This is a genomic window from Streptomyces sp. NPDC093261, assembly GCF_044753645.1.
In the GTDB taxonomy this organism is placed as follows: domain Bacteria; phylum Actinomycetota; class Actinomycetes; order Streptomycetales; family Streptomycetaceae; genus Streptomyces.
The window spans coordinates 57,672-114,204 of record NZ_JBIVNO010000010.1; the positions used below are offsets into that span (position 1 = coordinate 57,672).

The 56,533-nt window shown below is 72.2% G+C and carries 49 protein-coding genes and 1 pseudogene (2 of these 50 only partly in view); 18 read left to right on the plus strand and 32 right to left on the minus strand.

Going from position 1 to position 56,533, the window contains the following annotated elements; genetic code table 11:
* On the plus strand, window positions 1–299 hold the 3' portion of the coding sequence (locus tag ACIP94_RS21470; RefSeq protein WP_402427727.1) for a GntR family transcriptional regulator. The gene continues 70 nt to the left of window position 1, outside the view; 299 of the gene's 369 nt are visible here — the last part of the coding sequence; its start codon lies beyond the left edge, outside the window; the stop codon is at window positions 297–299.
* A gap of 76 nt (window positions 300–375) precedes the next feature.
* Here ACIP94_RS21470 and ACIP94_RS21475 read toward each other — a convergent pair whose 3' ends face one another.
* Window positions 376–1,167, minus strand: a complete 792-nt coding sequence (locus tag ACIP94_RS21475; protein WP_402427730.1) for a DUF72 domain-containing protein — start codon at window positions 1,165–1,167, stop codon at window positions 376–378.
* 45 nt (window positions 1,168–1,212) lie between these two features.
* On the minus strand, window positions 1,213–2,307 hold the full coding sequence (locus ACIP94_RS21480; RefSeq protein ID WP_402427732.1) for a DUF5925 domain-containing protein: 1,095 nt from the start codon (window positions 2,305–2,307) through the stop codon (window positions 1,213–1,215).
* Between the two features lie 165 nt (window positions 2,308–2,472).
* Here ACIP94_RS21480 and ACIP94_RS21485 point away from each other — a divergent pair, with 165 nt between their 5' ends.
* Complete coding sequence (locus tag ACIP94_RS21485) at window positions 2,473–3,894, plus strand: xylan 1,4-beta-xylosidase (RefSeq protein ID WP_402428462.1); 1,422 nt, start codon at window positions 2,473–2,475, stop codon at window positions 3,892–3,894.
* Between the two features lie 29 nt (window positions 3,895–3,923).
* Here the strand turns inward: ACIP94_RS21485 and ACIP94_RS21490 are convergent, their stop codons facing one another.
* From ACIP94_RS21490 to ACIP94_RS21515, 6 genes are all read right to left on the minus strand, one after another.
* Window positions 3,924–7,790: a lipopolysaccharide biosynthesis protein gene (locus ACIP94_RS21490; RefSeq protein ID WP_402427735.1), complete on the minus strand. Its 3,867-nt coding sequence runs from the start codon at window positions 7,788–7,790 to the stop codon at window positions 3,924–3,926.
* Window positions 7,783–8,583, minus strand: a complete 801-nt coding sequence (locus tag ACIP94_RS21495; RefSeq protein ID WP_402427738.1) for a polysaccharide deacetylase family protein — start codon at window positions 8,581–8,583, stop codon at window positions 7,783–7,785. Before ACIP94_RS21495 ends, ACIP94_RS21490 begins: the two co-directional genes overlap by 8 nt.
* Window positions 8,580–9,575, minus strand: a complete 996-nt coding sequence (locus ACIP94_RS21500; protein WP_402427741.1) for a glycosyltransferase — start codon at window positions 9,573–9,575, stop codon at window positions 8,580–8,582. Before ACIP94_RS21500 ends, ACIP94_RS21495 begins: the two co-directional genes overlap by 4 nt.
* Window positions 9,572–10,390, minus strand: a complete 819-nt coding sequence (locus ACIP94_RS21505) for a glycosyltransferase family 2 protein (RefSeq protein ID WP_402427744.1) — start codon at window positions 10,388–10,390, stop codon at window positions 9,572–9,574. The genes ACIP94_RS21500 and ACIP94_RS21505 overlap by 4 nt, the downstream gene beginning before the upstream one ends.
* A 367-nt stretch (window positions 10,391–10,757) precedes the next feature.
* A complete protein-coding gene (locus ACIP94_RS21510) occupies window positions 10,758–11,852 on the minus strand; it encodes a GNAT family N-acetyltransferase (RefSeq protein WP_402427747.1) in 1,095 nt (364 codons plus the stop codon).
* Window positions 11,853–11,856: 4 nt separating this feature from the next.
* The gene (locus ACIP94_RS21515) at window positions 11,857–12,279 is read right to left on the minus strand and encodes a hypothetical protein (protein ID WP_402427750.1); all 423 of its coding nucleotides are present in this window, start codon (window positions 12,277–12,279) and stop codon (window positions 11,857–11,859) included.
* Between the two features lie 341 nt (window positions 12,280–12,620).
* Here ACIP94_RS21515 and ACIP94_RS21520 point away from each other — a divergent pair, with 341 nt between their 5' ends.
* The gene (locus ACIP94_RS21520; protein WP_402427753.1) at window positions 12,621–13,427 is read left to right on the plus strand and encodes an SGNH/GDSL hydrolase family protein; all 807 of its coding nucleotides are present in this window, start codon (window positions 12,621–12,623) and stop codon (window positions 13,425–13,427) included.
* A gap of 3 nt (window positions 13,428–13,430) precedes the next feature.
* Here the strand turns inward: ACIP94_RS21520 and ACIP94_RS21525 are convergent, their stop codons facing one another.
* The 4 genes from ACIP94_RS21525 to ACIP94_RS21540 all read right to left on the minus strand — a co-directional run bounded on the left by ACIP94_RS21525 (window position 13,431) and on the right by ACIP94_RS21540 (window position 20,263).
* On the minus strand, window positions 13,431–15,035 hold the full coding sequence (locus tag ACIP94_RS21525; protein WP_402427755.1) for a serine/threonine-protein kinase: 1,605 nt from the start codon (window positions 15,033–15,035) through the stop codon (window positions 13,431–13,433).
* A gap of 63 nt (window positions 15,036–15,098) precedes the next feature.
* Window positions 15,099–16,847, minus strand: coding sequence for a sulfite exporter TauE/SafE family protein (locus ACIP94_RS21530; RefSeq protein WP_402427758.1), 1,749 nt, complete (start codon window positions 16,845–16,847; stop codon window positions 15,099–15,101).
* Entirely contained in the window at window positions 16,844–18,604 is a 1,761-nt protein-coding gene (locus ACIP94_RS21535) for a tetratricopeptide repeat protein (RefSeq protein ID WP_402427761.1), read from the minus strand. The genes ACIP94_RS21530 and ACIP94_RS21535 overlap by 4 nt, the downstream gene beginning before the upstream one ends.
* Window positions 18,605–18,739: 135 nt before the next feature.
* Complete coding sequence (locus ACIP94_RS21540) at window positions 18,740–20,263, minus strand: DUF4331 domain-containing protein (protein ID WP_402427764.1); 1,524 nt, start codon at window positions 20,261–20,263, stop codon at window positions 18,740–18,742.
* A gap of 172 nt (window positions 20,264–20,435) precedes the next feature.
* Here ACIP94_RS21540 and ACIP94_RS21545 point away from each other — a divergent pair, with 172 nt between their 5' ends.
* The 3 genes from ACIP94_RS21545 to ACIP94_RS21555 all read left to right on the plus strand — a co-directional run bounded on the left by ACIP94_RS21545 (window position 20,436) and on the right by ACIP94_RS21555 (window position 22,217).
* Complete coding sequence (locus ACIP94_RS21545) at window positions 20,436–21,011, plus strand: sigma-70 family RNA polymerase sigma factor (protein ID WP_402427767.1); 576 nt, start codon at window positions 20,436–20,438, stop codon at window positions 21,009–21,011.
* Window positions 21,008–21,832, plus strand: a complete 825-nt coding sequence (locus ACIP94_RS21550; protein ID WP_402427770.1) for an anti-sigma factor domain-containing protein — start codon at window positions 21,008–21,010, stop codon at window positions 21,830–21,832. Before ACIP94_RS21545 ends, ACIP94_RS21550 begins: the two co-directional genes overlap by 4 nt.
* 115 nt (window positions 21,833–21,947) lie before the next feature.
* Window positions 21,948–22,217, plus strand: a complete 270-nt coding sequence (locus tag ACIP94_RS21555) for a hypothetical protein (protein ID WP_402427773.1) — start codon at window positions 21,948–21,950, stop codon at window positions 22,215–22,217.
* A 55-nt stretch (window positions 22,218–22,272) separates the two neighbouring features.
* Here ACIP94_RS21555 and ACIP94_RS21560 read toward each other — a convergent pair whose 3' ends face one another.
* The 5 genes from ACIP94_RS21560 to ACIP94_RS21580 all read right to left on the minus strand — a co-directional run bounded on the left by ACIP94_RS21560 (window position 22,273) and on the right by ACIP94_RS21580 (window position 27,527).
* Window positions 22,273–23,469, minus strand: a complete 1,197-nt coding sequence (locus ACIP94_RS21560) for a CaiB/BaiF CoA transferase family protein (protein WP_402427776.1) — start codon at window positions 23,467–23,469, stop codon at window positions 22,273–22,275.
* 130 nt (window positions 23,470–23,599) lie between these two features.
* On the minus strand, window positions 23,600–24,769 hold the full coding sequence (locus tag ACIP94_RS21565) for a type ISP restriction/modification enzyme (RefSeq protein ID WP_402427778.1): 1,170 nt from the start codon (window positions 24,767–24,769) through the stop codon (window positions 23,600–23,602).
* 12 nt (window positions 24,770–24,781) lie between these two features.
* On the minus strand, window positions 24,782–25,531 hold the full coding sequence (locus ACIP94_RS21570) for a GntR family transcriptional regulator (RefSeq protein WP_402427781.1): 750 nt from the start codon (window positions 25,529–25,531) through the stop codon (window positions 24,782–24,784).
* Window positions 25,532–25,557: 26 nt separating this feature from the next.
* On the minus strand, window positions 25,558–26,898 hold the full coding sequence (gene hmgA, locus ACIP94_RS21575; RefSeq protein WP_402427784.1) for a homogentisate 1,2-dioxygenase: 1,341 nt from the start codon (window positions 26,896–26,898) through the stop codon (window positions 25,558–25,560).
* 197 nt (window positions 26,899–27,095) lie between these two features.
* Window positions 27,096–27,527 (minus strand): nuclear transport factor 2 family protein, encoded by a 432-nt coding sequence (locus ACIP94_RS21580; RefSeq protein WP_402427787.1) that lies wholly within the window; start codon window positions 27,525–27,527, stop codon window positions 27,096–27,098.
* 97 nt (window positions 27,528–27,624) lie between these two features.
* On the opposite strand from ACIP94_RS21580, the gene ACIP94_RS21585 reads away from it, so the two are divergent.
* The 5 genes from ACIP94_RS21585 (at window position 27,625) to ACIP94_RS21605 (ending at window position 33,912) form a co-directional block, all read left to right on the plus strand.
* Window positions 27,625–28,203: a PadR family transcriptional regulator gene (locus ACIP94_RS21585; RefSeq protein ID WP_402427789.1), complete on the plus strand. Its 579-nt coding sequence runs from the start codon at window positions 27,625–27,627 to the stop codon at window positions 28,201–28,203.
* A gap of 84 nt (window positions 28,204–28,287) precedes the next feature.
* On the plus strand, window positions 28,288–28,908 hold the full coding sequence (locus tag ACIP94_RS21590) for a TetR family transcriptional regulator (protein WP_402427792.1): 621 nt from the start codon (window positions 28,288–28,290) through the stop codon (window positions 28,906–28,908).
* A gap of 152 nt (window positions 28,909–29,060) precedes the next feature.
* Complete coding sequence (locus ACIP94_RS21595; protein WP_402427794.1) at window positions 29,061–31,379, plus strand: molybdopterin oxidoreductase family protein; 2,319 nt, start codon at window positions 29,061–29,063, stop codon at window positions 31,377–31,379.
* A gap of 47 nt (window positions 31,380–31,426) precedes the next feature.
* Window positions 31,427–32,824: an aldehyde dehydrogenase family protein gene (locus tag ACIP94_RS21600; protein WP_402427797.1), complete on the plus strand. Its 1,398-nt coding sequence runs from the start codon at window positions 31,427–31,429 to the stop codon at window positions 32,822–32,824.
* A gap of 5 nt (window positions 32,825–32,829) precedes the next feature.
* Window positions 32,830–33,912 carry a Zn-dependent alcohol dehydrogenase gene (locus ACIP94_RS21605; RefSeq protein WP_402427799.1) on the plus strand — a complete coding sequence of 361 codons (1,083 nt, stop codon included), beginning with the start codon at window positions 32,830–32,832 and terminating at the stop codon, window positions 33,910–33,912.
* A gap of 15 nt (window positions 33,913–33,927) precedes the next feature.
* On the opposite strand, the gene ACIP94_RS21610 is transcribed toward ACIP94_RS21605, so the two are convergent.
* Window positions 33,928–34,881: a DMT family transporter gene (locus ACIP94_RS21610; RefSeq protein WP_402428465.1), complete on the minus strand. Its 954-nt coding sequence runs from the start codon at window positions 34,879–34,881 to the stop codon at window positions 33,928–33,930.
* A gap of 277 nt (window positions 34,882–35,158) precedes the next feature.
* Window positions 35,159–35,800 (minus strand): TetR/AcrR family transcriptional regulator, encoded by a 642-nt coding sequence (locus ACIP94_RS21615; RefSeq protein WP_402427802.1) that lies wholly within the window; start codon window positions 35,798–35,800, stop codon window positions 35,159–35,161.
* Window positions 35,801–35,916: 116 nt separating this feature from the next.
* On the opposite strand from ACIP94_RS21615, the gene ACIP94_RS21620 reads away from it, so the two are divergent.
* Window positions 35,917–37,068, plus strand: a complete 1,152-nt coding sequence (locus ACIP94_RS21620; RefSeq protein ID WP_402427805.1) for an acyl-CoA dehydrogenase family protein — start codon at window positions 35,917–35,919, stop codon at window positions 37,066–37,068.
* Between the two features lie 116 nt (window positions 37,069–37,184).
* Window positions 37,185–37,811: a TetR/AcrR family transcriptional regulator gene (locus tag ACIP94_RS21625; protein ID WP_402427808.1), complete on the plus strand. Its 627-nt coding sequence runs from the start codon at window positions 37,185–37,187 to the stop codon at window positions 37,809–37,811.
* A 13-nt stretch (window positions 37,812–37,824) separates the two neighbouring features.
* Here the strand turns inward: ACIP94_RS21625 and ACIP94_RS21630 are convergent, their stop codons facing one another.
* The 3 genes and pseudogenes from ACIP94_RS21630 to ACIP94_RS21640 form a co-directional block, all read right to left on the minus strand.
* Window positions 37,825–38,286 (minus strand): MaoC family dehydratase, encoded by a 462-nt coding sequence (locus ACIP94_RS21630; protein WP_402427811.1) that lies wholly within the window; start codon window positions 38,284–38,286, stop codon window positions 37,825–37,827.
* A gap of 147 nt (window positions 38,287–38,433) precedes the next feature.
* A pseudogene (locus ACIP94_RS21635) lies at window positions 38,434–38,751 on the minus strand (RNA ligase family protein); the annotation flags it as partial.
* A 255-nt stretch (window positions 38,752–39,006) separates the two neighbouring features.
* On the minus strand, window positions 39,007–39,609 hold the full coding sequence (locus ACIP94_RS21640) for a hypothetical protein (protein ID WP_402427814.1): 603 nt from the start codon (window positions 39,607–39,609) through the stop codon (window positions 39,007–39,009).
* Between the two features lie 264 nt (window positions 39,610–39,873).
* Here ACIP94_RS21640 and ACIP94_RS21645 point away from each other — a divergent pair, with 264 nt between their 5' ends.
* The gene (locus tag ACIP94_RS21645) at window positions 39,874–42,672 is read left to right on the plus strand and encodes a penicillin acylase family protein (RefSeq protein ID WP_402427817.1); all 2,799 of its coding nucleotides are present in this window, start codon (window positions 39,874–39,876) and stop codon (window positions 42,670–42,672) included.
* Window positions 42,673–42,691: 19 nt separating this feature from the next.
* On the opposite strand, the gene ACIP94_RS21650 is transcribed toward ACIP94_RS21645, so the two are convergent.
* Window positions 42,692–44,035: a serine-threonine protein kinase gene (locus tag ACIP94_RS21650; protein WP_402427819.1), complete on the minus strand. Its 1,344-nt coding sequence runs from the start codon at window positions 44,033–44,035 to the stop codon at window positions 42,692–42,694.
* 81 nt (window positions 44,036–44,116) lie between these two features.
* Entirely contained in the window at window positions 44,117–45,382 is a 1,266-nt protein-coding gene (locus ACIP94_RS21655; protein ID WP_402427822.1) for an exo-beta-N-acetylmuramidase NamZ domain-containing protein, read from the minus strand.
* 146 nt (window positions 45,383–45,528) lie between these two features.
* Between ACIP94_RS21655 and ACIP94_RS21660 the strand changes: the two genes are divergently transcribed.
* From ACIP94_RS21660 to ACIP94_RS21670, 3 genes are read left to right on the plus strand one after another with little or no spacing between them, the layout of a single operon-like run.
* Window positions 45,529–46,293 carry an SDR family oxidoreductase gene (locus ACIP94_RS21660; protein WP_402427825.1) on the plus strand — a complete coding sequence of 255 codons (765 nt, stop codon included), beginning with the start codon at window positions 45,529–45,531 and terminating at the stop codon, window positions 46,291–46,293.
* The gene (locus ACIP94_RS21665) at window positions 46,290–47,948 is read left to right on the plus strand and encodes a class I adenylate-forming enzyme family protein (RefSeq protein ID WP_402427828.1); all 1,659 of its coding nucleotides are present in this window, start codon (window positions 46,290–46,292) and stop codon (window positions 47,946–47,948) included. Before ACIP94_RS21660 ends, ACIP94_RS21665 begins: the two co-directional genes overlap by 4 nt.
* Window positions 47,949–47,985: 37 nt before the next feature.
* Window positions 47,986–48,579, plus strand: a complete 594-nt coding sequence (locus ACIP94_RS21670) for a TetR/AcrR family transcriptional regulator (protein WP_402427831.1) — start codon at window positions 47,986–47,988, stop codon at window positions 48,577–48,579.
* Window positions 48,580–48,644: 65 nt separating this feature from the next.
* Here ACIP94_RS21670 and ACIP94_RS21675 read toward each other — a convergent pair whose 3' ends face one another.
* From ACIP94_RS21675 to ACIP94_RS21710, 8 genes are all read right to left on the minus strand, one after another.
* On the minus strand, window positions 48,645–49,883 hold the full coding sequence (locus tag ACIP94_RS21675; protein ID WP_402427834.1) for an acyl-CoA dehydrogenase family protein: 1,239 nt from the start codon (window positions 49,881–49,883) through the stop codon (window positions 48,645–48,647).
* A 6-nt stretch (window positions 49,884–49,889) separates the two neighbouring features.
* A complete protein-coding gene (locus tag ACIP94_RS21680) occupies window positions 49,890–50,912 on the minus strand; it encodes a phosphotransferase family protein (RefSeq protein ID WP_402427837.1) in 1,023 nt (340 codons plus the stop codon).
* 152 nt (window positions 50,913–51,064) lie between these two features.
* Window positions 51,065–51,976 (minus strand): MBL fold metallo-hydrolase, encoded by a 912-nt coding sequence (locus ACIP94_RS21685; RefSeq protein ID WP_402427841.1) that lies wholly within the window; start codon window positions 51,974–51,976, stop codon window positions 51,065–51,067.
* Between the two features lie 95 nt (window positions 51,977–52,071).
* Window positions 52,072–52,368, minus strand: a complete 297-nt coding sequence (locus tag ACIP94_RS21690; protein ID WP_402427843.1) for a hypothetical protein — start codon at window positions 52,366–52,368, stop codon at window positions 52,072–52,074.
* Between the two features lie 124 nt (window positions 52,369–52,492).
* The gene (locus tag ACIP94_RS21695) at window positions 52,493–52,816 is read right to left on the minus strand and encodes a DUF202 domain-containing protein (RefSeq protein ID WP_402427846.1); all 324 of its coding nucleotides are present in this window, start codon (window positions 52,814–52,816) and stop codon (window positions 52,493–52,495) included.
* Window positions 52,813–53,205 (minus strand): YidH family protein, encoded by a 393-nt coding sequence (locus ACIP94_RS21700; protein ID WP_402427849.1) that lies wholly within the window; start codon window positions 53,203–53,205, stop codon window positions 52,813–52,815. Before ACIP94_RS21700 ends, ACIP94_RS21695 begins: the two co-directional genes overlap by 4 nt.
* A 97-nt stretch (window positions 53,206–53,302) precedes the next feature.
* Complete coding sequence (locus ACIP94_RS21705) at window positions 53,303–53,821, minus strand: NUDIX hydrolase (RefSeq protein ID WP_402427852.1); 519 nt, start codon at window positions 53,819–53,821, stop codon at window positions 53,303–53,305.
* A gap of 464 nt (window positions 53,822–54,285) precedes the next feature.
* On the minus strand, window positions 54,286–55,179 hold the full coding sequence (locus ACIP94_RS21710) for a DMT family transporter (RefSeq protein ID WP_402427855.1): 894 nt from the start codon (window positions 55,177–55,179) through the stop codon (window positions 54,286–54,288).
* Window positions 55,180–55,427: 248 nt separating this feature from the next.
* On the opposite strand from ACIP94_RS21710, the gene ACIP94_RS21715 reads away from it, so the two are divergent.
* Window positions 55,428–56,533, plus strand: partial view of an FAD-binding dehydrogenase gene (locus ACIP94_RS21715; protein WP_402427858.1) — the 5' portion only. It continues 550 nt past the right edge of the window; 1,106 of the gene's 1,656 nt are visible here — the first part of the coding sequence; the start codon lies at window positions 55,428–55,430; the stop codon falls past the right edge of the window.

A 56,533-nucleotide genomic window follows, 5' to 3' on the forward strand; every position in this document is an offset into this window, starting at 1 on the left:
AGGCCCGGTCGGGGGTGCTGCCGGTGGGCTACCGGCTGCCGACCGTACGGGGGCTCGCCGAGTCGCTCGGTCTCGCGGCGAACACGGTCGCCAAGGCGTACCGGGCGCTGGAGGCCGACGGGGTGATCGAGACGCGGGGGCGCAACGGAACATTCGTGGCCGCCGCGGGCTCGGCCGCGGAGCGGGAGGCGGCGTCCGCCGCGTCCGCCTACGCCGAGCGGGTGCGACGGCTGGGGCTGGGCGAGGAGGAGGCGCTGGCCGCGGTGCGGGACGCGCTGCGGGCGGCCTATGAGGGCTGAACCGTCACCGCCCGGACAGCGGCCCGGGGGCGGGCCCGGGACCAACGGGCGCTCGTCGTCGCCGGTCCCGCGGAGGCTACCGGGCCGCCGCCGGTGCCGGCAGGCTTCGCGGGGTTCGGCTCACCCGCAGTCCCGCCGCCGTCGCCACACGGGCGAAGGCCATCGCGTCCAGGACCGCCGCCGCGTGCGGGTCGTTGTTGAAGTAGACGTAGATGTCCCGGCCGTCCCGGTCGTCGGGCCAGGTCTCGGCGATACGGCGCACCCAGGACGTCAGGGACCGGCGGCCGTAGCGCGGCCACGGCTGGGCGCGGCCCGCGTGGAAACGCACGTAGCCCCAGCCGGTGGTCCGCCACAGTGGGGTGACCGGGCGGGAGAGCACATCGGCCCAGCACAGCGCCGCGCCCCGGGCCGCGAGCACCTCACGCACCCGGGGCGTCCACCAGGAATCGTGCCGGGGCTCGACCGCGACCCGGGTGCCCTCGGGGAAGCAGGAGAGGCAGTCGTCGAGGAGGACCGGGTCGGCGCGCAGGGTGGGCGGAAGCTGGAGCAGGACCGGGCCGAGGCGGTCGCCGAGCCCGGCCGCGTGGTCCATCAGCCGGTGCACCGGCTCCTCGGGCTCGCGCAGCCGCTTGATATGGGTCAGATAGCGGCTCGCCTTCACCGCCACCACGAACCCCGGCGGCACCCGCTCCCGCCAGCTCTCGAAGGTCTCCCGGGACGGCAGCCGGTAGAACGCGTTATTGATCTCGACCGTGGCGAACCGTGTCGCGTACTCCTCCAGCCAGAGCCGCATGGGCACGCCGGCCGGGTACAGGACGTCGCGCCAGTCCCGGTACTGCCATCCCGACGTGCCGACGAACAGGGTCATACGTCCATCAAAGCACCGGCTCCCGCCGCCCACAGGCGGGGCGGGCTAGAGGTACAGCCCCGACTCCGCCCCCGCCCGCTGGTCGGGCACCGACGCCGGTGACGTCCCCCGGCGCAGCGCGTACAGCTCCGCGAGGGTCGCTCCGTCGCGGCCCACGCCGTCCTCCCGGCCCAGCCAGCCCACCGCCTCCGAGCGGGTCAGCGGGCCGACCTCGATACGGGCCAGACAGCGCCCGGGGCGGACGACGGCCGGGTGGAGACGCTCCAGGTCCTCGTTGGTCGTGACACCCACCAGGACGTTTCTGCCCTGCCCCAGCAGCCCGTCCGTCAGGTTCAGCAGACGGGACAGCGCCTGGCCCGCCGTGTGCCGCGCCTCGCCGCGGATCAGCTCGTCGCAGTCCTCCAGCAGGAGCAGCCGCCAGCGGCCCTTGCCCGCCGCGTCCTCCTCGCCGATCGCGATGTCCATCAGATAGCCGACGTCGCTGAAGAGCCGCTCCGGGTCCAGGACGCAGTCCACCTGGCACCAGTCCCGCCAGGAGCGGGCCAGCGTCCGCAGCGCCGATGTCTTGCCCGTACCCGGCGGGCCGTGGAGCAGCAGCAGCCGGCCCGCGATGTCCTCCGGTGTCGTCTTCATCAGCCGGTCCATGGCGTCCGCCACCGGTGCCGTGTAGTTCGCGCGGACCTCCTCCCAGGTGCCCGCCGAGATCTGCCGTGTCGTGCGGTGCGGGCCGCGTCTCGGGGACACGTACCAGAAGCCCATCGTCACGTTCTCCGGCTGCGGCTCCGGCTCGTCCGCCGCGCCGTCCGTGGCCTGGCCGAGCACCCGTTCGGCCAGCTCGGCGCTGGTGGCCGTCACCGTGACGTCCGCGCCGCGGTTCCAGCGGGAGACCAGCAGAGTCCAGCCGTCGCCCTCCGCGAGGGTCGCGCTGCGGTCGTCGTCGCGGGCGATGCGCAGCACCCGGGCGTCCGGCGGCAGAAGCGTGGCCCCGGAGCGTACGCGGTCGATGTTCGCCGCGTGGGAGTACGGCTGCTCGCCCGTCGCGAAGCGGCCGAGGAACAGCGCGTCGACGACGTCGGAGGGCGAGTCGCTGTCATCGACGTTGAGCCGGATCGGCAGAGCATCGTGTGGGTTCGCGGGCATGCCGCCATGATCCGTCACGGGACCCTCGTGTGCACCCGGTTTCCGAAGTGCGCCGGGTGTGTCGGATCTGCGTCGTGCTCCCGGTGCATCCGGTACGTCCTGTTACCGGACCGTCGAACGAGAAACCTGTCCGCGGTCCGATCCCGGCCGTTACTGTGGCCCATGATGGGACGTCATGAGTGGGATTCGGGGGCACGGCGGTGGCGCCTCACCGCTCTGCTCGGCGTGGGGGCGGCCGCTCTGGCCCTGGTGGTCACCCTGATCGGCACGCTGTCCGGCAACGGCGTGAGCATCAGGGGCACCACACCTGACGGCGACAGGGTGCACGGCACCCCCGCCACTCCGCCCGCGGACACCCGGCCGGACGTCGGCTGGGGCTTCACCCACACGCAGTACAGCGCCGACGAGGGCAGCGGCACCGCGACCGCGCGGGTCGAGGGGCTGCTCTCCGGCACGGACCTGCCGCAGAACCAGGCCATCATGGGCTGGGGGGCGGGCAATCCCGAGCCGGTCAAGGGCCGTTACGACTTCGAGGAGATGGACCGCCGCATCGACTTCGTCCGCAAGAGCGGCGGCACCCCGGTCATCACCCTGTGCTGTGCCCCCGACTGGATGAAGGGCGGCAAGGCGGGCGCCGGCGCCACCGACTGGAGCCAGGCCGCCCTGGAGACCGCGCCGACACCCGACCACTACAAGGACTTCGCGGCCCTCGCCGCCATCGTCGCCAAGCGCTATCCGGACGTGCGCCACTTCATCGTGTGGAACGAGTTCAAGGGCTTCTGGAACGATTCCCGGGGCCGCTGGGACTACGAGGGCTACACCAAGCTGTACAACCTGGTCCACAAGGCGCTCAAGCAGGTCGACGACAAGATCATGGTGGGCGGCCCGTACCTCGTCATGGACAGCGTCGACCCCCGGCAGAAGCAGGACGCCTCCAACGCCCTGAGGGGCGCCTGGGGTGCCATGGACCAGCGCGTCCTGGACGCCTTCACCTACTGGAACCGGCACAAGGCGGGCGCCGACTTCGTCGTCGTGGACGGCTCCAGCTACACCAAGGACGACGATCTGCTGCCGAACGAGTTCGCCGCGACCGACAAGCTCACCGCCGTCGGCGCCTGGGTGCGGAAGCAGACCCACGATCTGCCGCTGTGGTGGGCCGAGTACTACGTCGAGCCCGCCGACGGCAACGACAGCCGTGACGGCTGGACGGAGGACCACCGTGTCGCCGTCCAGGCCACCGGAATGATCGCCCTGGTCAAGGGCGGCGCCTCTTCGGGCTTCTACTGGAACCCGGAGGAACAGAAGGGCACCGGCTGCCCCGGCTGTCTGTGGACGCCCACCGACACCGCGAACGGCGGCAGGGCACTGCCCATGTACGACCTGGTCTCCCGGTTCGGCAAGGAGTTCCCGCCGGGCACGCGGTACCGGACGGCGCAAATCGCCCCGGACGACGTCCCCTATGTCCGCGTCCTCGCCACCGACAAGGTCGTCCTCGTGGTGAACACCCTCGGCCGCCCGATCAGCGCCCAGGTCGACGGCAAGCGGTTCGACATGAAGGCGTACGAGGTGAAGTGGCTTCAGCGGTGAGCCACTTCACCCCGTACGCCGGATGACGCTCAGCCCTTCCCCATGGTCAGGAACCGCTGCACCAGCGACGCCAGCAGCACCGCGAGCAGCGGCAGGGTGAACCAGAAACCGCTCTGCAACAGACGCAGTCGGCGCACGCTCGGGGGCAGCGCGACCCGTACGACCTCGCGCGCCACCAGCATCAGGACCAGCGCCACGGCCGCGAGCCCCCCGACCACCGACCAGGGTGTCCAGGTCACCCGCGGGCCGATCGGACCCGGGTGCGGCTGCGCGACCGGACCCGCGGGCCGCTCGCGCAGCGCGTACATGGTCACGTCGCCGCCTGCGAGGACCTTCTTCAGCTCATGGCGGCCGTCCAGGTTCCTGATGAGCCGGGACTCCCAGTTCGCCGGGTAGCCCACGTCCATCCGGAGGTAGGTCACCTGGCTCTCGTTGATCATCAGATACGAGTTCGGGCCCGCGTCCTTGAGCGACTTCACCAGGCCCGACACCAGGAACGGATCGACGGGCGCCAGGGTCGGCACATACTGCACCTTCTCCATGTCCCTGGCACCCCACGGCATCGCCGGCGTCACGTTGTTGACGGTGTCGTTGCTCAGCCACAGCAGCCGCACGGTCGGGTTGTCGTGGGCGTAGACGTAGTCCATCGCCGCGACCTCGCCCGGACGGATCCGCTCGAAGGACTCGTTGCCCCAGCGGGCCACCAGGAAGCCGCCCATCAGCAGCAGGCCCGCCACCAGGGCGGCGAGCGGGGCGAGGCTCGCCCGGTCCTTGTCCCGCTCCCCGGCCGTGACGCCGGTGCGCGGGAAGAGGGCCAGCCCGGCCAGCAGGGCCGCGCCCGGGACGGCGAACATGAAGACGCGCAGCGCCATCTCGCCGCCGTAGGACTGCATGCCGAAGCCCAGGAACGGGACGAAGGTCAGCACGAGCAGCGACCGGTCGCGGTACCGGTGCGCGCGCCGCCGCCACCAGCCCCAGCACGCGAACGCCATGACCGCCCCGGCGAGCAGGACGCGGGTGTACAGCACAAGCTTGTGGGTGGAGTCGCCGCCCTGGATGCGCCCGGAGACGGAGGTCGACACATTGCTGCCGACGCCGCCGACCCCGCCGAACAGCTCGTTGAAGTGGCCGGACCAGTACGGCTCGGCCATGAAGCCGACCCAGAACGCCACCAGCACCGCGAACAGGATCGGCAGCCCGCGCAGCTCGGAGCGGCCGACCAGGACGAGCGCCGCGAGCACGCCCAGCATCACGAACGGGGTGAGCTGGTGGGCCGGGACGCTCGCCGCGTACAGGCCGATCAGCACCATGAGCAGCACGGCGCGCTGCCCACGGGTGGCCGGCTCGACCTCCGCCTCGCCGGGGCGGGCCTTGGTCCAGATCACGCGTGGCGCGCGGAACCACACCAGCAGGATCGCCACGAAGGCCAGGTAGAGCAGAAAGGTGAAGCCCTGCGGGGAGAAGTAGTCCTGGCCGACCCAGCCGCTGAGCACGAAGATCCAGATTCCGGTCCACTTGGCGCGCCAGCTCGCCCGCAGGGCGCGCACCAGCAGGAACATCGGTGCCAGATACAGCAGTTGGATCGCCAGCGGCCACCAGCGGATGACCTCGGTGAGATCGGTGACCCCGCACGCCTTCGCGACGAACGCGGCCGCCGCGAAGAAGCCCGGCCAGCTCCAGCGCGCGTCCAGGTCCGGTACGGCGGAACCGGTGCGGTCGATGTAGTCCAGGAACCCGAGGTGCTGCCAGGCCGTCGCGAAGCGGGGCTCGGTCTCGATCACGGCGGGCAGCGCGTGCAGGGAGACGACCGTGGCGAGCAGGGTGGCCAGCAGCAGGGCCTTGTGCTCACGGCCGCGCCACAGCAGCCCGGCGAACACCACGACCAGCAGCGCGGCCCCGGCCAGGGTCGGCAGCGGCAGGACCGAGATCAGTCCCAGGCCGCCCATCCGCTCCAGCGAGCCGTCGTCCATGGCCAGCGCCGGCAGCCAGTACAGCAGCAGCGCGAAGACGAGCAGACAGCCGAGGACCGCGCCCGGCGGGCCGGACCGGGGCGGGTCCTCGGTCGGCGGCTCGCTCGTGGCCGCCCCCGCGGCGGAGGGGGCCGCGACGCTGCCCCGCGGCCCGGACGGGGCGCGGGAGGGCTCGTCGCGGCCGAACGGCGCGTCCACCTCCGGTATCCCGGCGGGCTCCGGCAAGGCCTGCGGGCCCGCTTCCCCCGCCCTCTCCCGGCTTCGCCCGGCCGAAGGGAGCGCCTTCACCGGCAGGCCCGCCGGTGAGTCCGGCGGCAGCCGCAGATCCCAGGTCGACCGGTCGTGGTCCGCAGGGACCACGGCGGTCCCGGTGGGCGGGGTTCCCGGGCCGGGGCGCACATCCGGCCTGCGTTCCACATGGTCGAAGTCGACGTGGATGCCGAGCGCGAGGGTGTCGGCGTCGAGCTTCTTCGCCCAGGACGGGCCGGTCCTCGGCGCGGGGACCTCGCGCGCCCCCAGGTCGGCGAGGTCCCCGTCCGGTGCCGTGTCCTCGGGCACGGCGTCGGGCGGCGCGGCGCGCAGGATCCGGTAGAGCCTCGGTGCGGCGATCGCCACGATCACCGTGAGGCTGGAGATCTCCGCGACGCCGGCGCCGGTGAGCCCCATGCGGGGCAGCAGCAGCACGGTCAGGCCGAGCACCAGGACGCACAGCAGGCCCTGGAGACAGGCGAGTCCCAGGGTGCGGCTCTGGGCGCGCAGCACCGCGAAGTACGTCTCCATGACGACCCGCAGCAGCGCCCCGACCGCGAACCAGCGCAGCAACGGGGTTGCCGCATGGGCGTAGCCGTCGCCGAAGACATGCAGGATGAAGGGCGCGCCGAGGAACAGCAGCGCGCACACCGGCAGCATGATCCGGGCCATGCGCCTGAGCGCCGCCCGGGTGTTGGCGGCGAGCCGCGCCGGGTCGTGCGAGCCCTCGACGGTGAGGGAGGCACCCATGTTGATGGCGAGCAGATTGGTCGTGCCGCCGATGGTGGTGGTGATGTAGAAGTACGCGTTGTCCGCGGCGCTGACCTGCGAGGCCACGATCACCGGGACCAGGTAGACCACCGCGAGCGAGAACAGCGAGCCGGTGTAGTCGCCCGCCAGGAACCGGCCGATCTCCTTCAGCGACGGCGGGCTGGCGTGGCCCTCGGTCGCCTTGACATGACGAGGCACCAGACGCCGGAACACCATCCAGCCGAGCGGCAGTACGGAGGTGGCGATGGCGGCGACCCAGGAGACGAACACGCCCATCATGGGGACGGCGGCCGCGAGCCCGACGAGCAGCACCAGTTTCACCGCGGAGAAGACGGTGTTGCCCACCGGCACCCACAGCGCGCTGCGCAGCCCGGTCAGCACACCGTCCTGGAGGGTGAGCAGGTTCCAGGCGATGACCGCCACGACGAAAACGAGCGCGGGACCCGGCCCGTGCAGGAACCGGTACGACCGCCCCCACACGTTCAGCGTCAGCAGGAAGATCCCCGCGGCGAGCGCCACGACGACCGAACTGCCCGCATAGGTACGGAGGATGAGACGCCCGGTGGCGCGCCCCGCGACCGGGATGAAGCGGGCCAGGGCACCGGTCAGCGTCACCGCGGTGAGCCCGGCGAGGAGCTTCATCGCGGCGATCGCGGCCGAGCCCTGGCCCACCGCGGCATCGGAGTAGTAGCGGGCCGCGACCAGCCAGTAGCCGAGGCCGAGCACCGCCGAGATTCCGGTGTTGAGCATCAGCGCGTAGGCGTTGCGGAACAGTTGGCTGCCCCCGCTGCCCCCGCTGCCCCCGCCGCCCCCGCCGCGTCCGGGCAGGCGCAGGCGGCGGCCGGACCGTTCGGGCGGTGCGGTCGGGGCCGTGGGATTCTGGGCTGTGGTCGTCGTGTCAGACACGGGAACGGATGGCCTTCCGGCAAGCCTGTCGTGCTCTTCGGACCACGGCGTACCCCTTGGTCAGGGCGCGGTCCCTGGCGAAGTTGCGGGCGATCGCACGGCCCTGGACGAGCCGCTCGAACTCCTCGGCGCCCGTGGTGCGGCGCACGGTGACACGTTGCAGCGCGTACGGGCCCTGGTGGCGGCGTGCGAGCCCGTTGCCGACGGCGAGTGACTGGTGGTAGCCCGTCTCACGCACCGTGCGGCGCACCCGCCGGCTGGAGTAGCCGTAAGGGTAGGCGAACGAGACCGGGCGGGTGCCCAGTTCGTCGGCGAGGATCTCCCCGCAGCGCAGCAGCTCGAACCTGAGCGCGTCGTCGGGGAGCAGATCGAGCTGGGGGTGCGTGTGGCTGTGCCCGCCGATCTCGGCCCCGGCGCCCGCGAGATCGCGGACCTGGCCCCAGTCGAGCATGGTGTCCAGACCACCGCCGGTGTCATGGGCGCCCCTCATCCACCCGGTCGAGACGAACAGGGTGGACGCGAAGCCGTGTCCCGTGAGCACGGGCAGGGCGTGCCGGTGCACGCCCTCGTAGCCGTCGTCGAAGGTGATGAGGACGGGCCGCTCGGGCAGCGGGCGGCCATCCCGCCAGCTCCTCGCCAGCTCGGCCGTGGTCACCGGGGTGAACCTCAGGTCCGCGAGCAGGGCCATCTGCTCCGCGAACGCCTCGGGCGCCACCGACAGGGCGCGGGTCGCCTCGTTGGGCGCCGTCGCGACCGAGTGGTACATGAGAATGGGCACGGCCTGGTCGCTCATGGGGCCTCCCCTCGGCCGTCCGGGATGTCCACGACCGAGAACACGGCGCCGCCCCGGCGCGCCCGGACGCTCCCGAGCACATAACCGCCCGCCGCCGAGAAGACCCCGGCCACGATCGCGCCCGCGCGGCCCGCGCCGCCGGGACGGGCCAGCAGGGCGTCGCGCAGTCCGCGGGCCACCCCGGCGGGCAGCACCCGGGTGGCGTAGCGGCGCTCCGACTCCAGGCCCTTGCCGGAGCCGACGCTGCGGGCGACGAGTGCCTTGGAGAGGCCCTCGGCATAGGTGCGGGTGCGGAAGTACGCGAAGTGCTCCCGCGGGGCGGGCACCCGGTGGTGGATGACCGCCCGGTCGTCGATCAGCAGGACCGCGTCGGGCCGGGCCCGGGTGAGGCGGATGCACAGTTCCGTCTCCTCGCAGCCCAGCGGGCGCTTGTCGCCGTCGCGCCCGATGCCCGTGGCGAAGCCGCCCGCCGCCTCGAAGGCCGTACGGCGGAAGGAGGCGTTGCCGCCGAGGACGTTGCGCACCCGGACCCGGCCGGGCGGCAGTCCCTTGTAGGTGCAGCCCACCACCCAGTCGAACTCCTCCGGGAACCAGGCCGGGCGGCGGCCGGACGCCCACAGCGGCATCGTACGGCCGCCGACGGCCATCACCCGCGGGTCCGCGTACCCGGAGGCGAAGTGCTTCAGCCAGTCCCGCTCGGCCACGGCGTCGTCATCGAGGAAGGCGATGATCTCCCCGTGCGAGGCGGCGATCCCGGTGTTGCGCCCGGCGGACAGGCCGCGGGGGCCCGCGTTGGCGAGCACCCGGACCTCCGCGACCTCCTTGTACTCCCGGCTCAGCCGGTCCAGCAGCGTCTCGTTGTGGTCCACGACCAGCAGCGTCTCGCGCGCCGGCAGTGACTGCGCCCGCACCGAGGCGACCGCCGCGAGGATGTCCTCCCAGCGGTCCTCGGTGTAGACGCAGATCACCACGGAGATGTCCGGGTCCTTCAAGACAGCTCTCCCTGACCCGAGTTGAGCGCCACCGCGTGCGGCCGGCGGCGCAGCGCACGCCGGTTGGAGCGCTCCTTGAGGATCACCTTCAGCACCCGGAACCCGTCCCGCACCGCGCGCAGGTTGCTGGCGCCGTGGATGCGGAGGTACTCGTGGCTGGGTATCTCCTGCACCTTCAGGCCGGCCTTGACCACCCGGATGTTCATCAGGGTCTCGACCTCGAAGCCGGTGCAGTCGAGGTCGATCTTGTCGAGGCAGTGCCGCCAGAAGGCGTTGTAGCCGTAGCAGAGGTCGGTGTACCGGGCGCCGAACTTGGCGTTGACGATGGCGCACAGCACCCGGTTGCCGAGCTTGCGGATCGGCGTCATGTCCGAGGTGCCGCCGCCGTTCGCGAACCGCGAGCCCTTCGCGAAGTCGGCGCCCGACACCAGGGCGGAGACATAGCTGACGATCTCCTGGCCGTCGGCCGAGCCGTCCGCGTCGACCATCACGATGATGTCGCCGGTGCAGGCCTCGAACCCGGTGATCAGGGCGTCTCCCTTGCCCTTGCCCCGTTGCCCGACGACTTTCACCTCCGGCCACAGATCGCGCGCGACCTGCACGGTTTCGTCGGTGGAATTGCCGTCCACAAGAACCACTTCGTGAATCCACTCGGGAAGGGTCTTGAAGACGTAGGGGAGATTCTCCGCCTCGTTCATGGCGGGAATCACCACGCTCACCGGCGGCGTGATGGCCAGGTGAGAGGAGATGGGCCGGTACTTCCCCGGCATTAACGGATCTTGGCCCGAAACGGCCGGGCGCAGTACAGAACTCATGAGTCTGGTCCCTCTCGTCCGGTGGACCGTCCGCCCCTGGACGGTCCGGATTCGTGTCCGGTTCGAAAGGGGGGTTCTCACCTATGGCATGCCGATATGGATCTCCGTGCATGCCGGGTGAGCTGGCAAAGCTGGCCGTCTGCCGGAAAAATCGGCAGCCGGTCGCGCGGCACGACTCGTACGACCGTGGTCGCCGAGCACGGCACCCCCCTACCGCGCCCCGCGCCGGAACCATCGCGGTACCTGAGCCCTCCCCTGGACCGCTTGATGATGGACCGATGCGGGTTGATGTATGACGGTATTGACGATTGCGACTTTATGGCAAGACCTGGGTCGTGTCCCTCGTTTTCGCCGATATGGTCGTCATTCAACCCCTCGAACGGATTTTCCCTATCCGCTTCAGGATCCGGTCGGCCGGCTCGAAGAGTTCCGGCCGCGACAGCACCGCATTGCGCAGTGCCCGGACCGGGGCGCGGCGCGCCCTGTGTCCGAGTGCGACAGGGTGACGCCGGGTCACCCACCCTTCGGACACGAAGAGTTCCCGTGTCTTCAGGGAGTCCTTGTATTCCTTCTGGCCCCGCCCGAGATCCAGATAGGCGATGCCGTCCGCGGCGGCCGCCTCGGCCATCCTCAGATGCAGGATCAGCCCGGGCGAGTACTTCGCGAACTCCGGGTCGTAGGCCGGGAACCAGCAGGCGAGCACCCGCTCGGTGCGCAGTCCGAAGTGCGCCGCGACCGGGCGGTCGTCCGCGTAGAGCACCGAGAGGATCCCGGCGAACGGCTCGGAGCGGGTGTGGAAGAGCTGATGCACCAACTGGTTGATCCAGGGCTGCGCGAAGCGGTCGCTGCGCCCGGTCCTGCGGTACTGCGCGGACTTCCAGGCCATCAGCGTCCGCAGGGCCGCCGGGTCGCGCTCGTCGTGGACGTAGCGCGCCCGGCCGGCGTCCCGTCCCAGCTTGCGCTCCTTGGCGAGCGTCGTGCGGGTGAACTTCGGCGACTGCTCGCGCAGCCGGGCCAGATAGGTCTCGTATCCCTGGTCGACGTCCATGACCGGAGACGGGAAGGTGCCGGAGGCCCCCGCCTCGAACGGCTGCTGACCCTCCGGCAGATGGTCGAACTCCCAGACGGCGAGCCCGCATGCCCGCAGCAGCTCGTGCGCGTCCCAGGTGAAGCCGGGCCGGTACACCAGGCCCTGGCAGTCCGAGACCCCGAGGCCGACGGCCCGGCCGACGCCGGCAGCGGTTCTCTGGTACGGGAAGAAGGCGGCCGGCTCGCCGTCCTCGTACACCGCCGCGATCCGTACGCCGCGTCTGGTCCGGCCCACGGCGAGCGTGAACTCCGGTGACAGGAACGGGTTCGCCAGCTCGGGCGAGCCGTTCAGATGGGCCTTCGATTGCAAAGCCGTCCACGCCGCCCGGTCGGCGGCGCTCAGCTCGCCGGGGCGGTACACCCTGATGTCCACGTCGTCAGGCCCGTCTTCTCGCCGTACGGCGGCGCTGCCGTCGTACCAGTACCAGCAGGAGAACGAGGGAGCTGATCACGGTCACCGCGAGGAGCCCGCCGGTGACCGACCACCGGTGCACCGCCAACATGCCTTGGGCAACCAGAAGGTCGATCGAGATCGCTCCCGCCATGGACACCACCGTGCGGGGCCAGGGTTGCAGCCCCCGCAGGGCGGCGCCGACGGCCGTTGCCGGCGCGGCGAGCAGGAAGAACAGGGTGAACGGGCCGCGCAGCGGCGAGCCCGAGTCGCTCAGCGCAAGGATCGCCCCGACGGCCGCGACGGCGACCGCCGCGCCCGCGAGCAGCGGGAACAGGCCCCTCCCCGGATCCTGTTCCGGCCCCCCGTCCTCGGCTGACGAAGGTGGCTTGATGCGTAAGGTCTGCATTGGCGACTTTGCCCCCCGAAGCGCCGGATGCCGGGCTTCAATGTCGCGCAGCGAAGAGGGGGCCGTCAAGATGCGGAAGCGGGACGCACAGGTTCTTGGCTCGCTTCAAGCGTCTGTTCCCCGGGGTGCGGCGGTCTGCCGGGAGCCCTTGTTCGGACATCGAACTGTGGTGTGGGGCGTTCCCGCGTGGAGCGTGCGCCTGTCGTGCGCGCGCAACGGGGCGGGGGTGACGCGTGGGTCGCGGTGGATGAATCCCGAAACAGTTTTGGCATGGACACTTCCTGTCAACTCGCGTAGCTGCTACCACGGTTGAGGCAGAGATCCTGCTAAAGGGAGGTTCCATGAGACGTTCCCGAATTGCGGCGTATGTGACTTCGCTCCTCCTTGCCGTCGGTCTCGCACTCACCGGGGCGGCCGCGGCGCAGGCGTCACCGCTCGCCGCGGCCGGTGGCTACGTGGCCCTCGGCGACTCCTACTCCTCCGGCGTCGGCGCCGGAAACTACATCAGCTCCAGCGGCAGTTGTGACCGCAGCACGAACGCCTACCCCTATCTGTGGCAGGCCGCCCACGCGCCCTCCTCGTTCAGCTTCCTCGCCTGCTCGGGCGCCACGACGACCGATGTCCTCAGCAACCAGCTCGGCACCCTGAACTCCGCCACGAGCCTCGTGTCCCTCACCATCGGCGGCAACGACGCGGGCTTCTCCGACGTCATGCTGACCTGTGTGCTCCAGTCCGACAGCTCCTGCCTCTCGCGCATAGCCACCGCCAAGGCCTACGTCGACTCGACCCTGCCCGGGAAGCTGGACGCCGTGTACTCGGCGATCAGCGCCAAGGCCCCCTCGGCCCATGTGGTCGTGCTGGGCTACCCCCGCTTCTACAAGCTCGGCACCACTTGTGTCGGGCTGTCCGGGACCAAACGCTCCGCGATCAACGGCGCCGCCGACTACCTCGACGCCGCGATCGCCAAGCGCGCCGCCGACCACGGCTTCACCTTCGGCGACGTGCGCACCACCTTCAGCGGCCACGAGATCTGCTCGAACGACTCCTGGCTGCACAGCGTCGACTGGCTGGACATCGGCCAGTCCTACCACCCCACCGCGGCCGGCCAGTCCGGCGGCTATCTGCCGGTGCTGAACAGCGCGGCCTGACGGTCACGAACTCGAGGGGGAGGCCCCGGCCGTCGGGGTCTCCGTCTCACAGGTCACCGAGAACGGCACGGTGGTGGACGTGGCCTCCACCGGAGAGCGCACCTCCACACCGATCGCGTTGTGCACCGAACCGGCCGGGTCGTACGTCGTGACGACGACCTGCCGCTGCCTGGTCCTCCCGCCGCCCGCCGGGAAGGACAGCGTCTTCCAGCCCGGGTCCGACACCTGCCCCGTGGTCGTGACCCAGCGGTAGGACACATCGGCCGGCACGCTCCCCACCGTGAACGTCGCCGTGAACGTGGGCGCCTCGGCGTCCGGCGGCGGACAGGCACCGGAGTAGTCGGTGTGCGTCCCCACAACCGTCACCCGTACCGACTGGGCGGGCGGACTCGCCGTATGCCCGCCCCCGCTGCCGGCTGTGGAGCCGCCGGTGGGCCCCGGGCCCGCTCCCGTGCTCCCCCGGGGGCCGCTCGGGGCCCGGCCGCCCGCGGTGTCACCGTGCGTCGCGGCACTGCCCGTCGTGGAGCCGCCGTCGCTGCCGTCGTTGTGGTGCACCAGCGTGTACGTCAGTCCCGCCAGCGCGAGCGCGAGCGCGGCCAGACCCGCCACCAGGACCACGGCGGCACGGCGGTTGCGCGGCGGGGGCCCGGACTGCGCCGGGTACGCGGGCCGGGTCGCGCCGACCGGGGCGGGCGTGGGCAGCGGGGGAGTGGGGGATCCGCCCGGGAACGCCACGACCGTCGGCGCGTAGGAGGCAGCGGGGGTGCCCGTGCGCGGGGTGCCGCCCGCGCCGATGATCCGCAGCTCCCGCTCGGCCTGCCCGGCCGGGATGCGCTGGGCCGGGTCCTTGCGCAGCAGTCCCTCGATCACCGGGGCCAGCGGACCGGCCCGGAGCGGCGGCGGCAACTCCTCGTCGACGACCGCCCGCAGCGTGCTCAGCGGCGTGTTCTGACGGAACGGGGAGTTGCCCTCGACGGCCGCGTACAGCAGCACGCCCAGTGACCAGAGATCGGACTCCGGGCCCGGAGTGCGCCCGAGTGCCCGCTCCGGGGCGAGGAACTCGGGCGAGCCGATGACCTCCCCGGTCATGGTCAGCGCCGAACTGCCCTCGACCATGGCGATGCCGAAGTCGGTCAGGACCACCCGGCCGTCGTTCGCCAGCAGGACGTTGCCCGGTTTGACATCGCGGTGCAGCACCCCGGCCGCGTGCGCGGCGCGCAGTGCGGCAAGCACCTCGGCGCCGATGTGCGCGGCCCGCTGCGGGGAGACCGGCCCCTCCGAGTCCAGCAGGTCCGACAGCGCGACACCGCGGATCAACTCCATCACGATCCACGGGCGGCCGTCCTGATGGGCCACGTCATAGACCGTCACCACATTGCGGTTCGCCACCCGGGCCGCCGCCCAGGCCTCGCGCTCCAGCCGGGTGTACATGCGCTCCACCTCGGCCGACGGAAGCCCGGCCGGGGCGCGCACCTCCTTGACGGCGACCTCACGGTGCAGCACCTCGTCATGGGCCCGCCACACCGTCCCCATCCCGCCCTCGCCGAGGGGGGACAGCAGGCGGTAGCGACCCGCGACCACACGTTCACGGCCCGGTTCTTCGGACACGGGCGTCCCCCATTCGCATCCGAGCGTCGTATCCACTCCGCGTGATTTCTCCCCAAAAGTAGCTCAACCGAGTGCGGATGCCGCCCCCTTGAACACCAGCCCGGCCCCGAGGGCCACGACGACGAAGGCCGACCCCAGGGGCGCGGTCCTGCGTACCAGCGCCGCCGCCGGGCCGTGGGTCCAGCGGGGCCGCCGGTCCAGGACCCGGTTCACCCCGCTGCCCAGCTTGACGACCGCGACCCCGGCCGCGGTCAGCGTCAGGGCGAGCCCGACGCCGTAGGCGACGACGAGCAGCAGACCGAACCAGGCCTGGCCGAGCGCCGCGGCGCCGACCAGGACGACCACGGCGGAGGGACTCGGCACGAGCCCGCCGGCGAAGCCGAGCAGGAGGGTGCCGCGGAGGGTGGGGGCGGTGGGGTGGGTGTGGGTGGAGCCGCCGTGGGTGTGGGGAATGCCGTGGGCGTCGGCGTGATCGTGGGGGTGGTCGTGCTGGTGTGACGGGCTGTGCTCGTGGTCGTCGGGGTGGTCGTGCTGGTGTGAGGGGTTGTGCTCGTGGTGGTGCGGGTGGTCGTGCTGGTGTGAGGGCTTGTGCTCGTGGTGGTGCGGGTGGTCGTGCTGGTGTGAGGGGTCGTGCTCGTGCGGGTGGTCGTGGCCGTGTGATGGTTCCGCGTGGGCGTGGGCGTGCTCGTGGTCGGGTGAGCGGTCCGCATGCGCGTGGTGGTGGCCCTGGTCATGGCTGTGGATGCGGCTGTGGTCGTGAGCCTGGCCGTGTGCGGGGAGCCGGTTGCGCCAGGCCCTGCGGACGAGTTGCGCGCCGGCCACGGTGACCAGGATGCCGCTGGCCAGGCCCAGCCAGGCGATCACCGAGGGTGCCGCCGCGGAGCCCGCCGTGACCAGCAGGCCCAGGGCGACCACCCCGAGGGTGTGCGTGACCGTCACCGAAGCGGCCAGCGGCAGCACGTCCTTGAGCCTCGCCCGGCCGCCGCGCGCCGCCGCGGTGGCGGCCATCAGGGTCTTGCCGTGGCCGGGCGCCAGCGCGTGCATCGCGCCGAGGCCGATCGCGATGACCAGGGCGAGCGCGGCGAACCCGGCGGTGAGATGGTGCTGGGCCACAAGGTTGTTCAGCGCCTGGGTCCACCGGTCGGCACCACGCGGCAGTACGGCGGCGGCAGGCGCGTCCCGCCGGTCGACGGCGAGGGGGGCACCGCCCGGACGCACCCGCAGGGAGGCCTTGACGGTGTCGGCCGGCGAGGAGAGGAGGTCCTTGGGGTAGCTGGTCAGTTCGCGCGACACGGACGTCTTCGGCACGTCCGAGGCGGTGAGCGTCATACGGTCGCCGCGCGCGGTGATCTCCCGCCAGCCGGGCCCGGTGGTCGCGCCCGCTCCATGGAAGCCGAGGGCCACGGTGTCCCCCTTGGGCAGCGGCGCGCTCAGGGCGCACTCCACACGCAGGGTGTGCAGCCCCGCCTGGCCGGGCCGCAGTTGTGCCCGGCTCGTGCCGACGGCCGGCGGCTCCGTGTGGCCGTTCACGGTGACGGTGCTGCCCTCCGCGGCCTTCGCGCACCTGCGCCGGGCCCACTCGGACAGGCCGAGCCTCTCCAGGTCCGGCCTCGCCTGGGTGGCCGGGATCTCCGCGAGGTCCTCGACGTGGTCGATCCGCAGCTGCCCGGGGGCGGCGACGAGGCCGTCGTACCGGTTGACGGTGAAGTTGCCGAGCGGGTGGGCGCTCGCGGAGCCGGCGGGCACCAGGACGAGCGCGCAGGCGGCCGTGAGAGCGGCGGCGCCCGCGGCGGCGAGGCGGCGCAGGTTCACTTCATCGCCTCCAGCGCCTCGCGGGCCTCCCGCGCGCCCAGCGGCGAGAAACCGGGGTTGAGGCGCAGGGCCGCGGTGAGCGAGACGCGGGCCTGGTCCGTCCGGCCGACGGCGCGCTCGATCATGCCGCGGTGGTAGAGGAAGGACGCGTTGTGGTAGCCGGTGGCCGTGGCCTGCCGGGCGTAGGGGAGGGCCTCCCTGTCGTGGCCGTTCACGTGCAGGGCCCAGGCGAGGGCGTCCGCGGTGTGCACGGTATGGCGGCGCGCCCACTCGGCCCGGGCGGCCTTGAGCGCGGCCACGCGGTCGCCGTGGTCGGCGGCGGCGAGGGCGGTGTCGAGGTCGGCGTTGACGCCGTTGGTGCGGGCCAGCGAGACCCAGGCGTCGACCAGGGTGTACTGGTCGCGTGCCTTGGTCCGGTCGCCCTCCTTGCCGCGTGCCTCGTACAACTCGCCCAGCTCCACCAGCGGCTGGGGCAGCGGATAGCGGTCGACGACCTGCTCCATGCCCCGGATCGCGTCGGCGGTGTCGCCCCGGGCCGCCTGGGCGCGGGCCCTGCCCTCCAGCGCGGGGAGGTAGTTCTCGTCGGCGGCCAGGGCGCGCGCGTAGCGGTCGAGGGCGGTCCTGTAGTCGCCCTGGTTCCAGGCGAGCTGGCCGAGCGCGGTGGCCACGTACGCGATGTCGCCGCGGCTGGTGGCGGTGGACAGGGCCTGCTCCAGGACGCGGCGGGCGGTACCCACATCGCCGCGCAGTTCGTGGACGTAGGCGTAGCGGGTGAAGACGGGGACGCCCGGGCGGCGTGTGTCGGCCAGGTCGGCGGCCTTCGAGGCGTCCGCGTAACGGCCGAGTTCCACGAGCGCGTCGACCCGGGAGGACAGGGCGCGCTCGCTGTACGGGTTCTGCTTCAGAGCGAGATCCGCGTAGGTGAGGGCGCCGGCGAAGTCGTGGCGGGCCGCGGCGAGGGCGGCACGGCCGGCGAGCGCGGCGTCGTTGTCCGGCCGGATTTCCAGCGAACGGTCCAGGGCGCGCTGCGCCTGCGGGTAGCGGGAGGGGTCGCCCTTGGTGCGCGCCTGCTCGACGTACGCGAGGCCGAGGGTCGCCCAGCTTCCGTAGTCGCGCGGCTGGGCGCGGAGCTGGGCCTGGAGGGACCGGATGCTCGCGTCGAGGTCACCGCCGGCGAGGAGTTCGGGGGAGACCGCGCCGGGCGCGGACACCAGGGGGGCGGTGCGGCCGCTGTCCCGTACGACACCGACGACGACGGCGCCCGCGGTGAGCGCGACGGCCAGTGAGGCGGCACAGAGCCCGAACTGCACGGCCCGCCACCGCCCTCCGGCCGCGGAGAACCGCCGCAGGGCCTTGACGCGCTCGCCTCCGCCCGCTGATTCGGAAGCGGTGACGGTCACCGTGGCGGTATCGGCCGGTTCCGGCGCAGGTTCCGGGGACGGCGCCGCGTCGGCGTGGGGAGCGCTGTCCGGGGAAGGGGCGTCGGCCGCCTCCGCCGTCTCGGCTGAGTCGGAGCACGCGGCCGGCTCCGCATCGGTGTCATGGCCGGCGGACGTCTCCCCGTCACCCGCCGGTCGAGGAGCGGGCTCACCGTGGGGCACGGGCTCGTGGTCCGCGCGGGTGGTGCCCGCCCCGGCGCTCGGAGCGCCCTCCTCGGGCGTGGTCTCCGCCGCGCGGGGCGTCGGTGACGCCGGCTCGGCTTCCGGCCGGCCGCCGCGGCCGCTCTCCGGCGCGTTCTGGTTCGTACGCGGGGACATGCCCTCTCCTCGATCTCCTGGGCGGAAACGGTCGTTGTCGGATGGGGAGCGGCGCGGCCCGCGCCGTGGGGGATGGATGGGTACGGGCCGCGCCGGTCAGGGGGACGGGACGGTTGGGCGGTCCCGTCGGGCGGGTCAGTACGCCCGGTAGCGGGACCGGCGGCGCCACCACATCAGCGCGGTGCCGATCAGCAGGACGCCCGCCACACCCGCCGCCGCGGAGGTCGCGATCAGCGTGGTGTCCGTGCTGGAACCGGTCGGCACCAGCCCGTCACCCAGCTGGTTGCGCACGTTGTTGCCGTTGCCCTTGGCCACCGGGCCGCGGGAGCCCGAGGTCGGGTTGGCGAGGTACGGGAACGAGTGCCCGAACTTCTGGTCGTTCGCGTCGACCGCGTCGCCCAGGTCGTTCTTGGAGCCGACCAGTTCGCCCTCCACCACCTGGAGCGCCTCGTCGATCACGTCGTCGGTGAGCCGGCGCCCGTTGGGGAAGCCCGCGTTGTCGCCGTCCAGCACACCGAGCCGCTTCGGGGAGGCGGCCGGCTTGATCGAGGTGTTGAGCCGCAGCTCCTCCGCCGGCCGGACCTTCGGCGGCTGGTTGAGGCCCTTCACGCCCTTCAGGAAGACGTCCACCAGATCGTTGCGCGGCTCGGCCGGGGCCTTGATCTTGTAGATCGCCTCGATGAGCTTCGGCAGCTCCGGGTTGGTCACGTTCTTCAGGAACTGCGCGTCGTCCCAGGGCGAGGACGCGTTGAACTTGTCCTTGTCCTTCTGGGGGTTGACGACCTCGTTGACCAGCGGGTTGCCCAGACGTGAGACCTGCGACCAGTCGCCTCGCGCGTCCTTGCGCTGGACCGTCGACCAGATGCCCACGATCGGCTGCCGCGACGACTGGCGGATGTAGTCGTTGGGCACCTGCAGCGCCAGGGAGTTGACGTTGTAGCCCTTGAGGGTGTCGTTGCCGACCTCGGAGAGGTTGCCGCCGTACAGCAGGTCGAAGACGCGAAGGTCCGCGAAGAAGGGGTCGTCCGCCTGGCCGGCGAACGTCGTGGCGTCGCCCGTGAGCTTGTAGACGGCCTGGTTGCGCAGCTTGTCGTAGTTCGGCATCGACGCCTTGCCGACGTTCGACGGGGCGACCGGCACATCGTCCGCGATCTTCGTCTTCGAGACGAGCTTCTGCTTGTGCAGCTTGATGAGGTCGATGTCGTACGTCTGCGTGACGTTGAGGTCGGGGTCGTCGAGGCTGTCGACCGGACCCGTGTTGTACAGGAACGTGTTCTTGTTCTTGACGTGCGTCCTGAACGTGTAACGGAAGATCAGGTCGCTTTGGGCGTCACCGTCGTTGTCGATGTGGATGTCGTACTGCGCGTCGTCCGCGAACGTGTAGAAGTTCGGGCCCCCCGCCGGCTCCTCGAACGGGATGAAGTTCGCGATGACCGTCGTCGTGTCCGGCTTGTCGGGGCTCACGAACGCGTACAGGTCGGTGTTGTCGTACTGCGGCTGCCCCGAGATGAGCGGAGCCTCCCGGTGGGAGGAGGCGGAGGCCGCCCCCGGTACCAGCGCGGTCACGCCGGCGGCCGCGAGCCCGCCGGCGGCCAGTGCACCACACACGAGGGTCGCGATGGTCCTGCGCCTCGCACCGCTCCTGGAGATAGGTGTCATGCCGTCCGTCCTCAGTGCCAACTTGCCTGACGCACAGGGATTCGGAGCGGCCCCAGAGGTGGATTGGCGGAACGCGAAAAATCTTTTTGTGCCTGCTCGACCCGCGTTTTCGCGCCGCTGGTCCGTATCCCATCCGAAGGGTGGGCGCAGTGCGTGCCACAGTGAGGCGAGCATGCCGTGCGCGGCGGCGCAGAGGAGGGTACGAGTGGAGGCGGACGAGCTTCTGGTCCTCGTGGCCGGGGGTGACCAGAAGGCCTTCGAGGAGCTGTACGGGCTGGTGTCCGGGCCGGTGTTCGGCCTGGTGCGCAGGGTCGTGCGGGACCCGGCGCAGTCGGAGGAGGTGGCCCAGGAGGTGCTGCTCGAACTGTGGCGCTCCGCTCCCCGGTTCGACCCCGGCCGGGGCAGCGCCCTGTCGTGGATCCTCACGCTGGCCCACCGCCGCGCCGTCGACCGGGTACGCAGCGCCCGCGCCGCCGGCGAACGCGAGGAGCGCGAGGCCCGCCGCGCCCACCACCCCGCCTTCGACCACGTTGCCGAGGAGGTGGAGGCCGGCCTGGAGCGGGAGTGGGTCCGCCGCTGCCTGGACCGCCTCACCGCCCTCCAGCGCCAGTCCGTCACGCTCGCCTACTACGACGGTTACACGTACCGTGAGGTCGCCGAGCGGCTCTCACTCCCGCTCGGCACGGTCAAGACACGGATGCGCGACGGACTCACCCGGCTGCGCCAATGCCTGGGGGGAGTCGCATGAGCATCCTCGACCGCCTGCTGCGCCGCGAGGACCTGCATTCCCTGGCCGCTCCCTACGCCCTGGACGCCCTGGAACCCGCCGAGCGGGTGCGCTTCGAGAAGCACCTGGCGAGCTGCGAGCGCTGCGCCGCCGAGGTGCGGGCCCTGTCCGAGGACGCCGTGCGCCTCGCCTGGTCCACGACCGCACTCGCCCCGCCCGGCCTGCGGGGCCGCGTGCTCACCGCCGTGCGCACCACCCCTCAGGACGCCGCGCCGGCGAATGACACCATGGGGGCCCGCGCACGGCATCTGCCGCCGCACGTCTGGGGAGCCGCTCCACCGCCCGTGCGCGCCCGTGCGCCCCGGATGCGCCCTCTCTTCGCCCCGCTCGCCACGGCCACGGCCGCGGCGGCCCTCGTCGTCGCCGCGCTCTTCGCGGTGCAGGCGACACAGACGCAGGACAGCCTCGACGCCGAGCGCGCGCAGGCACGTGAGATCGCCCACGTTCTCGCCGCCCCCGACGCGCGGGCGACCAACGACCGGGACGCCAGGGGCCGGGGAATCGGAGTAATCGCGTCCGCATCCGAGGGGCGCGCCGTCGTCACTCTCAGCGGACTCGACGCACCACCGAGCGGGCATGTGCATCAGCTCTGGCTGATGCGCCCCAACGTGCAACCGCGCTCCCTCGGACTGTTCCAGGGCGACACGCCCCTGATCGCGACCGGCCTGGGGAAGTCGGCGACGTCACTCGCCGTGACCGTGGAACCCGATGGGGGCTCAGCACAGCCGACCGGCCAGCCGGTTGTCCAACTCGCCCTGCAGTCCGTCGGATTCGGAGAGTAGCTGTCAACCTCCTTGCAGAGAAGGTGAATCCTGTGCCCGTGATACCCGCGTGCCCCGACGGGGCGATAGGGTTAGCCTGCCCGGGCCGGGTGGACTCGTACGGGTGGGGAGTGACATGGAACAGATAACAGTGCGCAGCAGGGCGAGGGTTCCTGCGATCACCTGCGGCAGCAGTGCGACCAGTGCGCGCCTCGACCGCCATCTCTCGGTGCTGGCAGGCCCTGCCGTGCCGCAGCGCGAGACGGCCGAGGCGACGTCCCTGATGCGCGAGCTGACCGCACGTGACGCCGCGCACGAGCGCAGCGGAAGGGTTGCGCGCGTGAGCAAGGTCTCGCTCTTCGCGCCGCTGCGCCGCCTGCGTCGTACGCTGTTCGGCGGGCGCTGAGCGCCACCGGCGTTCCTCGTGGCGCCCGCGACGCGGGCGCTCGCAAGGCCCGCGCTCAGGCCGCCACACCGTCCCGGCGCAACGCTGCGATCTCGTCGTCCGTCATCCCCACGGCACGCAGCAGCGCCTCGGTGTGCTCCCCGAGCGCGGGCACGTCCCCCATCCGCGCCTCGCTCCCGCCCGGCAGCGTGATCGGCGGCAGCAGTGCTCTGAGCGTCCCCACCTCGGTCCCCACCTCCCGCCACCGCTCCCGTGCCGCCAACTGCGGATGCCCGGCCAGCTCCCGCAGATCCCTCAGGCGCGCGCACGCGATGCCCGCCCGCTCCAGCCGGGCCATCGCCTCGTCGGCGTCCAGCGCGCTCAGCGCCTTGGCGACGAGCGCGTCCGTGCGTTCCCGATGGGCGACCCGCGCCGCGTTCGTGGCGCAGGCCGGGTCGTCCCCGAGCTCCGGCTGCCCGAGCACCTGTTCGGCGAGGCGCCGCCACTCCCGGTCGTTCTGCACGGACAGCAGCACCCGGCCGCCGTCCGCCGTCGGATAGGCGTCGTAGGGGGCGATGACGGCGTGCGCCAGCCCCGTGCGCGCCGGTGGTGTGCCGTCGTGCATCGTGTGGTGCAGCGGATGGCCCATCCACTCCGCCAGTGCCTCCAGCATGGAGATCTCCACCGGGCCGCCGCGCCCGGTCGTGCCCCGCCGGACCAGCGCCGCCAGCACCCCCGAGAAGGCGTACATGGCCGCAGCGATGTCGGCCGCGGGAATGCCCGCCTTGACGGGCTGCCCGGGCGTCCCGGTCACGGACACCAGCCCCGCCTCGCACTGCACGAGCATGTCGTACGCCCGCTTGTCCGCGTACGGCCCGGACGCCCCGTAGCCCGAGATGTCCACGGCCACCAGCCGCGGGTGCGCCGCGCACAGGGTGGCCGCGTCCAGGCCGAGCCGGGCCGCGGCCCCCTGGGCCAGGTTCTGCACGAACACGTCTGCGTCCGCGACCAGCCGCCGCACGACCTCCAGGCCGCGCGGATCCTTCAGATCCAGGGCGATCGACTCCTTGCCGCGGTTGCACCAGACGAAGTGCGAGGCCAGACCGCGGGCGGCGGTGTCGTAGCCGCGCGCGAAGTCACCGCCGTCGACCCGCTCGACCTTGATCACCCGGGCCCCGAGATCGGCGAGCTGGCGGGTGGCGAAGGGAGCGGAGACGGCCTGTTCGACGGCGACGACGGTGAGGCCCTCCAGGGGCAGCGGAAGACGGTCCATGGGCGGGATCATGACCCGCGGAAGGCGGCCTTGTCAGCAGGTTCGTCGCCGGGGCCCCGCGATGGAGGATCCCGGTCCGGGTGCCGGCGAACCGGAACAGCAGCGTCGAGGACCCGGGCCAGGCCGTGGCCTAGAGCAGTGCGAACTGCCCCTCCGGGCCCTCCTCGTGGTGGTCGAGCACGGAGGCGGGGCGGCGGGCCGCGTCCGGGACCGGCAGGACGCCCGCCCCGCGCAGGTCCCCGGCCGTGACGGGCTCACCCGGTGTCAGTTCCGCACGCGCCGGCCCCAGCTCGGCGAGCAGCGCCAGCACCGTGATCAGCTCCAGCAGCTCCGACGTCCAGGCCTGAGACCAGGTCGCGGGGCGGATCGCCGTCAGCGTGCCGGGCTGCCCCTGCGCGGTGCGGGCCGCGAACCACTGCTCCAGGACGCGAACCCCGCCCGCCTCGAAGTCCCAGGCCTGAGGCGGCACGGGCGAGATACGGCCCTCGTCGAGCTGGAGGGTCTCCTCGGCGGGGTCGTAGCGCAGGGTCAGGGGCCGGGAGGGGAGTGGGGCGCGGACATAGGGGCGGCGGCCGCCCGGCATCTTGGGGCGCTCGCCGTCGCGCCGCATCAGCCACAGCGTGCGGCGGCCCAGCTCCACGCCGCGGGACCAGTGCTCGGGGCTCGCGGTGAGGGGGACGGCAAGCCCCTTCGGCCCGGGGCGCGCCATCGCCGTGATCCAGGCGAGCACGTCCACCGGGGTGGGCCTCAGGCCCAGACGGCCGCGCAGATGCTCCAGCAGGCCGGGCGCCAGATTGGGTTCCGCGCCGCCGGGGCGGCGATACAGCGGGCGGATGCGGCCGGGGCGCAGGAGCGGCAGCAGGGACGTCGCGAGCAGGGCGGGGCCGCCCGGGTCCGCAGCCGTCTCCACGACGAACACCTGGTGCTCGTCCGCGACGCGCCACAGCTCGGGCCGGGCCGTGTCGATGAGGCGGTGGTCGGGGATCAGCCACTGCTCGTCGAAGGGGGCCGACAGGACGCGGACCGGCTCCGGGCAGGGCCCGGCGGCGCGCGCCAGCTTCTCCGTGCCGCTGGAGTGGCCCGGCAGCTGTCCGACCGCCGAGTGCAGGGTGCGGGCGCGCGTCGGCTCGAACAACGCCTCGCGGTCGGGCCCTTCGGCCTTCACCAAGGCGTCCCACCGCGCCCTCAGACACGCCGCGTCGGGCGCCGACGGCCAGGCACGGCCCGGCCGCACAGGTGCGACGGACCACGGCATGAGGTCCGCGAGCAGCGGAGCGTCGTCGTGCGTCACGCCGGGCATCGTACGACGTGCTCAGGTGGCCTCGAGGGTGACCGTGAAGGAGAAGCGGTCCCCCCGGTAGTGGATCACCGCCACGTCCAGGGCCCGCCCGCAGGTGTCGTAGGTGACACCCGTGTAGTGCAGGATCGGGCTGAGCAGCGGGACGTTCAGCAACTGTGCCGTCTCCGGATCCGCGAGCCGGGCCTCCACCGTGTCCGTGATGCGGCTGATGTCCGCGCCGGCCACGTCCCGCAGCACCTTGGTCATCGGCCAGCGCAGCAGGTCCTCGCGGTCGATGCGGTCCGCCAGCTCCGGACGGACGTAGTTGCGCGCGTGGTTGGTGGGCTCGCCGGTCTTCTCGTCGCTGCGCAGCCGGTGATACGTCGCCACCTCGACGAGATCCGGGAAGTGCTCGGCCAGTTCGGCCGGCACCGGCACCGTGCCCCGGTCCAGCAGCTCGGTCGTCATGCCGGACTGCTGGGCCACGATCGCGTCCACCGAGCCCAGCAGGCGCACGGGGGTGCCTCTTGTGGCGCTGGGCTCGATGAACGTGCCGCGCCGGCGGTGGCGGCTGATCAGCCCTTCGTCCTCCAGCTCCTTCAGCGCCTGCCGCATGGTCAGCACGCTCACCCCGTAGTGCCCTGCCAGCTGCTCCTCGGTGGGCAGACGCAGCGGGTCCTGGGCCGAGCGGCCGAGTATCGAGGCGCGCAGCGACTGCGACACCTGGTACCAGAGCGGCAGCTTGCGGTTCAGAACGATCGAGTCGGGGGCAAAGGAGGTCACGGGCTATCCGTACCTGTCGGCGGCGCTCAGTGCAACGGGCGGTAGTGACGTTCGAGGCCCTGCCATACGTCGTCGTACGCGTGTTGCAGGTGCGCGGCGCCGGCCGCGTGCGGCGTCAGGGTCACCGGCCAGCGGGTCTCGAACATGAACGCCAGCCCGTCGTCGATCTTCTGGGGCCGCAGCTCGGCCGCGCTCGCCTTCTCGAACGTCTCCCGGTCCGGGCCGTGCGCCGACATCATGTTGTGCAGCGAGCCCCCGCCCGGTACGAAGCCCTCCGCCTTGGCGTCGTAGGCGCCCTCGATGAGCCCCATGTACTCGCTCATCACGTTCCGGTGGAAGTACGGCGGCCGGAAGGTGTTCTCGCCCACCAGCCAGCGCGGCGCGAACACCACGAAGTCGACGCCCGCCAGGCCGGGGGTGTCGCTCGGCGAGGTCAGCACCGTGAAGATCGACGGGTCGGGGTGGTCGTAGCTGATGGTGCCGATCACATTGAAGCGGCGGAGGTCGTAGACGTAGGGCACATGGTTTCCGTGCCAGGCGACGACATCGAGCGGTGAGTGGTCGTAGACGGCCGTCCAGAGGTTGCCGCAGAACTTGTTCACCACCTCGACCGGTCCCTCGACGTCCTCGTACGCCGCGACCGGGGCCCGGAAGTCACGGGCGTTCGCCAGTCCGTTGGCGCCGATCGGGCCGAGGTCGGGCAGGCGAAAGGGGGCGCCGTAGTTCTCGCAGACGTAGCCGCGGGCCGTCGGGCCCGGTCCGCCGTCGGAGCCGGTGTCGAGGAGCTCCACACGGAAGCGGACGCCGCGCGGGACGAGCGCGACCTCGGCGGGCTCCACATGCAGCATCCCGAACTCGGTGTGCAGCAGCAGCCCGCCGCGCTCCGGCACGATCAGCAGTTCGCCGTCCGCGTCGCTGAAGACACGCTCCATGGAGGCGTTGGCGTGATAGAGGTGCACGGCCATGCCGGTGCGCTGGGTGGCGTCGCCGTTGCCGCCGAGGGTCCACAGGCCGGCGAGGAAATCCGTCCCCGCCGCCGGCTCGGGCAGCGGGTTCCAGCGCAGCCGGTTCGGGTCGGGCACCGTCTCCGTGAAGGGGGCCGAGCGGAGCGTGCCGTTGTCGGCGCGGGTGAACGCGGGGTGGGCCGCCGAGGGGCGGATGCGGTACAGCCATGAACGGCGGTTGTGCGCCCTCGGCTCGGTGAACGCCGTACCGCTCAGCTGCTCCGCGTACAGCCCGAGCGGGGCGCGCTGGGGGGAGTTGCGGCCCTCGGGCAGTGCGCCCGGGACCGCCTCCGAGCTGTGCTCGTTGCCGAAACCTGAGAGGTACGACAGCCCCTCCGCGGTCTTCCTCGCGTCCCCGCTCATCACCGCTCCCTCGTCGCTGATTCCTATGCATCACCGTAGGATTCACGGGTCGGACGCGCAAGGGGGAGCGGCGTGTGAGAGGGCCGCGCGCCACTTCCGGAGGGCAACGGAATCAGGCTCCAGGGGGATCGGCCGGCCCGGGTGGCCGCCCTACCGAGGCCCCTCCCGGGGCCTGCGGCGACGGGCAGGGGGTGCGTCTACCGACCGGAGGGCGCCGGTACGAGGCCGTCCGCGACCAGGCCGGCGAGGACCGCTTCGCCGAGGGCGTGGACGGCGGACCGGGGGCGGACCATGACGGTGAACTCCTTGATCCGGCCGTGGTCGTCGAAGTGCAGCAGGTCTGTCCCGTGGATCTCCTTGCCTCCCACCCTGGCGCGGAAGAGCAGCACCTCCGACGGGGCGGACGTGCCGTCGGCGCTGGTCTGCGCGGAGCCGGTGTACCGGCCGATGTAACGGAAGTCCTCGAACGTGCGCAGCAGGACCCCGAAGAGGCCCAGCACCATCGGCTTGCCCGTGAAGGGGGCGAATGTGACGGGGCTGTAGAAGCGGATGTCCTCCGTGAACAGGTCGTCCAGGGCCGCGAGGTCCCGGTTGTCGACGGCGGCACGGAATCGCTCGGCAGCGTTCATGGCGCGCTCACCTTTCCCAGTCATGGATGTGATTAGTCATTTTCATGACTATCATGAGTGTGCGTCCGGCGGGCAGGGGTGGGAAGGAGGCGATCCGATGGCGCTACGGCACGCCGTGCTGGCGGCGCTGCTCGACGGGGAACTCAGCGGATACCAGCTGGCCAAGGCGTTCGACCTGGGTGTGGCGAACTTCTGGCACGCCCGGCCGCAACAGCTCTACGCCGAGCTGACCCGCCTGGAGAAGGACGGCCTCATCGCGGGCCGGGCGGTGGTCCAGGAGACCCGCCCCACCAAGCGCCTGTTCCATGTGACCGATGCCGGGCTGGCGGAACTGGAGGAGTTCACGGCCGCGTCCGCGAAGCCCTCCTTCATCCGCGACGATCTGCTCGTCAAGGTCCAGGCCGCCGACCACGTCGACCCCGAGACCCTGATCGCCCGGCTCGCGGAGCGTGTCGCCTTCGCCCAGGCCAAGATCGACCTCTTCGGCACGCTGCTCCGCGGCATGCGCGGTGACCGTACGGAGGAGGAGTTCCTGTGCCACGGCCGTCGCATCGGCCCGTACCTGACGTGCCTGCGCGGCCTGGCCTTCGAGCAGGGCAACCGCGACTGGTGCGAGCGCACCCTCACCGTCCTGCGGGAGAGGCGGGAGACCCGGCCCCCCAAGGGCAGAGGCTGACTCTGCCGGGTGCTCGATGAGTGTGGGGGCCATCGGACTTCGTACAGACGGGCGAGGTTCACCGGTCCCCGGCGGAGAGGCATCATGAAGCCCGTGCCCCATGCGACATCGCTGCGCCGCGCGCCCGTCCAGCGCCGTAGCGCGGAACGACTGACCAGAATCCTCGACGCCTGTGCCGAGCTGCTCGACGAGGTCGGCTACGACGCCCTGAGCACCCGGGCCGTGGCCCTGCGCGCGGGCGTGCCCATCGGCTCCGTGTACCGCTTCTTCGGCAACAAGCGGGCGATGGCCGACGCCCTCGCCGAACGCAACCTGGAACGCTACACCGAGCGCGTCACCCGCCGCCTCGCCGAGGATGCGGGCGAGGGGGGCTGGCGGGCGGCCATGGACGCGGTGCTCGACGAGTACCTGGACATGAAGCGCACGGCACCCGGCTTCTCCCTCGTCGACTTCGGCAACCAGATCCCGGTCGGCGCCCGCTACGCCGAGCCCAACCACCGGGTCGCCGACCGTCTTTCGGACCTTCTGTCGGCGTATATCGACCGCGAACCCGACGAGGACCTGCGGCGGATGTTCCTGGTCGCGGTGGAGACGGCCGACACCCTGGTCCATCTGGCCTTCCGGGTGGACCCCGGGGGTGACGAGGGGATCATCGCGGAGGCGCGCGCGCTGCTGCGGGCCTATCTGGAGCGGGCTTTGGACTGAGGGCCGGCACGACGGCCGGGGGGGGAGCGCCTGCGCCGGGGACTGCCGGGGGTGGGGAGGGGGCGCGCGCCGCCACCCCTCCCCTCCATTCATACTGGTCGGTATGCTCAGCCCTGTCCGTGCGCCACCGCCGCCACCCTCCGGGAGGACCCGTGCCCCGCACCGCTCTGCGTATATGCCCCCTCTGCGAGGCCACCTGCGGGCTGACGCTCACCGTCGACGGCACCCGGGTCACCGGCGCCCGCGGCGACCGGGACGACGTGTTCAGCAAGGGCTTCATCTGCCCGAAGGGCGCCTCCTTCGGGGCCGCCGACGCCGACCCCGACCGGCTGCGCACGCCGCTCGTGCGCCGGGACGGAGTCCTGCGCGAGGCCACCTGGGAGGAGGCGTTCGACGCCGTCGCCGCCGGACTGCGGCCGGTCGTCGAGCGGTACGGGCCGCACGCCGTCGGCGTCGTCCTCGGCAACCCCAATGTGCACACCGTGGCCGGCGGCCTCTACCCGCCCCTGCTGCTGGCCGGCCTGCGCACCCACAGCCTCTTCTCGGCCTCCACGCTCGACCAGATGCCCAAGCACGTCTCCAGCGGACTGCTGTACGGCGACGCGGGCGCCATCCCCGTGCCCGACCTCGACCGCACCGGCCATCTGCTGCTCATCGGCGCCAACCCCCTGGAGTCCAACGGAAGTCTGTGCACCGCCCCCGACTTCCCCGGCAGGCTCAGGGCGCTCAAGGCCCGCGGTGGCACCCTCACCGTGATCGACCCGCGCCGCACCCGCACCGCCCGGCTGGCCGACCGCCATGTCGCCGTCCGCCCGGGCACCGACGCCCTGCTGCTCGCGGCGATGACCCACGTCCTGTTCGAGGAGGACCTCGTCGACCTGGGACACCTCGCCCCGCACGTCCAAGGCGTCGGGGAAGTGGCCGCCGCCGTCCGGGACTTCACGCCCGAGGCCGTCGCCGAGGCGTGTGACGTCGAGGCGGACACCATCCGCGCCCTCGCCCGGGAGCTGGCCGCCGCGCCCACCGCCGCCGTCTACGGCCGCATCGGCAGCTGCACCGTGCCGCACGGCACCCTCGCCAGCTGGCTGGTCGACGTGCTCAACATCCTCACCGGCAATCTGGACCGGCCGGGCGGCGCGCTCTTCCCGCTCTCGGCCACCGACAAGACCCCCCGCCCCGCCGGGCCCGGACGCGGCTTCGCGCTCGGCCGCTGGCACTCGCGGGTGCGCCGGCACCCCGAGGCCAAGGGCGAGCTGCCGATCTCCGCGCTGGCGGAGGAGATCGACACCGCCACCGACGAGGGCAGCCCGGTCCGCGCCGTCATCGCGATCGCCGCCAACCCCGTGCTCTCCGCCCCGGACGGCGACCGCCTGGACAAGGCGCTCGGCACGCTCGACTTCATGGTCAGCGTCGACCCGTACCTCAACGAGACCTCGCGCCACGCGCACGTCGTGCTGCCCCCGCCCCCGCCCTCCCAGTCGCCGCACTTCGACTTCGCCTTCAACGCCCTCGCCGTACGCAACCAGGTCCGCTACACCCGCGCCGCCGTCCCCCTGGAGCCCGGCCGCATGCCGGAGACCGAGATCCTCGCCCGGCTGGTCCTCGCCGCCACTGACTGGGGTCTTCCCCGCTCGGGCGAAGCCGAGAGCTCGGGGGCGCATGGTGCGGATCCCGCCTCCGTCGACTCCCTGGTCATCGAGCAGACCCTGGGCAAGGCGGTCGCCTCGCCCCACTCGCCCGTCCACGGCCGCGATCCACGCGAACTGGTGGCGCAGCTCACCGGGGAGAACGGCCCCGAGCGGCGACTGGACCTGATGCTGCGCCTCGGCCCCTACGGCGACGGGTTCGGCTCCCGGCCCGACGGGCTCAGCCTCGAGAAGCTGCTCGCCCATCCGCACGGCATCGACCTCGGCCCGCTGAAGCCCCGTCTGCCGCAGCCGCTGAAGACCGCGAGCGGCAAGGTCGAACTGCTGCCGGAGCCGATCGCGGGCGACCTGCCGCGCCTGAAGCGGGCCCTGGGCGAGCGCGCCACCGACCTGGTGCTCGTCGGACGGCGCCATCTGCGGTCCAACAACAGCTGGCTGCACAACGTGCCCGCGCTGACGGGCGGTTCCAACCGGTGCACCCTGCATGTCCACCCCGAGGACGCGGAGCGCCTCGGGCTCGCCGACGGCGCGCCGGTCCGGGTCAGGGGCGCCGGGGGAGCGGTGACCGCGCCCGTCGAGATCACCGACACCGTCCGGCGCGGGGTGGTGAGCCTTCCGCACGGCTGGGGCCACAACCGGCCCGGCACCCGGATGAGGCACGCCGCACTCGACCCCGGCGTCAACGTCAACCAGCTTCTCGACGGCAGCCTGCTCGACCCGCTGTCGGGCACCGCGGTGCTCAACGGGGTGCCCGTCGACGTTCTGCCGCTCGACACACCGAGTCGACCGGCCTCGTCGGCCCGGCCCCTGGCGCCACAAAACTAACGCCGCTAGTTTAGGGGCCCGGATGTGGCCCGGCCGGAAGGACGACGATGAAGGCACATGACGGCATGTACATCGACGGCGCCTGGCGCCCCGCCTCGGGGCGGGACACCATCGACGTCGTAAACCCGGCCGACGAGCAGGTCATCGGCAGGGTGCCGGCGGGCACCGCCGAGGACGTCGACGCCGCCGTCCAGGCCGCGCGGACCGCCCTCCCGGCATGGGCCGCCACGCCGCCCTCCCGGCGGGCCGAGCTCCTCACCGCCCTGACGGAGGTGCTCGTCGCCCGCCAGGAGGAGATCGCCGAGACCGTCACCGCGGAGCTGGGATCGCCGCCGGCGTTCTCCCGGACCGTGCAGGCGGGCCTGCCGATCGCGGTGGCGGGCTCGTACGCCGAACTCGCCGCCACCCATGCCTACGAGGAGAAGGTCGGCAACTCCGTCGTGTACCACGAGCCGGTCGGCGTCGTGGGTGCCATCACCCCCTGGAACTACCCCCTCCACCAGATCGTCGCCAAGGTCGCCCCGGCCCTCGCGGCCGGCTGCACCGTCGTCCTCAAGCCCGCCGAGGACACCCCGCTGACCGCCCAGCTCTTCGCGGAGGCGGTGCACGAGGCGGGCGTACCGGCCGGGGTGTTCCAGCTCGTCACCGGCCTCGGCCCGGTCGCGGGCCAGGCGCTCGCCGGACACGAGGGCGTCGACCTGGTCTCGTTCACCGGATCCACGGCGGTGGGCCGGCGGATCGGCGCGACCGCGGGCGCGGCCGTCAAGAGGGTCGCCCTGGAGCTGGGCGGCAAGTCGGCGAACGTCATCCTGCCGAGCGCGGACCTGGCCCGGGCGGTGAACGTCGGCGTCGCGAACGTGATGGCCAACTCCGGCCAGACATGCAGCGCCTGGACCAGGATGCTGGTGCACCGGGACCGGTACGAGGAGGCGGTCGCCCTGGCCGCCGCGGCCGCGGACAAGTACGGCGACCGCATCGGCCCGCTGGTGAGCGCCCGGCAGCAGGCCCGGGTGCGCGGTTACATCGACCAGGGTGTGGCTCAGGGGGCGCGACTGGTCGCGGGCGGCCCGGACGCCCCCCGCGAGCGCGGCTACTACGTCCGGCCCACCGTCTTCGCCGACGTCACCCCGGAGATGACGATCGCCCAGGAGGAGATCTTCGGCCCGGTGCTGTCGATCCTGCGCTACGAGGACGAGGAGGACGCCCTGCGGATCGCCAACGGCACGGTCTACGGACTCGCCGGCGCCGTCTGGGCGGGCGACGACGCGGAGGCGGCCGCGTTCGCGCGCGGGCTGGAGACCGGTCAGGTCGACATCAACGGCGGCCGCTTCAACCCCCGGGCGCCCTTCGGCGGCTACAAGCAGTCGGGGGTGGGCCGCGAGCTGGGTACGCACGGGCTCGCCGAGTACCTCCAGACCAAGTCCCTCCAGTTCCAGGAAGGCTGAGCGAGATGGTCCGTGCCGCTGTCCTGCCCGCCGTCGGTGCCCCGCTGGAGATCACGCGCATCGAGCTGCCGGAACCGGGCCCCGGCCGGGTCCGTGTCCGGCTGGCCGCCGCCGGGGTGTGCCACTCCGACCTGTCGCTGTCCGACGGCACCATGCGGGTGCCGGTGCCCGCGGTCCTCGGACACGAGGGCGCGGGGACGGTGGTGTCCGTGGGAGAGGGCGTCACCCATGTCGCGCCGGGCGACGGGGTCGTCCTCAACTGGGCGCCGTCCTGCGGCGGTTGCCACGCCTGCGCACGGGGCGAGGTGTGGCTGTGCGCGAACGCGCTGAACGGCTCCGGGGACGTCCACGCCCGTCGCGCGGACGACGGAAGCGAGCTGCACCCCGGCCTCAATGTGGCCGCGTTCGCCGAGGAGACGGTGGTGGCGGCCTCCTGCGTGCTGCCGGCGCCGGACGGAGTGCCGCTCGCCGACGCGGCCCTGCTCGGCTGCGCCGTGCTCACCGGCTACGGGGCCGTGCACCACGCGGCCCGGGTGCGGCCGGGGGAGACGGTGGCCGTGTTCGGCGTCGGCGGGGTGGGCCTCGCGGCCGTGCAGGCGGCCCGGATCGCGGGCGCGGAGCGGATCGTCGCGATCGACGTCTCCCCCGCCAAGGAGGAGCTGGCCCGGCGGGCGGGCGCCACCGACTACCTGCTCGCCTCCGACACCACACCGCGCGAGATCCGCGGGCTCACGGACAAGCAGGGCGTCGACGCGGCGGTGGAGTGCGTGGGCCGCGCGGCCACCATTCGCGCGGCCTGGGAGTCCACGCGCCGCGGCGGCCGCACGACGGTCGTCGGCATCGGCGGCAAGGACCAGCAGGTCACCTTCAACGCCCTGGAGATCTTCCACTGGGGCCGCACCCTGTCGGGCTGCGTCTACGGCAACTCGAACCCGGCCGAGGACCTGCCGGCCCTGGCCGGGCATGTGGTCTCGGGCCGCCTTGATCTGGGGGCGCTGGTGACGGAACGCATCTCGCTGGAGGGGATCCCGGGCGCGTTCGAGAACATGCTGGCGGGCAGGGGAGGCCGGGCGCTGGTGGTGTTCTAGGCCCCGACAGACCCCTCAGGACTCGGCGGCCGGCAACCGGTCGGGCGTGGTGTGCGGGCTCCCGGGCGCGGTGCGCGGGCCCGGGACCGGGACCGGGCGGCGGGGACGGGACCGCGACACCGCCACGCCCGCCAGGCAGAGCAGGCCTCCCCCGAGCGTCAGCGCTCCCGGCACCTCACCGAGGAGCAGCCAGGACATGAGGACGACCAGCGCGGGCACGGCGTACGTCGTCGCGCCCATGCGGCTCGCCGTCGTACGGGCCAGGGCGTACGCCCAGGTCGTGAAGGCGAGCGCGGTCGGGAAGACGCCCAGGTACACCATGTTGAGCGTCGCGGACAGGGGCGCGTGGGCCGCGTCGTGGATCAGCTGCCCCGCGAACGGCAGACAGCCGATCGCGCCGACGAGGCAGCCGAACGTCGTCACCTGGAGCGCGGTGGCCGACCCCAGCGCGGGCTTCTGCGCGACGACCCCGGCGGCGTACGCCATCGCGGCCAGCAGACAGAGCACCACCCCGAGCACCGAGGAACCGCCGTCCCCCGACATCGACAACCCCACGGTCACGGCACCGGCGAAGGACACCGCCATCCCCGCGAGCAGCCGCGGCGGCATCGGATCCCCGAGCAGCCGCGCGCCGAGCAGCGCGATCAGCAGGGGCCCGACATTGACCACCAGGGCCGCCGTACCCGCGTCGACCCGCTGCTCGCCCCAGTTGAGGACCACCATGTAGAAGCCGAACCACAGCAGCCCGGACAGTGCGATGCCGCGCCACGCGGCCCGCGGCGGCAGCCCCTCCCGCCGTATCAGACAGAGCAGCCCGAGCGTCAGGGCCCCGGCCAGCAGCCGTCCGAGCGCCAGCGCGCCCGGCGCGTACGCGGCGCCCGCACTGCGGATGGAGACGAAGGCCGAGGCCCAGAGCAGCACGGTCACCGTGGCCGCGCCCGCGGCCGGCCGGGAGGGGGAGACGTTCATCATGCTCCAGAGGCTAGGAGGGGCGACGAGGGGAGTGCTCGCGGTTTTCGGACGGGAAGTCGGCGCTCACCGCACCGCCGGTAGGGGACGCTCACCGCGGCGCCGGTAGGGCCGCTCACGCAGCGCCGCCGCCTCGATGCCCAGCAGCGCGGACAGCACCCAAGCATGCGCCAGGGACACTTCGGCGCCCGCCGAAGGGTGCCGAGCGCCCGTCCCCCGGATGGCCGGGCCCGTTCCGCAGCCTGGCGAGCCCGTTCCTCTGCCCGCCGAACCGGTTCTACGCGGTTCGGCTGATCTGCCGGTACTGCTGCTCCAGCCCGTCCAGCAGCGCCGTGAGCCCTGTCTCGAAGGCCCGGTCGTCGATCTTCTCCTGCTGCTCGGCGAGGCGGTGGGCCTGACCGAGGTGCGGGTAGTCGGCGGGGTCGTACGCCGTCGCGTCGTCCACGAAGCCGCCCGCGAACGAGCCGAGCGCGGAGCCCATGACGAAGTAGCGCATCAGCGCGCCGATGGAGGTGGCCTGCGCGGGCGGCCAGCCCGCGTCGACCATGGCGCCGTAGACGGCGTCCGCGAGGCGCAGGGCGGCCGGACGGCGGCCGGGGCCGCGGGCCAGGACCGGCACGATGTTCGGGTGGTCGCGCAGGGCGGCCCGGTAGGAGACCGCCCAGTCGTGCAGGGCCCTCCGCCAGGGCCGGCCGCTCTCGAACATCGACAGGTCGACCTGGGCGCTCACCGAGTCAGCCACCGCCTCCAGGATCTGGTCCTTGGTGCGGAAGTGGTTGTACAGGGAGGGGCCGCTCACCCCGAGTTCCGCGGCGAGGCGACGCGTGGAGACGGCCGTGAGGCCCTCCGCGTCCACCAGCGCCCGCGCCGTGGCGACGATGCGGTCGGTGCTCAGGAGGGGCTTGCGCGGTCGGGCCATGGCGCACATAGTAGGGCTGTACCCATAAACTAGCAGTGCTAATTTAAAGGTGCGGATTTCAAAGACCTCCGGGATCCTCTCCCGGCTTCCCGGACCTTCCCTTGGGGTGACGCGTCATGAATCTGGAGCTCAGCGAGGAGCAGGACGCCGTACGGCGACTGGCCGAGGACTTCGTGGCCCGGGAGGTCGCCCCGCACGTCGTCGACTGGGACCGGGCCGAGGAGGTGGACCGCGGCATCGTCGGGAAGCTGGGCAAGGTCGGCTTCCTCGGGCTCACCATCGACGAGGAGTACGGCGGTTCGGGCGGCGACCACCTCGCGTACTGCCTGGTGACCGAGGAACTGGGCCGCGGCGACTCGTCCGTGCGCGGGATCGTCTCCGTCTCCCTCGGTCTCGTCGCCAAGACCATCGCCGCCTGGGGCAGCGAGGAGCAGAAGCGGCGGTGGCTGCCGGGGCTCACCTCCGGCGCGTACGTGGGCTGCTTCGGCCTCACCGAGCCCGGCACCGGCTCCGACGCGGGCAACCTCACCACCAGGGCGGTCCGCGACGGCGGCGACTATGTCGTCAACGGCACCAAGATGTTCATCACGAACGGCACCTGGGCCGACGTCGTGCTCCTGTTCGCCCGCTCCACGGATGCCCCGGGCCACCGGGGTGTCTCCGCCTTCCTGGTGCCGACCGACACCCCCGGCCTCACCCGCCGCCCGGTCCACGGCAAGCTCGGCCTGCGCGGCCAGGCCACCGCCGAACTGGTCTTCGAGGATGTGCGGGTGCCGGCCTCCGCGCTGCTGGGTCCCGAGGGAAAGGGCTTCACCGTCGCCATGTCCGCGCTCGCCAAGGGGCGCATGTCGGTCGCGGCGGGCTGTGTCGGCATCGCCAGGGCCGCTCTGGACGTAGCCGTCCGGTACGCGGGCGAGCGTGAGCAGTTCGGCCGGTCCATCGCCCACCACCAGCTTGTCCAGGAACTCCTCAGTGACATCGCCGTCGACGTGGACGCGGCGCGACTGCTGACCTGGCGGGTCGCCGATCTGATCGACCGGGGGCTGCCCTTCGCGGTCGAGTCCTCCAAGGCCAAGCTCTTCGCCTCCGAGGCGGCCGTGCGGGCCGCGAACAACGCCCTCCAGGTCTTCGGCGGCTACGGCTACATCGACGAGTACCCGGCGGGCAAGCTCCTGCGTGACGCCCGGGTGATGACCCTCTACGAAGGCACGAGCCAGATCCAGAAGCTGGTCATAGGGCGCGCGCTGACCGGGGTTTCGGCGTTCTGACGCGAGCCGACAGGGCTTTTCGGCCTTCCTCTCGCTCCACCGGGCGGGCAGGCTAAGCGCTCGCTCACCTTCGGCGGTATGGTGTGAGTCCGGCCGGTGAGAGGGGCGAGAGAGCGATGACTACGGCGCAGGAGACGGGCGACCTCGAGGCGCAGCCGTGGGCCGAGGTCACCCCGGACGCGGCCCGGCGGCTGCTCGTGGCCGCCGTGGAGGCCTTCGCCGAGCGCGGCTACCACGCGACCACGACCCGCGACATCGCGGGCCGGGCCGGCATGAGCCCGGCCGCGCTCTACATCCACTACAAGACCAAGGAAGAGCTGCTTCACCGCATCAGCCGCATCGGGCACGAGAAGGCCCTCGAGATCCTGCGGACGGCGGCCCGGCGCGAGGGCACCGCGACCGAGCGGCTCGCCGACGCCGTGAGCTCCTTCGTCCGCTGGCACGCCGGGGGACGTACCACCGCCCGGGTCGTGCAGTACGAGCTGGACTCGCTCGGCCCGGACGCCCGGGCCGAGATCCAGGCCCTGCGCCGTCAGGTGGACGCCGAGGTGCGCGGGATCATCGAGGACGGGGTGGCCACGGGCGAGTTCGACGTGCTGGACGTGCGCGGCACGACACTGGCCGTGCTCTCCCTGTGCATCGACGTGGCCCGCTGGTTCAACCTCGACGGCCCCCGCACCCCCGAAGAGGTCGGCGCGCTCTACGCCGACCTCGTGCTGCGGATGGTCGGGGTGCGGACGTAGCCGCCCGTCCCGCTCAGAAGTAGTAGCGCGCGACCGACTCGGCCACGCACACCGGCTTGTCGCCGCCCTCGCGCTCCACGGTGAAGGCCACGGCCACCTGTACCCCGCCGGGTACGTCCTCGACACCGGTGATCGTCGCGGTGGCGCGCAGCCGGGAGCCGACCGGTACGGGCGCGGGGAAACGGACCTTGTTCGTCCCGTAGTTGACGCCCATCTTCACGCCCTCGACGCTGATCAGCTGCGGCCCGAAGAGGGGGAGCAGTGACAGCGTGAGATAGCCGTGCGCGATGGTGGTGCCGAAGGGACCCGAGGCCGCCTTCTCGGGGTCGACATGGATCCACTGGTGGTCGCCCGTGGCCTCCGCGAACAGGTCGATCCGCTTCTGGTCGATTTCCAGCCAGTCGGTGTACCCCAGCGGCTCGCCCACCGCCGCCTTCAGTGCGTCGGCGGACGTGAAGGTCCTCGGCTCTGCCATGTTCCCGGCCTCTCGCGTGATGACGTCAGTATACCTAAGCAACTGCTTAGCATGGTCGGGTACGGGACCCGTGTCAACGGACCGGGCCACACCAGACGGCCGGCGCCGGGCCGGCCGGGGCTGCCGCCGAACGGCCCCGGCCCGCGCTCACTCGTACTCGGTGCCACCCTTGCGTGTCAGATAGGCCGGGCCGACAGCCGGGCTGACGGCCTTCGCGATCGCCCGTCCCCCGGTCACCGGGCTGTACCGCTCGATGGCCGGCCGGATCACCACGCCCTCCCGCAGATGCAGTTCCCGCCCCGAGGCGGGCTTCCGTCCCGTGGCGTACTCCAGTACCCGCACGATGTCGTACGGACCCTCGAACAGGCGTGGCACCAGGGCGAGTTCACCGTGGAGCAGCTCCCTGGTGTCCAGCCGGCGGGGCGTCCCGTCGATCTCCGCGGACACATGGAAGACGGCGTACCCCGGGTGTCGACATCGGGATTCCTGGGGTTCCTCGGCGGTGTTGCATCGCCCCCAACTGTCCCTACGGCAAAGGGGCGAGCCGGCGGATTCCCGGCTGGTGACGTCCCCCTCCTCCGCCGGCGACCACGCCGCGCACGGAGTCCCGAAGGGATCGGCCCCCACCTCGTCCGCACCCGAGGCGGCCCCGCGCCCGATCCGCGCCGCGATGGGGGGTGCGGCATCCCCGGCGCACCCCCGCGCCCTCGGGCGCTGTTGTCACGCCGACACCAGGAGCCGTGTGCGCCGCGCCTCCGCCAGCGCCCCGGGTGTCAGCACGGGAACCGGCACCACGATGCCGCAGTCCGTGCAGACCGGACCCGAGGACGGCTCATGGGCCAGGTCGTACCGCCATATCAGGCGTTCTCCGTCGCACACCGGGCACGACGCGCCCGGCTCGCGCTCCAGCGCGGCGATGAGCCGGCGCAGCACCTCGGCCAGCGGTTCATGAGGGTGGACCCGCGGATCGTCGCACCAGGCGACGCCGAAACCGCCCCAGGTCAGCCGGTGCCAGTCGTCCACACTGCCCGGCCTGCGCAGCCCGTCGTGCTTCTCCTTCCTGCGACGCTGGGTGAACTCGGCTTCATAGGCGAGCCAGACGGAGCGGGCCTCCTCCAGCTCCTCCAGTGCGGCCACGAGCCGCGCCGGATCGGGGGAGCGGTCCTCGGGACCGAACCCGGCCCGGGAGCACAGATGGTCCCAGGTCGCCCGATGCCCGTAGGGGGCGAACTTCTCCAGGCACTTGCGCAACGAGTAGCGCCGTAGTGCCAGATCGCACCTCGGATCTCGCGCCTGTCTCGCCAGACTCCGGAAACCGGCCATCGCCCTGCACCTCCGTCACACCTGCAGCTGTACTTCGGTTACCTCGGCGTCGTCGTACGGACGTCGCCGAATAGACGTATCGACAAGCGATTCGGCTCCCTCCTTTTTTCGATGGCCTCCCCCGGGCCGACTGTCGAACGATTGAAAGTTGACGCGTGTTCATCTTCAATCGCGGGGATACCGGCGGTAACGTCCGTCAGTCCCTCCCCCAAGCTCTCGGCTCCGCTCGAGCAGGGGGGACCCCCATCGTCGGGAGGAGCTGCCATGCCACAGCGCCCACGCAACGTCCTCGACAGACTGAGAACTCCCCGCAGATTCCCGAAGTTCCTCAAGGCCGCCGCGATATGCATCGTCGTAGGCGGTCTTTTGTCGCCAATTTCCGCGACCGCGGCCTCCGGCATCGTGACGGCCGCCGATGCCACGGCCGCCAACGACTACTGCGGCGGCCAGTGTTCGGACATCCTTCCGCCCGGCGAGAACGGTAACGCCACCCTCGCCCAGATCCTGCTCAACCAGGCCTTCGGCACCCAGCCCGGCCACGCCGAGGACCAGCTCGGCCCGTACGCCGACCTGGCCACGGGCTACTCCGGGCTCACCGACACGAAGATCAACACCTTCTTCGACGACGCGTCCTTCGGCGTCCCGTCCGGTCAGGTCGCCTCCACCGAGAGGCCCGCGGGCCGCAGCGATGTGACGATCGTGCGCGACAGGAAGACGGGCGTCCCGCACATCACCGGTACCACCCGGTACGGCACCGAGTTCGGCGCCGGGTACGCCGCGGGCGAGGACCGGCTGTGGCTGATGGACGTCTTCCGGCACGTCGGACGCGGTCAGCTGACCTCCTTCGCGGGCGGCGCGGCCTCCAACCAGGGCCTTGAGCAGGAGTTCTGGCGCAACGCGCCCTACACCGAGGCCGATCTGCAGGCCCAGATCGACCGCGCGGTGGCCGCCGCCGGGGACCGCGGCAAGCAGGCCCTCGACGACGTCAACGCCTACCTGGCCGGCGTCAACGCCTACATCGACGCCTCCGACGGCGGGCGCTACTTCCCCGGCGAGTACGTCCTGACCGGCCACAAGGACGCCATCACCAACGCCGGCACCATCGAGCACTTCAAGGTCACCGACCTGGTCGCGCTGGCCTCCGTCATCGGCGCGCTGTTCGGCTCCGGCGGTGGCGGCGAGGTCAACAACGCCGTCTCCCTGCTCGCCGCCCAGTCCAAGTACGGCGTGGCGGAGGGCACCAAGGTCTGGGAGTCCTTCCGCGAGCGCAACGACCCCGAGGCCGTCCTCACCGTCCACGACGGCGAGAGCTTCCCCTACGCCACCAAGCCCGACAGCCCGCAGGGCGAGGCGCTGCCCGACGCCGGTTCGGTGACCCAGGAACCGCTCGTCTACGACCGCACCGGCAGCGCGGCCACCTCAAGCGCCACCCGCGCCTCGAAGGCCGCCGCCGCCACCGCCCTCACCTCCGCCAGGCGCGGCATGTCCAACGCCCTCGTGGTCAGCGGCAAGTACACCGCGAGCGGTCACCCGGTCGCCGTCTTCGGGCCGCAGACCGGCTACTTCGCGCCCCAGCTGCTGATGCTCCAGGAGATCCAGGGACCGGGCATCAGCGCCCGCGGCGCCTCCTTCGCGGGCCTGAGCATGTACGTCGAACTGGGCCGCGGCCAGGACTACTCGTGGAGCGCCACGACCTCGGGCCAGGACATCATCGACACCTACGCCGTGGAACTGTGCCAGGACGACTACCACTACCTGTACCACGGCACCTGCACCGCCATGGACAGGATCGAGCAGAAGAACGCCTGGTCCCCGACCGTCGCCGACGGAACCGCGGCCGGCTCCTACACCATGCGGGTCTGGCGGACGAAGTACGGTCCCGTCGAGTACCGCGCGACCGTCGGCGGCAAGAAGGTCGCCTACACCACCCTGCGCTCGTCCTATCTGCACGAGGCCGACTCGATCATCGGCTTCCAGATGCTGAACGACCCCGGCTACGTCAAGGGCCCGCAGGACTTCCAGAGCGCCGTGCAGCACATCAACTACACGTTCAACTGGTTCTACGCCGACTCCCGGCACATCGCGTACTACAACAGCGGTGACAACCCGGTGCGCGCGAGCGGCGTCGACGCCGAGTTCCCGACCTGGGCGCAGGCGGACTACGAGTGGCGCGGCTGGGATCCGGCGACGAACACGGCGGACTACACACCGCCGTCCCAGCACCCCAACTCCGTCGACCAGGACTACTACATCTCCTGGAACAACAAGCAGGCAGAGGACTACACGGCCGCTCCCTGGGGGGAGGGGTCGGTGCACCGCGGCAATCTGCTTCAGGACCGGGTGAAGAAGCTGGTGGCGGCCGGCGGGGTGACCCGCTCCTCGCTGACGAAGGCGATGGCGGACGCCGCGCTCGCCGATCTGCGGGCCGAGGACGTGCTGCCGAAGCTGCTGAAGGTCGTGAACAGCTCGACGGTCACGGACCCCACGGCCGCGGCGGCGGTGAGCAAGCTGTCCGCGTGGGTGTCGGCGGGCGCCCGCCGCACGGAGACCTCGGCCGGCTCGCACACGTACGCCGACGCCGACGCGATCCGCATCCTGGACGCCTGGTGGCCGCTGCTGGTGAAGGCCGAGTTCGAACCCGGCCTCGGCAGCGACCTGTACACCGCCTTCACCGGCAACCTGCCGGTCGACGAGTCCCCGTCGGCCGCGCACGGCCCGACCGGCTCGCACGCCGGAAGCTCCTTCCAGTACGGCTGGTGGAGCTATGTCGACAAGGACATCCGGGCGGTGCTGGGGGAGCCGGTGCAGGGCCCGCTGGCGCGGACGTACTGCGGCGGCGGCAGCCTGAGCGCCTGCCGCGACACCCTGATCAGCACCCTCACGCAGGCGGCCGGCATGACCGCGTCCCAGGTGTACCCCGGCGACGACCAGTGCTCGACGGGTGACCAGTGGTGCGCCGACTCGATCGTCCAGCGCACCCTCGGCGGCATCAAGCACGGCAGGATCAGCTGGCAGAACCGGCCGACGTTCCAGCAGGTGGTGGAGTACACCTCCCACCGGTAGGCCGAAAGACGGCGGCGGGTCAGGCCACCCGGCCCGCCGCCAGCACCAGTTGTGCCAGTTCCCGGTGCACGATGTCGCTGTGCGCGCCGGAGGGCGGTCCGCCGTGGCAGACCACGGCGGACGCGTCGACGTTCACACAGCCCGTCGCCGGCAGCCCCCGCAGCGCGTCGGCGAGCGCCAGGGCCCGGGTGCCGTCCACCGCCTGCACGCCGTCGTGCCCCATCGCGCCCCATCTGGGCCCCAGCAGGCGGCCGATGTCGAAGTCCCCCGTGAGCCCGCCGGTCAGCGAGCGATCGTCCCCGGCCATCCGTGAGGCCAGCGGATAGAAGGTGCCGAGCGCCGAGTCGAAGCGGGAGTGGCAGCACACCAGGGGTCCGTCCACCCGGCCGCGGCAGTCGTGCAGGACGCCGCCGGACCCCGGGTCGTCCGGAAGGCGGGCCGCGAACGCGTAGTGGGAGAAGGCTCCTTGGAGCAGTGTCACGGACTTCACCGTGGGCACCCCGTCCGGCAGCCCGCGCAGCGCGAACGACACCAGCCGTCCGCCGAAGCTGTGGCCGACGAGATGCACCCGCACACCCGGCGCCGACTGCGCGAGCCGCCCGATCACCGGCCCGAGCCCGCGCTCCCCGACCGTGCCCGCGCGCCGCTTCATCGCGTAGTACGTGGCCTGCCGCAACACCTCGCGCGCCCCGTCCCACAGCCCCTTGGGCGTCAACGAGAGCGTTTCCGCGCCCGAGGCCGCCGCCTCCACCCGCTCCAGGGCCCGGGCGAAGTCCCGGCACACCTGTCCGATGTCGCCCCCCAGCATCTCGAGGGCGCTCCCGGGCGCCTCCTCGAGTGCCGTGTCCGCGGCGCACGCGGCCTGCGGGCCCCGCGGTTCCACCTCCACCAGCAGCCGCAGCAGCCGGCCGAACTCCGCCGGCGAGGGGCCGTCGTCCGGGCGCCGGTCCAGCAGCCGGGCGAGCCCCTCCACCACCGTCGCGCGGTCGGGGAATACCTTCAGCAGCGCCTGCCGGCTGCCTTCGTCCAGGCCAGGCCGCTCGGCCGCGGGAACGTCCGCCGCGGCCGACGGCGGGAAGTCGGGGACCGCTTCGTCCGCGAACATCATCGACGGCCAGATCACGCCCACGTAGCCCAGGCGGGCCTTCGGCGCCAGCGAGGGCACCGGGGCGAAGAAGCGGCCGTAGAGCCGTGTCGCGCCGGAGCGCTCGTTGTTCCAGCCGTGCGCGAAGACCAGCAGATCCCGCACCCCGTGCCCGGACGCCTCCGCGAGCAGCCGGTCCCGTTCGGGAGCGTCCACGTCCCCGTCCGCGTCGAAGGTCAGCTCCCAGTAGGGACTCACACCGATCGCCGGTCCCGCCATGACGGATCCCCTTCACCCCGTGTCGAGTGCGCCGTGTCCGCATCGTCCTGCCGGTGGGGGAACTTGGCCATACGTCATGACTCATCCGTACACGAGATACTCCTCGCGGATCCGCCGGAAGGCGCGCAGCTCGTCCTGCCACGCGGCCACGACCTCGTCGGCCGTCGCGCCCGCGTCGATCATCGTGCGCACCCGCGCGGACCCGGTGAGCCTGTCGATCCAGTTGTCGGGGCGCCACGCGAAGCCGCTCCACACCTTCCTGGCGGTCACGAGCAGCGCGATCCCGGTGCGTACGGGGTCGTAGGCGGCCCGGTCGTGCACATGGATCTGCACACCGCCCACGGTCTTGCCCTGGAACTTGGAGAACGTGGGCGCGAAGTACGCCTCCCTGAAGTGCACCCCGGGCAGGCCCAGGTGCTCCGCCTCGGCCGCCCACCGCCCGTCGATGCCCTCGGCGCCGAGCAGTTCGAAGGGACGGGTGGTGCCGCGTCCCTCCGAGAGGCTGGTGCCCTCGAACAGGCAGGTTCCCGAATAGACCAGGGCGGTGTCGGGCGTCGGCATGTTCGGGCTCGGCGGCACCCAGGGCAGGCCGGAGGCATCGTAGAGGTCGGACCGCCGCCAGCCGGTCATCAGGACGGTCTCCAGCGGGACCGGTGTGCTCAGGAACTCCCCGTTGAACAGCCGTGCCAGCTCCGCCACCGTCATGCCGTGCGCCTGGGAGACCGGCTGCCGTCCGACGAAGGACGCGAACTCCCGGTGCAGGACCGGTCCCTGGGCGGACCGCCCGGTCACGGGATTGGGCCGGTCCAGGACCACGAACCGCTTGCCGGCGATCCGCGCCGCCTCCATGCAGTCGTAGAGCGTCCAGATGTAGGTGTAGAAGCGGGCGCCCACGTCCTGGATGTCGAAGACGACCGTGTCGACGCCGGAGGCCGCGAAGACGTCCGCGAGCGGCTGTCCGCTCTTGCCGTAGGTGTCGTACACGGGAAGTCCGGTCGCCGGATCGTCGTAGCGGCCCTCCGAGCCGCCAGCCTGGGCGGTGCCGCGGAAGCCGTGCTCGGGGCCGAAGACCGCGACCAGGTCCACCCGGGGGTCCGCGTGCATCACATCGACGATGTGGCGCAGCTCATGGGTCACTCCGGTCGGATTGGTGACCACCCCGACCCGTCGGCCGTGCAGGAGCGCGTAGCCGTCCGCGGCCAGCCGTTCGAAACCGGTGCGCACGCGTCCGCCGTGCGCGTCGGCGGGCGCCGTGCGCGGCGCGGGCGCGGTGGACGCGGCGGTCGCCGAGAGCGACACGGCCGTCGCCGTCGTCGTGGTGAGCAGCTCCCGTCTGGACAGACTCATGCGGTGACCTCCGTGATCGACGGAACTGTCATGCGCACCGCCCATCGGAGGAGCCCCTTCCCTCGTTACATACCGACTGGTTAGTCTGGTGATCGCAGCAGAGCCGACTGCAACAGAGCCCAGTCGCGTCGCGTCGAAGGAGACCGATGGTGGAAGCCGTGCAGGATGCGGGAGTGGTCGTCACCGGGGCGGGCGGCGGAATCGGGGCCGCCCTGGCCCGCCGCTTCGCCGCCGAGGGGGCGCGGGTCGTCGTCAACGACATCGACGCCGGACGGGCGAAGGCCGTCGCCGACGAGATCGGCGGCATCGCGGTCCCGGGCGATGCCTCCACGATCGTGGCCGAGGCGCGGGACGCCCTCGGCGGCACGGTCGACATCTACTGCGCCAACGCGGGCCTCGGCTCCGGCGGCACCGAGGCCGCCGGCGAGGAGGTGTGGGCGCAGGCCTGGGACGTCAACGTCATGGCGCACGTCCGCGCCGCCCGGGCCCTGCTGCCCGCCTGGCTGGAGCGCGGCGAGGGCCGGTTCGTCTCCACCGTCTCGGCCGCCGGACTGCTCACCATGATCGGCGCCGCCCCGTACAGCGTCACCAAGCACGGGGCCTACGCCTTCGCCGAGTGGCTCTCGCTGACCTACCGCCACCGCGGCCTCAAGGTCCACGCGATCTGCCCCCAGGGCGTGCGCACCGACATGCTGACCGCCTCCGGCAGCGCGGGTGAACTGGTGCTCGTGCCGACCGCGATCGACCCCGCGGATGTCGCCGACGCGCTCCTCAAGGGCATCGCGCAGGACCGGTTCCTGATCCTGCCGCACCCCGAGGTCGCCGCCTACTACCAGGCACGCGCCACCGAGCCGGACCACTGGCTGACGAACATGAACCACCTCCAGCAGAAGTGGGAGTCCGCCCGGTGACCACCTCCCGTTACGCCGCGAGGCCCTGGCTCGCCCTCCTCGACGACGCCCAGCGCGCCCCCGTCCGCCCCGCCGACTCCCTGGTGCACGCCCTGCGCACGGTCCCCCGGGACCGCACGGCTCTCGCCTATTTCGACGGGCGCCTCACCTACGCGGAACTGGACGACCTCACCGACTCGGTCGCCGGGCACCTCGCGGCCCGCGGCCTCGCGCCCGGCGAGCGGGTCGCGATCATGCTCCAGAACTCCCCGCACTTCGTGATCGCCCTGCTGGGCGCCTGGAAGGCGGGCGCGACCGTCGTCCCCGTCAACCCGATGTACAAGTCGGGCGAGGTCACCCACATCCTGAAGGACGCCGAGGTGAGCGCCCTGGTGTGCGCCGACCGCGCGTGGGAGGCGTATCTGCGGGACACGGCCGTGGGCTCACCGGTCCGCATCGTGCTCACCGCCTGCGAGCTGGATCTTCAGTCCCGGGGCGACGCGCGCGTGCTGACCTTCGAGCGAGCGGAACCGGCCGCCGACGCCGACGACCTCTTGGCCGTCGCCCGGCAGGGCCACCCGGCGCCCGAGGGCCGCGACCCGGTCCCCTCCGGCATCGCGCTGATCAGCTACACCTCCGGCACCAGCGGCACCCCCAAGGGCGCCACCAACACGCACGCCAACGTCATGTACAACGCCGAGCGGCAGCGGACCGGACTGAAACTGCCCGAGGTGCCCGTCTACTTCGCGCTGGCGCCCCTGTTCCACATCACCGGCATGGTGTGCGAACTGGTGGCCTGCCTCACCAGCGGAGGCACACTCGTCCTCGCCTACCGCTTCGACGCGGGCGTCGTCCTCGACGCGTTCGCCGAGCACCGGCCCCACTACACCGTGGGCCCGTCGACGGCCTTCATGGCGCTGGCCGCCCACCCGTCCGTCACCCCCGACCACTTCACCTCCTTCACGGGCATCTCCTCCGGCGGAGCCCCGCTGCCGCCCGCCCTGGTGGAGAAGTTCCGGGCCGGTTTCGGGCCGTACATCCGCAACGGTTACGGCCTCACCGAGTGCACCGCGCCGTGCGCCTCCGTGCCTCCCGGCCGGGAGGCCCCCGTGGACCCCGTCTCCGGGACGCTCGCCGTCGGCGTGCCGGGCCCCGACACCGTCGTCCGCATCGTCGACGACCAGGGGCGGGAGGTACCGTTCGGCGAGCAGGGCGAGATCGTCGTCCGGGGCCCGCAGGTGGTGCCCGGCTACTGGGGGCGGCCCGACGCCACCGCCGAGACCTTCCCGGACGGGGAACTGCGCACCGGGGACATCGGCTTCATGGACGAGCAGGGCTGGCTGTACGTCGTCGACCGCAAGAAGGACATGATCAACGCGTCCGGCTTCAAGGTGTGGCCGCGCGAGGTCGAGGACGTCCTCTACACCCATCCGGCGGTGCGCGAGGCGGCCGTCGTCGGGGTGCCGGACGGCTACCGGGGGGAGACGGTCAAGGCGTACATCAGCCTGCGTCCGGGCGCCGAGACCGACCCGGACGCGCTCGCCGCGTACTGCAAGGACAGACTGGCCGCCTACAAATACCCGCGCCAGGTGGAGATCCTGCCCGACCTGCCGAAAACGGCGAGTGGGAAGATCCTTCGTCGGGAACTGCGTTCCCGTTCGCAGACGATCCGGTAGACACCCGGTAGACATCGAGGAAAGGCAGGTGGCGGCAGTGCCCAGAACGACGGACGGGGACGGTACGCCCGTCCCGCAGCGGCTGCTGGCCGCCGCCACCCGGCTCTTCGCCGACCAGGGGTACGACCGCACCTCCGTGCAGGAGATCGTCGAGGCGGCCGGCGTCACCAAGGGAGCCCTGTACCACTACTTCGGCTCCAAGGACGATCTGCTGCACGAGGTGTACGCGCGCGTGCTGCGCGTACAGCAGGAGCGCCTCGACGCCTTCGCGGACGCCGACGAGCCGGTCGAGAAGCGGCTGCGGGCCGCCGCCGCGGACGTCGTCGTCACCACCATCGAGAACCTCGACGACGCCATGATCTTCTTCCGGTCCATGCACCATCTGAGCCCGGAGAAGAACAAGCAGGTACGCGCCGAGCGCCGCCGCTACCACGAACGGTTCCGAGCCCTGATCGAGGAGGGCCAGAAGGAGGGCGTGTTCTCCACCGCCACGCCCGCCGACCTTGTGGTCGACTACCACTTCGGCTCGGTGCACCATCTGTCGACCTGGTACCGGCCCGACGGACCGCTCGGCCCCCAGCAGGTCGCCGACCACCTCGCGGATCTGCTGTTGCGGGCGCTGCGTCCCTGAGCCCCGGGCGCACGAGGGGCGGCCGTGCCCACGGCCGCCCCTCATTCCGCCCCTCATCCCGTGCCTCACACGTACTTCTTCAGCTCCCGGCGCGCCAGGGACCGCTGGTGCACCTCGTCCGGGCCGTCCGCGAGCCGCAGGGTCCGGGCCGCCGCCCACAGTTCGGCCAGCGGGAAGTCCTGGCTCACCCCGCCCGCGCCGTGCAACTGGACCGCCTTGTCGATGATGTCGACGACCGTGCGCGGGGTGGCGATCTTGATGGCCTGGATCTCGGCGTGGGCGCCCCGGTTGCCGACCGTGTCCATCATCCACGCGGTCTTCAGGACCAGCAGCCGGAGCTGCTCCACGGCCACGCGCGCGTCGGCGATCCAGTTGTGCACGACGCCCTGCTGGGCCAGCGCCTTGCCGAACGCGGTACGGGAGACGGCCCGCCGGCACATCAGCTCGATCGCGCGCTCGGCCATGCCGATCAGCCGCATGCAGTGGTGGATCCGGCCCGGACCGAGCCGGGCCTGGGCGATGGCGAAGCCGCCGCCCTCCTCGCCGATCAGGTTGGACACCGGCACGCGCGCGTGGTCGAAGACCACCTCGGCGTGACCGCCGTGGGAGTGGTCCTCGTAGCCGTAGACCTGCATCGCGCGCTTGACGTGCACACCGGGAGTGTCGCGCGGGACCAGCACCATCGACTGCTGACGGCGGATGTCGGGTCCGTCCGGGTCCGTCTTGCCCATCACGATGAAGATCTTGCAGTCCGGATTCATCGCCCCGGAGATGTACCACTTGCGGCCGGTGATCACGTACTCGGCTCCGCTCGAGCGGGAGGCGCCCCCCTCGTCGCGCTCGATACGCGTGGTGATGTTGGTGGCGTCGGAGGAGGCCACCTCCGGCTCGGTCATCGCGAACGCCGACCGGATCTCCCCGGCGAGCAGGGGCTCCAGCCACTGCTTCCTCTGCCGCTCGTCGCCGAACTGGGCCAGCACCTCCATGTTGCCCGTGTCGGGCGCCGCGCAGTTCAGCGCGGTGGGCGCGAGATGCGGGGAGCGACCGGTGATCTCCGCAAGCGGGGCGTACTGGAGGTTGGTGAGTCCGGCGCCGTACTCCGAGTCCGGCAGGAACAGGTTCCACAGACCCTGCCGGCGGGCCTCGGCCTTCAGTTCCCCGACGATCGCGGGGGTGTCCCAGGGCGAGGCGAGCCGCGCGCGCTGCTCCTCGGCGACGGCCTCCGCCGGGTAGACGTACTCGTCCATGAAGGCGAGCAGCTTGGCACGCAGTTCCTCGGTGCGCGCGTCGAACGCGAAGTCCATGGCGGATCAGCCTTCCTTGAGGGTGGTCAGGCCGTGCTCGATGAAGACGGGCACCAGCTCGCCGATGCGGTCGAAGCCCCGTCCGACCGTCTGGCCGAGGGTGTAGCGGTAGTGGATGCCCTCCAGGATCACGGCGAGCTTGAACCAGGCGAACGCCGTGTACCAGGAGACGGCGGTGAGGTCGCGCCCCGCACGGGCGGCGTACCGCTCGATCAGCTCGGCCGGGTCCGGGTGTCCCGCGGCGGTGGCGGTGGTGGAGATGGGGGAGTCCGGCAGCCGCAGGGGCACGCTGTACATCACCAGCAGGCCGACGTCGGTGAGCGGGTCGCCGAGCGTGGACATCTCCCAGTCGAGGATGGCGGCGATCCGGTCGTCGTCGCCGAGCAGCACGTTGTCCAGGCGGTAGTCGCCGTGGATCACGGTGGGCGCCGGCGAGGCGGGCAGCGTGCGGCCGAGCGCCGCGTGCAGCTCGTCGATGCCGGGCAGCTCGCGGTTGCGGGAGGCGTCCAGCTGCTTGCCCCAGCGGCGGAGCTGCCGGTCCAGGAAGCCCTCGGGGCGGCCGAAATCGGCGAGCCCCACCTCCGCCGGGTCCACCGCGTGCAGTTCGACCAGGGTGTCCACCAGGCCGAGGATCGCCTCGCGCGTGCGCCGCGGGCCGAGCGTGGCCAGTTGCTCCGCGGTGCGGTAGGGCGTGCCCTCGACGAAGTCCATCACATAGAACGGGGCGCCAAGGACCGACTCGTCCTCGCACAGCAGCACCGGGCGTGGTACCGGGACCGCCGTCGGGTACAGCGCGCTGATCACCCGGTGCTCGCGCTTCATGTCGTGCGCGGTGGCCAGGACATGTCCGAGCGGGGGGCGGCGTACGACCCACCGGGTGGTGCCGTCCGTGACGGCGTAGGTGAGGTTCGACCGCCCGCCCTCGATCAGCCGGCCGGTCAGAGGGCCGCTCACCAGGCCGGGCCGCTCGGCGTCGAGCAGGCCGCGCAGCCGGTCGAGATCGAGACCCGGCGGGTGGTCTGGGCTCATCATTGCTCCTACGGGCGCGGAAAACGGGACCTGCATCATGATGCCGACCGGTCGGTATGTCGTCCAGTGGGCACGGCAAACGTGATCGGCGCCACGAGCTCGCCGTGGCGCCGAGGGGACCCGGGAGAGTGCGGCGACGCGCCACCGCGCTCTCACGCGTGGCTGGCCACCATCTCCCCGCCGTTCACCACCGCCATGTCGTGGAAGGCGGGCAGCGGATCCAGCGGCGTGCCCTCAGGACGCCCGTCCAGCTCCGCATAGGCACGGTGCAGATTGGCCACCAGTCGCTCGCTCTCGCGCCACTCCGCGAACTCCCCGAGATCGGTGGCCTGTGCGGCCTGCAGCGGGGTACGCCCCGCCGCGTGGTTCTCCTGCGCCACCTCCGCCACGAACCGCAGATAGCGCTCGGTGCGGTCGAACTCCGAGGGGTCGGTGATCGCGCCGTGGCCCGGCACCACCGTCTCCGCGCCGAGGCCGCGCAGCACCTCGAGGGCGCGCAGTGAGCCGCTCAGCGACCCCATCAGGAAGAACGGCGTACCACCCTCGAAGACGAGGTCACCGGCGAACAGCACCCGCCGGTGCGGCAGCCACACCACACTGTCCCCGACGGTGTGGGCGACACCGGGGTGGATGATCTCCGCGTCGATCCCGCCGACATGCACCCTCGTGCGGTCGGTGTACGTCAGGTCGGCGCCCCGGATGCGGATGTCCCCGTAGTCGATCCCGGGCCACACCAGCGCCAGGTTGTGCCCGCTCGCGAGCGCCTCCCGTCGGCAGTCGGCGTGCGAGACGATGGTCGCGGACGGCGCGAAGAGCCCGTTGCCATAGGTGTGGTCGCCGTGGTGGTGGGTGTTGACGACGAACCGCGGCGCGGGCGCCCCGGTGGCCGCGACCGCGGCGGCCAGGGCGCGGGTGCGCCGCTCGGTCGCCGCGGTGTCGACGAGGAGGGTCGTGGTCCCGTCCCCCACGAACCCGGCGTTGTTCAGGCACCACCCGCCGTCCGGCTGGACATAGGCGTGTACGTCGTCGGCGAGTGCGCACGTGTACGGCTCGGCCGCAGGCATGGGACCCCCTGAGTCGTCGTCAACCGGTGACCCACAGCCTGCCAGTCGACAACGGGCCCACGCTGACCGGGGTGTCCGGCGCGGCTACGGAGCCTTCAGTGGTCGTCCCAGTGTCCCTCGTGCTCGGCGTGCCGGTGGCCGTCGTGCAGATAGTCGACGTGGTCGCCATGGCGGACCGGGCGGTGGCCGCAGCCCTCGCCGTGCCGGTGCTCATGGCCCTCGTGGGTGATGTGCCCGCTGGTCTCGCACTCGTCCCAGTGGCCGTTGTGCTCGCGGTGCAGATGGCCGTCGTGCGCGTAGTCGACGTGATCGGCGTGCGGTACGGCCTCGTGTCCGCAGGCCGGGCCGTGGCTGTGGGGGTGGGCTGTGTGTTCCGCATGCTGGGTACTCATGGCGCTCACCTCGGAGGTGTCGTGCGGATGACGGCACAAGATGGACGGGATGAATCCAGGCGGGATGAAAGGGGACAATCCCGTCTTACTCGTCCAGTGTGCCGTGTCGGCGCCCCGGGCGCTCTCAGAAGACCAGTGCGGCCGCGCACAAGGCGAGGGCGGCCGTGCAGAGGGTCGCGGCGGCGGCGTGACGGGGCTGGAGGCGTGGCGGACGGCCGGCCTCCACGGTGGCCAGGGCACGGATGCGCCGATGGGCGAGGGCCAGGAAACCGAACCAGAGCAGGGCGCACAGGGTGACCACGACCGTGCCGGCCGCCGTCCTGTCGTGCAGCGCCGTCTTCGCGGCCAGCACGGCGGCCACCGTGCACGACAGGGTCGTACGGCGCCAGGCGAGCCGGGTGCGTTCCGGCTGGAGTCCCCGGTCGCGCTCCGGGGCCGGGACGCTCATCCCGCCCAGCCGAAGAGCACGATCACGACCATCGCGACCGCCACCACGGCGACGGCGATGCTCAGCACCGCCGGGAACCGGGACGCGGGAAGGTCCTCGCCGCACCGCATCGCCCGTTCACAGCGCACCCAGTGGTTGATGGCGCGCAGCGCGCACAGGACTCCGGCGGCGAGCAGCCCCAGCGCGAGCCCGGCCCGCCAGGCCCAGCGCAGGCTCGGCAGGAACTGGTCCACGGCGAAGCCGCCGCCGATCAGCGCCAGCGCGGTCCGCAGCCAGGCCAGAAAGGTGCGCTCGTTGGCCAGGGAGAAGCGGTAGTCGGGCGTACGGCCTTCCTGCCGGATCTCCTGAGGCGCAAACCACAGCCGGACGTTGCGCACGAATTCGCTCACGAGCAGGACCCTACCGGTCCGCCCCCGGGGCGCCCGCCGGGGCGGTGACGGGCGCGGCCGCGCGGGCCCGGGAGCCCCGCCGGCGCGGGCGGAGAGGTCAGGCCGTCGACCGGCGGTGCTCCTTGAGCCGCTCGTACGCGGCCAGACCGTCCGGAACCCACTCCCACTCCGACAGCCGCCGCTCCACCTCCTCCTCCGGAAGGAAGGCGTGCCAGGCGACCTCCTCGGCCTGGGGGCTGACGGGCAGATCGCAGCGGACCTGGTAGACCGCCGACCACCAGGACCGGCCGGCGCTGTCGTCGTACAGGAACGTGAAGAGCGGCTCGGGCCGGGGCAGCCCGCTGACGCCGAGTTCCTCCTCCGCCTCCCGCAGAGCGGCGTCGTCGTAGGTCTCGCCCGCGCCGACCACCCCGCCGACGAACATGTCGTACAGGGAGGGGAAGACCAGCTTGGTGGGAGTGCGGCGATGGACGAAGAGCCGCCCCTCGCCGTCCCGTGCCTGGATGAACACGCACCGGTGACGCAGCCCGCGCGCATACGCCTCGCCGCGCGGCGACTGCCCGATGACCCTGTCGTTCTCGTCCACGATGTCGAGGAGTTCGTCAGCGGCACTCATGGGCCCATCCAAGCAGCCGGAACCGGCACTCGCCCCGCCGGGCCCACACCACGCCGCCCGCCTCCGGGTGCGCTGCCGGAGTGCGGCCCGTGCCCGGAGTGCCGCCCGCGCCTGAAGGGTCACCGTGTCTGAAGCGTCACCTGTGCCCGGAGTGCGGCCCGTGCCCGGAGTGCCGCCCGTGCCTGAAGGGTCACCGTGTCTGAAGCGTCACCTGTGCCCGGAGTGCGGCCCGTGCCCGGAGTGCCGCCCGCGCCTGAAGGGTCACCGTGTCTGAAGCGTCACCTGTGCCCGGAGTGCGGCCCGTGCCCGGACCGCCGCCGTGCCTGAAGGGTCACCGTGTCTGAAGCGTCACCTGTGCCCGGAGTGCGGCCCGTGCCTGAAGCGTCCCCCGTGCCGGAGCGCGGCCCGTGCCTGAAGCGTCACCCGTGCCGGAGCGCGGCCCGCGTCCGGAGCGCCCGTGCGCCTCACCGCGGCTGGAGATCCCTCTCCCGTTCCGGCTCCGCCGTCCCCCGGGGCATGGCCGGGTGCAGCCCGAGCAGCACGATGCCGAGGACGATCGCCGCGAGGCCCGCCGCCTCCCAGGCCAGCGCGCCCGTGTCGGTGCGCAGCCGGTCGCCGAGGAAGCCCACTCCGCACAGGATCCCGGCCAGCGGCTGGGCCGCGGTCAGCGCCGGCAGGGACATCCGCAGCGGTGCCGTCTCGAACGCGCTCTGCACCAGGATCAGCCCCGTCACCCCGAGCACCAGCACACCGTAGGGCTGCCAGCCGGTGATGAACTCCGTCCAGCCGCCCGCCGTGAGCCGCTGTCCGCTGACCCGGGTGAGCGCGTCCTGCACGCCGTACAGCAGCCCCGCCGCCAGGCCGAGCAGCACCGGTCCGATGATCAGCCGCGACTTCTTCGCATACGCCGTCAGCAGCAGCGCAAGCCCCACCATGACGCCGATGATCAGCCAGTGCCGTACGGGATCCGTGACCGCGACTCCCGCCCTGGGCCGGCCCGCCACGATGAACGCCGTGACGCCGCCGGCGAGCAGCCCGAGCCCCGCCCATCCCTGACGGCCCAGCGGCTGCTTGGTCTGCCGTCGGGACTCGGCCAGCGCGAACAGCAGGTTCGTGGCGACGAGCGGCTCGACCAGGGAGATCTCGCCGCGGGCCAGCGCGATGGCGCCGAGCGCCATGCCCACCACCATCAGGCCGATACCGCCGAGCCAGCGAGGCATCCTCATCAGGTCCAGCAGCAGCCGCGGGGAGAGGAAGTCGCTCAACGGCGCGTGCTGTGCGGCGTTCTGCTGGAGCACGAACCCGGTGCCCAGGCAGAAGGCCGCGCTCACGGCGAGGGTGAAAACCAGTACCGACACGCTGTACCTCGATGATTCAGCGGGGTCACGGGATGCGTATCACGCCGACTGTAACGCCCTGGGCGGGTGCCCGCCCGGGGTTGACCGCTTCCGGTCCGGCCCCACCCGCCCATGACGGCCCGCGGGAGAGCGCGGACGTCGCCGAGTACCCGGAAACAGGCGGTTGACGCCGTCACTCTTCCTGCCGAAGGATCTGACCCGTCGGTAACCCCGAACCGACCGGTCGTCACGGCGAGAGGAACGGGCCCATGGCCTACGACGCTGATGTCATCGTGATCGGGGCGGGCCTCGCCGGTCTCGCCGCGACCGCGGAACTGGTGGACGCGGGCCGGAAGGTGATCCTGCTCGACCAGGAGCCCGAGCAGTCGATGGGCGGCCAGGCGTTCTGGTCCTTCGGCGGCCTCTTCCTCGTCGACTCGCCGGAACAGCGCCGGCTGCGGATCAAGGACAGCCATGCCCTGGCGCTCCAGGACTGGATGGGCACCGCCGCCTTCGACCGCCCCGAGGACCACTGGCCGCGCAAGTGGGCGGAGGCGTACGTCGACTTCGCCGCCGGGGAGAAGCGGGCCTGGCTGCACCGGCAGGGCGTCCGCTTCTTCCCGGTGGTCGGCTGGGCAGAGCGGGGCGGGTACGACGCCACCGGCCACGGCAACTCCGTCCCCCGCTTCCACATCACCTGGGGGACCGGACCCGGGGTGCTCGCACCGTTCGTACGACGGGTGCGGGACGGGGTCGCGCGCGGCCTCGTCCAGCTGAGGTTCCGTCACCGGGTCACCGGTCTCGCGCGCGGAGCGGGCACGGTCGACACCGTCACCGGGGAGGTCCTGGAGCCCTCGGACGCACTGCGGGGCAAGGCCAGCAGCCGGACGGTCACGGGGGCGTTCGAGTTCAGGGCACAAGCGGTGATCATCACTTCTGGCGGCATCGGCGGCAACCACGACCTCGTCCGCGCCAACTGGCCCGAGCGCCTCGGCAGTCCGCCGGAGCGGATGGTCTCCGGCGTGCCCGCGCACGTCGACGGAAGGATGCTCGGCATCGCCGAGGGGGCGGGCGCCCGCCTGATCAACCGCGACCGCATGTGGCACTACACGGAGGGCCTGCACAACTGGGACCCCATCTGGGACAACCACGGCATCCGCATCCTGCCGGGCCCGTCCTCCCTCTGGCTCGACGCCCGCGGCCGGCGCCTGCCCGTCCCGCTCTTCCCCGGCTTCGACACCCTCGGCACCCTCGAGCACATCATGCGGACCGGCTACGACCACACCTGGTTCGTGCTCGACCAGAAGATCATCGGCAAGGAGTTCGCCTTGTCCGGCTCCGAGCAGAATCCCGACCTCACGGGCAAGTCGATACG

Bases quoted from the DNA above. Each gene is read 5' to 3' on its own strand.
- ACIP94_RS21680 (WP_402427837.1), bottom strand. From the start codon at position 50,912: ATGAGCCCAGACCACCCGCCGGGTCTCGATCTCGACCGGCTGCGCGGC.
- ACIP94_RS21645 (WP_402427817.1), top strand. From the start codon at position 39,874: ATGCCACAGCGCCCACGCAACGTCCTCGACAGACTGAGAACTCCCCGC.
- ACIP94_RS21535 (WP_402427761.1), bottom strand. From the start codon at position 18,604: ATGTCCCCGCGTACGAACCAGAACGCGCCGGAGAGCGGCCGCGGCGGC.
- ACIP94_RS21685 (WP_402427841.1), bottom strand. From the start codon at position 51,976: ATGCCTGCGGCCGAGCCGTACACGTGCGCACTCGCCGACGACGTACAC.
- ACIP94_RS21485 (WP_402428462.1), top strand. From the start codon at position 2,473: ATGGGACGTCATGAGTGGGATTCGGGGGCACGGCGGTGGCGCCTCACC.
- ACIP94_RS21600 (WP_402427797.1), top strand. From the start codon at position 31,427: ATGAAGGCACATGACGGCATGTACATCGACGGCGCCTGGCGCCCCGCC.
- ACIP94_RS21650 (WP_402427819.1), bottom strand. From the start codon at position 44,035: ATGGCGGGACCGGCGATCGGTGTGAGTCCCTACTGGGAGCTGACCTTC.
- ACIP94_RS21630 (WP_402427811.1), bottom strand. From the start codon at position 38,286: ATGGCAGAGCCGAGGACCTTCACGTCCGCCGACGCACTGAAGGCGGCG.
- hmgA (WP_402427784.1), bottom strand. From the start codon at position 26,898: ATGAGCGGGGACGCGAGGAAGACCGCGGAGGGGCTGTCGTACCTCTCA.
- ACIP94_RS21540 (WP_402427764.1), bottom strand. From the start codon at position 20,263: ATGACACCTATCTCCAGGAGCGGTGCGAGGCGCAGGACCATCGCGACC.
- ACIP94_RS21545 (WP_402427767.1), top strand. From the start codon at position 20,436: ATGCCGTGCGCGGCGGCGCAGAGGAGGGTACGAGTGGAGGCGGACGAG.
- ACIP94_RS21555 (WP_402427773.1), top strand. From the start codon at position 21,948: ATGGAACAGATAACAGTGCGCAGCAGGGCGAGGGTTCCTGCGATCACC.
- ACIP94_RS21565 (WP_402427778.1), bottom strand. From the start codon at position 24,769: ATGCCCGGCGTGACGCACGACGACGCTCCGCTGCTCGCGGACCTCATG.
- ACIP94_RS21660 (WP_402427825.1), top strand. From the start codon at position 45,529: ATGGTGGAAGCCGTGCAGGATGCGGGAGTGGTCGTCACCGGGGCGGGC.
- ACIP94_RS21705 (WP_402427852.1), bottom strand. From the start codon at position 53,821: ATGAGTGCCGCTGACGAACTCCTCGACATCGTGGACGAGAACGACAGG.
- ACIP94_RS21505 (WP_402427744.1), bottom strand. From the start codon at position 10,390: ATGAGTTCTGTACTGCGCCCGGCCGTTTCGGGCCAAGATCCGTTAATG.
- ACIP94_RS21605 (WP_402427799.1), top strand. From the start codon at position 32,830: ATGGTCCGTGCCGCTGTCCTGCCCGCCGTCGGTGCCCCGCTGGAGATC.
- ACIP94_RS21695 (WP_402427846.1), bottom strand. From the start codon at position 52,816: ATGAGCGTCCCGGCCCCGGAGCGCGACCGGGGACTCCAGCCGGAACGC.
- ACIP94_RS21655 (WP_402427822.1), bottom strand. From the start codon at position 45,382: ATGAGTCTGTCCAGACGGGAGCTGCTCACCACGACGACGGCGACGGCC.
- ACIP94_RS21550 (WP_402427770.1), top strand. From the start codon at position 21,008: ATGAGCATCCTCGACCGCCTGCTGCGCCGCGAGGACCTGCATTCCCTG.
- ACIP94_RS21580 (WP_402427787.1), bottom strand. From the start codon at position 27,527: ATGAACGCTGCCGAGCGATTCCGTGCCGCCGTCGACAACCGGGACCTC.
- ACIP94_RS21475 (WP_402427730.1), bottom strand. From the start codon at position 1,167: ATGACCCTGTTCGTCGGCACGTCGGGATGGCAGTACCGGGACTGGCGC.
- ACIP94_RS21675 (WP_402427834.1), bottom strand. From the start codon at position 49,883: ATGGACTTCGCGTTCGACGCGCGCACCGAGGAACTGCGTGCCAAGCTG.
- ACIP94_RS21495 (WP_402427738.1), bottom strand. From the start codon at position 8,583: ATGAGCGACCAGGCCGTGCCCATTCTCATGTACCACTCGGTCGCGACG.
- ACIP94_RS21625 (WP_402427808.1), top strand. From the start codon at position 37,185: ATGACTACGGCGCAGGAGACGGGCGACCTCGAGGCGCAGCCGTGGGCC.
- ACIP94_RS21560 (WP_402427776.1), bottom strand. From the start codon at position 23,469: ATGGACCGTCTTCCGCTGCCCCTGGAGGGCCTCACCGTCGTCGCCGTC.
- ACIP94_RS21585 (WP_402427789.1), top strand. From the start codon at position 27,625: ATGGCGCTACGGCACGCCGTGCTGGCGGCGCTGCTCGACGGGGAACTC.
- ACIP94_RS21640 (WP_402427814.1), bottom strand. From the start codon at position 39,609: ATGGCCGGTTTCCGGAGTCTGGCGAGACAGGCGCGAGATCCGAGGTGC.
- ACIP94_RS21610 (WP_402428465.1), bottom strand. From the start codon at position 34,881: ATGAACGTCTCCCCCTCCCGGCCGGCCGCGGGCGCGGCCACGGTGACC.
- ACIP94_RS21615 (WP_402427802.1), bottom strand. From the start codon at position 35,800: ATGGCCCGACCGCGCAAGCCCCTCCTGAGCACCGACCGCATCGTCGCC.
- ACIP94_RS21620 (WP_402427805.1), top strand. From the start codon at position 35,917: ATGAATCTGGAGCTCAGCGAGGAGCAGGACGCCGTACGGCGACTGGCC.
- ACIP94_RS21520 (WP_402427753.1), top strand. From the start codon at position 12,621: ATGAGACGTTCCCGAATTGCGGCGTATGTGACTTCGCTCCTCCTTGCC.
- ACIP94_RS21690 (WP_402427843.1), bottom strand. From the start codon at position 52,368: ATGAGTACCCAGCATGCGGAACACACAGCCCACCCCCACAGCCACGGC.
- ACIP94_RS21515 (WP_402427750.1), bottom strand. From the start codon at position 12,279: ATGCAGACCTTACGCATCAAGCCACCTTCGTCAGCCGAGGACGGGGGG.
- ACIP94_RS21480 (WP_402427732.1), bottom strand. From the start codon at position 2,307: ATGCCCGCGAACCCACACGATGCTCTGCCGATCCGGCTCAACGTCGAT.
- ACIP94_RS21590 (WP_402427792.1), top strand. From the start codon at position 28,288: ATGAAGCCCGTGCCCCATGCGACATCGCTGCGCCGCGCGCCCGTCCAG.